Source organism: Duganella flavida (assembly GCF_009857445.1).
Lineage (GTDB): Bacteria > Pseudomonadota > Gammaproteobacteria > Burkholderiales > Burkholderiaceae_D > Rugamonas > Rugamonas flavida.
This window is the reverse complement of record NZ_WWCN01000001.1, coordinates 287,083-342,820: the sequence shown is the minus strand read 5'-3', so window position 1 is coordinate 342,820 and position 55,738 is coordinate 287,083. Positions and strand designations below refer to the sequence as shown.

Here is a 55,738-nt window from a genome sequence, read left to right as displayed (position 1 = left end):
CCACCTTCGACGATTACAAGCATTTGCCGCCGGCGACCATGCAGCGTTTCTTGAAAATGGGCGGGAAGGTGGCGCGATTGCTCGGCAGCGATTAAAAAAATTTGGCCAATAATTTCTGTTTTGACAGAAATTAAAGACGGAGGCACTTAATATGAACAAGCCTGCACTGATGCTGTACTACGACGGAAACTGCGGCATTTGCCGCGCGCAGATGTCGCGTCTGCGCGTGCGGGACCGTGCTGGCTGTCTGGCTTTCAGTGACATCGCCGCACCTGACTTCTCTCTGCAGGAGGTGGGTGTGAGCATGGAAGCGCTGGGTAAGGAGATTCATGCACGTACTGCCGATGGCCGTCTGTTAGTAGGCATCGATAGCCTGGTTGCCATTTACACGGCGCTGGGGTACGGCTGGTGGCTAGCTCCGCTGAGATGGCGCATGCTGCGGCCGCTGTTTGCGGCAATGTACCGCGCCCTCGCGCGCAATCGTTATCGTCTCTCAGCGTGTGCCGATGGTGTTTGCAACATGGTGGGCAAATCATGAGAACGAGAACAATGCTGGTGCGTTGGATATACGGCGTGGTCGCGGGGCACCTGATGGTGGGAGTGCTGCTGCCGCTGTGCGCGGATATGGCGATCACGGATGCTTACCGGCGCAGCATTGAAGGCTTCTTCTTTGGCGGCGAGGTGCCACAGGCCGGCCGGGCGCTGCATAGCTGGTGGATATCGCTGTTTGGCCCGACCGTACAAGCGGCAGCGATCTGGATGGCGGGCCTGGCCGTGATTGGCGACAAACAGAGAAACGCCTTCGCTTGGCTGATGCTCATTCTCGGCCTGATCGTATGGGCCCCGCAGGACATGCTAATTTCTGCCCGTGCGCATTGCTGGATCAATCTATGGATCGACCTGGCCGCCTTGGCTACCATGCTGCCGCCATTATTGTGGCTATGCAAGCTGGATTGGGAGATTAAAAAGGTTACATCGTGAATACCCACTTACTGGCTTTACAGCTGATGGCCTTGCAGGGCTGCCTCGGCGCTTTCGATACGCTGTATCACCATGAATTGACCGAGGCGCTGCCGGGACGATCCACGGCGCGACGCGAACTGTCCATTCATGCGTTGCGGGCGCTGATTTACAGCGCTTTGTTTATCGGCCTGTCGGCGTGGTCTTTTCAGGGCTGGTGGGCGCTGGCATTGCTGCTGATCTTTACGATAGAAATTGTCCTGACCTTGTGGGATTTTGTCGTAGAAGACCGCACCCGCTTATTGCCCGCCACGGAACGCGTTACCCACACCGTGTTGGCTATGAACGGCGGCGCCTTCATTGCACTGCTAGCGATCGGCACGCCCGAGTTGTTCGCCTTGCCGACCGCCCTTGTGTGGCAGCCTCATGGCGGCTTGAGTGTCTTCCTCGCCCTGGCCGGTGTTGGCGTCGGCCTGTCGGGCTTGCGCGATGCCTGGGCTGCGCGCGCCATCGGTCGTATGCAGGAGCGTGACGCAGCCGGCGCGCCGGTGCGCTTTGCCGACACGGAACGCAGCTTCCTCATCACGGGCGGCACCGGCTTTATCGGACAACGGCTGATACGTGCTTTGCTGCGCGATGGGCAGCGCGTTACGGTACTGACCCGGCAGGTGAAGCAGGCGGCGTGGCTGTTTGATGGCCGTGTCGAGTGCGTTGCCAGCATGGCGCTGTTGCCGTCATCGCGCCGGTTTGATGTAGTGATCAATCTGGCCGGTGCACGTATCTTGGGCTGGCGCTGGAGTGCCGCGCGGCGTGCGGTGTTACGACAAAGCCGCATAGGATTAACCAGCAAGCTGGTGGATTGGATCGCGGCTGCGGAGCATAAGCCGGCCATGCTGTTGTCGGCGTCAGCAATCGGCTACTACGGCATACAGCAGCGCGGCGACGACACGGAATTGAGCGAACAAGCTGGTCCGCAAGCGATGTTCATGTCCGATCTTTGCCGCGAATGGGAGGAGGCCGCGTACGCTGCCGAGGCGCATGGCGTCCGCGTTGCCTGCATGCGTTTTGGGCTGGTGCTCGGCACTCAGGGGGCGCTGCCGATGATGCTGTTGCCGATTAAGCTGGGTCTTGGCGGCCCGCTGGGCGGAGGTAAGCAATGGCTGTCGTGGATGCATGTCGATGACCTGATTGGCGGCATTGCTCATTTGTGCCGAACCCAGGGCGATGGCAACTATAACTTCACTGCGCCGGAAACGCTCTCGCAGGCGGAGTTCAGCCGGGTGGCGGCATCGGTGTTGCGCCGCCCTTTCGGTATGCCGACGCCGGGCTGGCCTATGCGGCTGGTGCTGGGGGAGCAAGCGGATCTGCTGCTAGAGGGGCAACGGGTGGCGCCCGCCAAGCTACTGAGCCGTGGATTCACGTTCGCCTATCCGAAGCTGGATGGCGCGCTACGCAACTTGCTAAGCTAGCTTTTACGCGGTGGTGTCCCGATGCGGATGCCCATTACTTTTCCTGCTTGAGTGGTTTGCCTTTGTCCATCACTTCACGGCAGTCGCCTTTGAAATTGGCGTTGTCGTAGTTGGACCAGCCATAGCTGTCGACGTAGCGCTTGTGCTGCTTGAACTGCTTGCTGAGGAAGCTCCACTCCAGCTTTTCATCGTCGTACTGGATGTCGCCCAGATCGAGCAGGGTGTGGAATATATTCTCGGTGGCCAGCCGCGCCTTGCGGTGACGCTGCAGCTGCTTCACTTTTTCCGGATAGCGTTCCTTGTATTCGTCCGAATACCAGACCATGGCTGGCACGTGGAATTCAAATTGCGTGTTGTGGCCGTGGAAGGCGAGGTTGCAGGTGCCGTCGTACAAAGTCTGGCCGTGGTCGGCCACGTAGACCATGGAGGTCAGCTGCTGCGTGTCCTTCAACTGGCCGATCACCTGCGACAGGAACCAGTCGGTGTACAGGATCGAATTGTCGTAGCTGTTGTTCAGCTGCGGTTTGATTTTCAGATCGGTGTAGACCGGCTTATCGATGCCGAACAGCGACGGCTGCCATTTGTCGAATTCCTTCGGATAGCGCTGGCTATAGTTCCAGTGGTTGCCCAGCGTGTGCAGCACGATCAGCTTTTTCGGCGCCGGGTCGGCAATCGCGTGCTGCAGCGGCTCCAGCAAAATCTGGTCGAAGTTGGAGTTGTTGGTGAAGCCGCCCAGGTTCATGAACTGGATCACGTTGGCTTCTTTGGCAAACACCGACACCGGGGTGTCGAACTGGCCGAACGAGATCTGGTTTGACAGCCAGAAGGTCTTGAAGCCAGCTTCCTTGTACGCGGTGATGAAGGATTTTTCGTAGAAGCCGTCCTTCAGGCTTTGCATGGATGGCTTGCGCGAGATGATCACCGGCACCGACAGGCGCGTGGCCGAAACCGAGGTAATCACATCGGGCAGCGTTATCAGGTTGGCTTCCTGCTTGAGCAGCGGCGTGGTGTCGCGCGTGTAGCCATTGACGCCCCAGCGGTCGTAGCGCGACGATTCGCCGATCACCATGATGACGATTTCCGGCGTGTCGTTTCTTGCCGGCTGATGCGCGCCGAAGGTGAAACTGCTGCTGCGCTGGCCCAAATCGGCCAGGTATTCGCGCTCCTTGTAGAAATCGAGGCCGCGCGCGCTCAGGCCAAACGGCCACGAGGCGGCGAAGTCGCTAAAGCCCAGCGGCGAACGCATGCGCCAAGGCAGCGCTGGCCAATGCCAGCCGCTGCGGCCGGCGCCGGCGATGGCTGCGTGCTCGGGATCCCTGTCCTCTACCGCATCTTCTTCCTCCGACGCTTCCTCTTCGCTGGCAGCGGCACTCTCGGCCGAGCCGACGCCAACCAGCCGCAGCGCCGAACTGAACGCAGAGCCGATCGCCGAACCACCGGCGCTGAACGATGCAGCCAGCCCAGGCGCTGGCTTGGCGCTGGCATGCACCGGCGGCGCGGCCGGCTTGGCGCTGACGCCGAATTCCCAGCCATAGGTCCACAGCGCGGCCAGCGCTACTAATATAGCAAGCGTGATCCAGCGCGTTTTGCCGCGCCACGCCAGCGTTGGACTGCGGCGGGCGGCAAGCTGCACCGCGATCCACCAGACGATCACGCCCAGCAGCACGGCGCCCATCAGCCACACTTTGCGGCCGAGGAATTCCAGCGCCTCTTTCGGGCTGGTCTCGGCGATGATGCCGAGGTGGTGAGTCGAGATGCCCTGGCCGTAGTAAATGAATAAATAAAGCTCGGTCGGCAGCGCCAGGAAGGCCGGAATCAGCAGCCAGTGGAACCACGCCGGCCTTCCGATCACGCCCCACACCACCAGCCAGGCCAGCAGTTCCACCACCAGCACATGGGTCAATTCCGGCACCTGCTTGCCCAGCAACAGCGGCACGCAGGGTACCAGCGACAGCAGCAGGTAACTGATCAAAACAAATAGCGGGGCGGGGCGCAACAGGGATCGCATGCGGAGAGACGGGCGGTTGAAGTATTTGCTATTATCAAGTGTTTCTTGACCTTCGGGCTAGTCTTTGCTTCCCCCTTGCAAGCCGCATAGCGCCGTGAAATTGGTTGACTGACCCTCACTTCACGTCTATACTCGCGAGTTCTCAATTTATTCTGCACATCGTATACGTTGAATCTGGCTGCTCCATGAGAGCGGCTGTTTGCGCCTCCGACGGCCCAATAGATCGAGAGAAGGTTTTATGTCCCCGGCACTTTGCCGGGTTGTTAATGTTGTTATTTAGTTGGGTTTAGAACGATGCCAACCATCAATCAACTGATTCGCCAACCACGTACCAAACTGGTCGTGAAAAGCAAATCGCCGGCGCTGGAAAACAGCCCGCAAAAACGTGGCGTGTGCACCCGTGTGTACACCACCACTCCTAAGAAGCCTAACTCGGCACTGCGTAAAGTTGCCAAAGTGCGTCTGACCAACGGTTTCGAGGTAATCTCGTACATCGGCGGTGAAGGCCACAATCTGCAGGAACACAGCGTTGTTCTGCTGCGCGGCGGTCGTGTAAAAGACTTGCCAGGTGTGCGTTACCACATGGTTCGCGGTGCACTGGATACCCAGGGCGTTAAAGACCGTAAACAAGCTCGCTCGAAATACGGTGCTAAACGCGCTAAAGCGAAGAAGTAATCTACATTAATTGAGTTGAACCGGTCGCGAGACCGAGTAAGTGGATGGCTATGATGGCCGCCGCGAGTGCCTCAGGCGCTCAACTGAAGATAAAGGAAATGACATGCCACGTCGTCGTGAAGTACCCAAGCGCGAAATCCTGCCGGATCCAAAATTCGGCAACACTGATGTCGCCAAATTCGTAAACGTTCTGATGTTGTCCGGTAAAAAATCGGTCGCAGAAAACATCATCTACGGTGCTTTCGAGCACATCACCCAAAAATCGGGTAAAGATCCGCTGGAAGTGTTCGCTACCGCGATCAACAACGCCAAGCCGCTGGTTGAGGTTAAATCCCGCCGCGTTGGTGGTGCTAACTACCAAGTGCCAGTGGAAGTTCGCCCAGTGCGTCGTATGGCTCTGTCCATGCGTTGGCTGCGTGAAGCTGCTAACAAGCGCAGCGAAAAATCGATGCCACAACGTCTGGCCGGCGAACTGCTGGAAGCCGCTGAAGGCCGTGGCGGTGCGATGAAGAAGCGTGACGAAGTTCACCGCATGGCTGAAGCGAACAAAGCGTTCTCGCACTTCCGCTTCTAATCAAATCGGCCAGCGCGTGCGCGCGCTGGTTGTTATCTGTTGTTCGAGGCCGGGCTCATTTTTTTCCCAAAAAATGGCGCTCGGTTTTGTCCATTAAAAGATTTAGGAATAATTATGGCCCGCAAGACCCCCATCGAGCGCTACCGCAATATCGGTATTTCCGCTCACATCGATGCAGGTAAGACCACCACCACCGAACGCGTTCTGTTCTACACGGGCGTGAACCACAAAATCGGTGAAGTTCACGATGGCGCCGCCACCATGGACTGGATGGAGCAAGAGCAGGAACGCGGTATTACCATTACCTCGGCTGCGACCACTTGCTTCTGGAAAGGCATGGCGAACAACTTCCCAGAACACCACATCAACATCATCGACACCCCAGGCCACGTTGACTTCACCATTGAAGTTGAACGTTCGATGCGCGTGTTGGACGGTGCTTGCATGGTTTACTGCGCAGTGGGCGGTGTACAGCCACAGTCGGAAACCGTATGGCGTCAGGCTAACAAGTACAAAGTGCCACGTCTGGCCTTCGTCAACAAGATGGACCGTACCGGTGCCAACTTCTTCAAAGTGTACGAGCAAATGCGCGCACGCCTGAAGGCTAACCCAGTCCTGATCCAGATCCCAATCGGCGCCGAAGACAACTTCAAAGGCGTGATCGATCTGGTCAAGATGAAAGCGATCCTGTGGGATGACGCATCGCAAGGCATGAAATTCGACTACGTCGATATCCCTGCTGAGCTGGCTGATTCGGCTGCTGAGTGGCGCGAGAAGATGGTTGAAGCCGCTGCTGAAGCGAACGAAGACCTGATGAACAAGTACCTGGAAGAAGGCGACCTGACCGAAGCCGAGATCAAAAAAGCGCTGCGTGATCGCACCATCGCTTCGGAAATCGTTCCTATGCTGTGCGGTACCGCCTTCAAAAACAAAGGCGTACAGGCCATGCTGGACGCGGTCATCGAGTACCTGCCATCGCCGATCGACATCGCTGACGTTAAAGGCACCGATGAAGACGAAGCCCCGACCACCCGCAAGGCGTCGGACGACGAGAAATTCTCGGCACTGGCATTCAAGATCATGACCGACCCGTTCGTAGGTCAGCTGGCCTTCTTCCGCGTGTACTCGGGTGCCATCAATTCGGGCGACACCGTGTACAACTCGGTGAAAGGTCGTAAAGAGCGTCTGGGCCGTATTCTGCAGATGCACGCTAACCAGCGCGAAGAGATCAAAGAAGTGCGCGCCGGCGACATCGCCGCTGCGGTTGGTCTGAAAGACGTGACCACCGGCGAAACCCTGTGCGATCCAGCGTCGATCATCGTTCTGGAACGCATGGTGTTCCCTGAGCCAGTGATTCAACAGGCGGTAGAACCAAAAACCAAGGCTGACCAGGAAAAAATGGGTCTGGCACTGAACCGTCTGGCGCAGGAAGATCCTTCGTTCCGCGTGAAAACCGACGAAGAGTCGGGTCAGACCATCATCGGTGGTATGGGCGAGCTGCACCTGGAAATTATCGTTGACCGTATGAAGCGCGAATTCGGCGTGGAAGCCACCGTGGGTAAACCACAGGTTGCCTACCGCGAAACCGTGCGCAAATCGGTCTCCGATGTTGAAGGCAAGTTCGTTAAGCAGTCCGGTGGTCGTGGTCAGTATGGTCACGCCGTTGTGACCCTGGAACCACAGGAACAAGGTAAAGGCTTCGAGTTCGTCGACGCAATTAAAGGCGGTGTGATTCCACGTGAATTCATCCCTGCAGTTGAAAAAGGCGTGCGCGAAACCCTGAACACCGGTGTTCTGGCTGGCTACCCAGTGGTTGACGTTAAAGTCACCCTGACCTTCGGTTCGTACCACGATGTTGACTCGAACGAAAATGCGTTCCGCATGGCCGGTTCGATGGCATTCAAAGAAGCTTGCCGTCGCGCTAACCCAGTCATCCTGGAACCAATGATGGCTGTTGAAGTCGAAACGCCGGAAGACTACGCTGGTACCGTGATGGGCGATCTGTCGTCCCGCCGCGGTATGGTGCAGGGCATGGACGAAATCCCAGGCGGCGGCGGCAAGATTATCAAAGCCGAAGTGCCACTGTCGGAAATGTTTGGTTACTCGACCACCCTGCGTTCCGCAACGCAAGGTCGTGCAACCTACACCATGGAGTTCAAGCACTACTCCGAGGCGCCTAAGCACGTTATCGACGCTATCGTTACCGCGAAAGCTAAGTAATTCTGTAATTTTTGCAGCCGGATAGATCATCCGGCTGCACATTTAAAACTTTGAGGATGAATCAAAATGGCAAAAGAAAAGTTCGAGCGGACTAAACCGCACGTCAACGTAGGCACCATCGGTCACGTCGACCACGGCAAAACCACTCTGACCGCAGCAATCGCTACCGTTCTGTCGAAGAAATTCGGCGGCGAAGCTAAAGCTTACGACCAGATCGATGCAGCACCAGAAGAAAAAGCACGCGGCATTACCATCAACACCGCTCACGTTGAGTACGAAACCGCCGCACGTCACTACGCTCACGTAGACTGCCCAGGCCACGCCGACTACATCAAAAACATGATTACCGGTGCAGCGCAGATGGACGGCGCGATCCTGGTGTGCTCCGCAGCTGACGGCCCAATGCCACAGACCCGCGAACACATCCTGCTGGCTCGTCAAGTTGGCGTTCCATACATCGTCGTGTTCCTGAACAAGTGCGATCTGGTGGATGACGAAGAGCTGCTGGAACTGGTTGAAATGGAAGTGCGTGAGTTGCTTTCGAAATACGAGTTCCCAGGCGACGACCTGCCTATCATCAAAGGTTCGGCACGTAAAGCACTGGACGGCGACACCGGTCCTCTGGGCGAGCAAGCCATCATGGCGCTGGCCGATGCACTGGATTCGTACATCCCTACGCCAGAGCGCGCAGTGGACGGCGCCTTCCTGATGCCAGTAGAAGACGTGTTCTCGATCTCGGGTCGCGGCACCGTGGTGACCGGTCGTGTTGAGCGCGGTATCGTGAAAGTTGGCGAAGAGATCGAAATCGTCGGCATCATCGACACCGTCAAAACCACCTGCACCGGCGTGGAAATGTTCCGCAAACTGCTGGACCAAGGTCAAGCAGGCGACAACGTTGGTCTGCTGCTGCGCGGCACCAAGCGTGAAGACGTGCAACGTGGTCAAGTTCTGGCAAAACCAGGCTCGATCAAGCCGCACAACCACTTCACCGGCGAGATCTACGTTCTGTCGAAAGACGAAGGCGGTCGTCACACTCCGTTCTTCAACAACTATCGTCCACAGTTCTACTTCCGTACGACTGACGTGACCGGTTCGATCGAACTGCCAGCGGACAAAGAAATGGTTATGCCAGGCGACAACGTGTCGATCACCGTTAAGCTGATCAACCCGATCGCGATGGAAGAAGGTCTGCGCTTCGCTATCCGCGAAGGTGGCCGTACCGTCGGCGCCGGCGTTGTGGCTAAAATCATCGCTTAATTTTTAAGCGTGATTGAAACAGGGGCGGGATGGTGTGATACCATCTCGCCCTTGTGTTCCAAACTCGTTCTTTTTAAAATTGCTGGCGCTACAAAGTTGCCAGTTCGCTCTTTGAGGGAATTATCATGACCGTTACCAATCAAAAAATCCGTATCCGCCTGAAGGCTTTCGACTACAAGCTGATCGACCAGTCCGCACTGGAAATCGTTGACACCGCTAAGCGCACCGGCGCCGTTGTCAAAGGCCCAGTTCCACTGCCAACCCGCATCCAGCGTTTCGACGTTCTGCGTTCGCCGCACGTGAACAAAACCTCGCGCGACCAGTTCGAGATCCGTACCCACCAGCGCCTGATGGACATCGTCGACCCAACCGACAAAACCGTTGACGCACTGATGAAGCTGGACCTGCCAGCTGGCGTTGATGTCGAAATCAAACTGCAGTAATCGTTTTTAAGTGGGCAGCGCTGTGTAGCGCTACTGCCGACTGAGGAAAGGGCCGGACGTGCAAACGTCCGGCCCTTTTGTTTTGATCAGTTCCAGGCCAGCACAGCGGCCGCCAGTGCCGGCGCCGGCTCGCCCATTTTGCGGGTGCTGTGGCGTGCCGGGCCTTGTTCGGTGAAGGGGCGCATCAGGTAGTGGCGCGCCATGGCAGCGCCGCCGATGGCAATCGCATTATTGCCGAAATGCGGGGTGCGGATGGTGGGCGCCGGCAGACCGGTGGCGCTGGCGCAGTCGTCCAGCACGCCGCGTCCCGGGCCGATGAAGCGCTCGCCCAGCCGCAAGGCCGCGCCGCCGATGACAATGCACATCGGGTCGAACGCCACCCACAGATTATTCAACAGCACGCCGAGATTGCGGCCGGCCGCAGCCACCGCCTGCGCGGCGTTGGCGTCGCCCGTTTCGGCTTCGGTGAACAATTGCTCCAGCTGCTCCGGCGTCGATGGCTGCAGCTTGCCATAGACTTCGTCGAGCAATGCTTGCAGGCCGATCAGCGCGTCGGCGCAGCCGCGCCGTCCGCACGAGCAGGGCGGTCCGCCTTGCTGCAGGATGGTGTGGCCGACCTCGCCCGCAAAGCCGTACAAGCCGGTCAGCAGGCGGCCGTTGACGATGATGCCGGCGCCCACGCCGTAGCCGATACTCAGGTAAATCAGCGGGTCGGTGCCGATCTGGCCGGAAAATTCCAGCTCGGCCAGCGCTGCCACATTCGCTTCATTCTGGATGAACAGCGGCAGCTCGGCCAGCGCGCCGCCGGCAAAGTGGGCGCGCAGCTGGGCCGCTACATCGACATTGCGCCAACCCAGGTGGGGCGCGTAGTGCAGCACACCAGTGGCGTCGTCGACGACGCCATGCAAACCGATGCCCACGCCCAGCACGGTACGGCCATCCAGCACGCTGCAGGTGGCCAGCTCGGCCAGGCCTTGCGCTGCCAGCGCGATGCAACCGGCGCTGTCGGCCGGATCGAGATAGGGCAGTTCCTGCTCGGCCAGCACTTCGCCCAGCAGGTTGGTGGCGACGATGCGCGCCATGCCGATGCCCATGTCGGCGCCCAGCAGGGCCAGCCGTTCACCATCAAGCTGCAGCGGGGTGGCGCGCCGGCCCAGCGCACCAGTGGCGCGCAGCTCGGTTTCGGTCAGCCAGCCTTCGTCCAGCAGCTCGCGCACCAGCAGGCTGACGGTGGACTTGGTCAATCCCACGGTCTCGGCCAGCGCCGCGCGCGACAAGCCTGGCTCGCTGCACAACTGGCGCACCAGTGCCATGCGATTGATTTGCTTGAGTAACTGCTGGTCGCCAGCGACGATCATGGTCGTGTTTCCAAAGTGGTGCGTCAGCGGATCATACACCAAGCTTGTCACAACAACTATTAATCTACCGGCAGGGATAGGCCGAACCATCTTGGTGCACCTTTACAACGATTTACATTTATTCGCTGTCCAATTTGTTCGACCAATTGACGAATAAAGACGTTTCTCATATCCTCAGCTTGTCTAATAAATCATAAGAGCACATCGGACAGCTTCCACCAGGCGGGCATCACACCGCCGTCCGTGTTCTGCGGCACCCGTACCGAACTACCCAGCAGTCAGTTTGAGTAGCAATTAGTCCCGGCAAAGCAGCGCCGGAATAATCATAAAATAAGGAGATGAAGTGCGTACTTCTATGAAAACGTTTTCAACCGCGCCACGACAGCGCCGCCTGATGAGTTTGGCCGTGGCTGGTGCGTGTGCGGCATTCAGCGTCGCCCAGGCGCAAGACACCACCGCCACTACGCCGTCCGTGGTGGTGACCGGTATCCGCGCCAGTATGCAGTCGACCCTGAACCTGAAGCGCAATTCCGATGGTATCGTCGACGGCATCGTGGCTGAAGACATGGGTAAATTCCCGGATACCAACCTGGCCGAATCGCTGCAACGGATTTCCGGTGTCTCGATCGACCGCAGCAACGGCGAGGGCCAGAAAGTCACCGTGCGCGGCCTGGGCCCGGACTTCAATCTGGTGCTGCTGAATGGGCGCCAGATGCCAACCACCGACCTGAGCGACCTGTCCGGCCGTTCGTTCGACTTCTCCAACCTGGCCTCGGAATCGATTTCGCAGCTGCAGGTCTACAAGACCGGCCGTGCCGACAGCCCAAGCGGCGGCATCGGCGCCACCATCAACGTGGTGAGCGCGCGTCCGTTCGACAACCCAGGCTTGCATGCCAGCGTCGGCGTCAAAGCGCTCAAGGACACTTCCAACGACCACGTGCCTGACCTGTACAAGGGCAAGAGCGTCACGCCGGAAGTCTCGGGCATTTACTCGGACACCAGCGCCGACGGCCGTTTTGGCGTGTCGCTGAGCGCCAGCTACCAGTCGCGCGATTCCGGCGTCAACCGCGCCGGCCTGTTCAACGGCTACCAGGGTCCTTACCTGGGTTCGGCCGTGATTGACGGCCAGACTCTGCCGCAGCCAGGCAAGCCGGGCTCGCAAAACATCACCAACCGTCCGGCCCAGGACGCGCTGTACTCGATCCCGCAAAACTTCGGCTACAACAGCTCCGCCATCCAGCGTCAGCGCACCAACGGCCAGCTGACTTTGCAGTTCCGCCCGGTCAAGGAACTGACCACCACGGTTGACTACACCTATTCGGAACAAAAGATCCAGACCAAGCGTACCGAGTTGAGCGTCTGGTTCGCGCAGACCCCGACCTCCACCAGCACCTGGCCGAGCGGCCACGTGGTGAGCCCGCTGACCTATCAGGAAGTCTACCCGACGCCGCAGGATATCTCGGTGGTGGGCGGCGATTTCGCCACCAAGACCAAGAACCAGTCGCTGGGCTTCAACGCGGTGTGGAAAGCCAGCGCCGACCTGAAAGTGGAGTTTGACGCCCACCATTCGACCGCCGAGTCGGGCGCCGACAGCCCGTTCGGTTCCGAGAATTCCCTGTCCAACGCCAGCTTCAGCCGTGGCACCACCAAGATCGACTTCACCACCGAACTGCCGGTGCTGAGTATGCCTGCTGCCAACCTGGCGGCAGCGCCGATCCAGGCCGCCGGTTCGTGGTTCCACAACAGCTACGAGAAATCGGTGGTCAAGCAGGCCCAGGCCAAGGCCAACCTGAAGCTGATGGAAGCGTCCGACCTGAACTTCGGCGTCAGCTACACCGACACCAGCAACCGTTCGACCTACGCCAACGTGCAGAACAACACCTGGGGCGGCGCCACCAAGGCCTCGGACTATCCATCCACCCTGTGGACGGCCAACCCGATGTCGTCGTTCTTCAACAAGCTGGGCGGCTCCAATTCGCCTAACCTGTTTGCCACCCTGTACAGCTTCGACTTCGCGCAAGTGCGCCAGGTGACCGCCAATGCGGTTGGCAATCAGGCCGCTTACCTGCCGAACATGACCAAGCCGGACACCGACCGCCTGCTGGACGAAAAAACCACCTCGGCCTACGCCTCGTTCAATACCGACTGGGATACCGCGATTCCATTCCACTCGTCGGTGGGCCTGCGCTTTGAGCGCACCAAGGTCTCCTCGACCGCGCAAGTGCTGCCAGGTACGGCCGTGGTGTGGGTGGCGCAAAATGAGCTGCCGATCACCTTTGGCGGCCAGGCCTTCAGCAACACCGATGCGTCCTACACCAATGTGCTGCCGGCCCTGAATCTGGATGCCGATATCCGCAGCGACATGAAGCTGCGCGCCAGCGCCGGCGTCACCATCGGCCGCGCCCGCTATGACCAGCTGCAGGGCGGCCTGACGCTGGGCACCATCGCCAACGTGTTTACCGGCGGTAGCGCCTCGGTCGGCAACCCGGCGCTGAAACCGGTCAAGTCGAAAAACCTGGATCTGGCGTGGGAATGGTATTACGACAAGCAGAGCTTGCTGTCGCTGGCCCTGTTCCGCAAGCAGATGGATAACTATGCGGGCCAGACGCTGGTGTCGCAGTCGCTGTACAACCTGCATACGCCGGTGGGCGGCGCCTACTACAAGGCGGCGCTGGCGAACGGCTGTACCGCAGCGGATACCAACTGCATCCGTAACTACATCCTGGGTAACTTCGACGGCCAGCCGGGCGTCAAGAAAACCGGCGTGAAAGCCGACGGCATGCTGGACGGTACCATCACCGGCCTGTCGAGCGACCCTATCCTGATGTTCAACACCACCACCTACGCCAACCAGAAATCGGCCAACGTCAGCGGTGCCGAGGTCAACGTGCAGCATATGTTTGGCCAGAGCGGCTTCGGCGTACAGGCGAACTACACTTACGTGCACTCGCCGCTGAAGTACAACAACGCCGACGTCAACGACCAGTTCGCGATTCTGGGGCTGAGCAATTCCGCCAATCTGGTCGGTATCTTTGAAAACAAAGACTGGTCGGTGCGGGTGGCCTACAACTGGCGCGACTCCTTCCTGGCCGCGACGGTGGACGGTAATGGCCGCGCAGCGCCGGTGTACACTGACGCTTATGGCCAGGTCGACCTTAGCGTCGGCTACAACTTCAACAAGAACCTGAGCTTCCAGGGTGAGGCCATCAACCTCACCGACCGCACTACGCGCCAGCACGGCCGTACCGAGGCGGCCACCCTGAATGTGACGCAAGCTGGTCCGCGTTACATGCTGGGCCTGCGCTACAAGTTCTAAGTCAGTCCGCAGGCCGTCGCCTTGGGCGGCGGCCTGTTTTTCCGAGAGAATTCATGTCCGCCAGTGTCACCGCTATTGCCGAGATCGATTGCACGCGCAGCGCCGAGCTGCGTGGCGACGGTAGCCAGCCCTTGCCCGATGAGGTGCTGTGCTCGCCGGTACCGCTGGTCCTGCGCGGGCTGGTGGCGCACTGGCCGCTGGTGCAGGCGGCGCAGCGTTCGGCGCGCGCGGCCGACACCTATTTGCGGCGTTTTTACCGCGGTGCGACCGTGCTGGGCAGTCATCGCCCGCCGGGCAGCGACGGCCGCATTTTTTATAACGATGCCCTGAACGGTTTCAATTTCGACAGCCAGATGGTGCGCTTCGACCAGGTGCTCGATAGCCTGGCGGCCTACCTCGATGCGCCGGCGCCGCCGACCTTGTATGTCGGCTCGACCACCATCGACACCTGCCTGCCTGGCCTGCGCGCCGAGAACGATTTGAATCTTGGTGCGCGCGACCCGCTGGCCAGCCTGTGGATCGGCAACCGCACCCGCATCCCGGCCCACTACGACGTGCCGGACAACCTGGCCTGCGTGGCGGCCGGCCGCCGCCGCTTTACCCTGTTCCCGCCGGAGCAATTGCAGAACCTGTATGTGGGACCGCTCGATGTCACGCCGGCCGGGCAGTCGGTCAGCATGGTCGATTTGCACCAGCCCGACCTGGCGCGCTACCCGCGCTTTGCCGAGGCGCTGGCGCACGCGCAGTCGGCCGAACTGGCGGCGGGCGACGCCGTGTTCATTCCCAGCATGTGGTGGCACCACGTGGAAGGACTGGAGCCGTTCAACATCCTGATCAACTACTGGTGGCGGCAATCGCCGGCATGGATGGACACACCGTTCAATGCCTTGCTGCTGGGCCTGATGACCATGCGCGACTTGCCGCCGGCGCAGCGCGCAGCATGGCAGGAAATCTTCCGCCACTATATTTTCGACAGCGACGGCAGCGAGGCGGCGCATCTGCCGCCAGCTGCACGCGGCTTGCTGGCGCCGCTCGATGAGGCAGCTGCGCGCGTGTTGCGGGCCCAGTTGCTGAACCGGCTCAATCGCTAGCAGCCGGCTGTAAAGACTCTGCTGTACTGAGAGGGGGAGGGGCGGGTCGTGCCGCCCCGACACTTGCACAGGCCGCGCCGTCCCGGCGGCCTGTTTTTTTTGCCCCAGTACCGGTAGAGTACGTCTCATGCTTGCCATCCTCGATCACCATTTATTGGACGCCGCCGCCCGCCCGGGCCTGCGCGGTGCGGCCCGCCTTGCTGCGGAATGCTGGTATTTCGGCATCAAGGAAGCGCGCGCTTGTTTGTTTGTCGCGCTGTTCTTTGCCGCCGTGTTCCTGGTGCCGCGCGCTGGCCTGCTGGGGCTGCCGCGCTACGATGTGCTGCTGATCGTGGCGCTGGGCATACAGGCGTGGATGGTGTGGGCCAAGCTGGAAACCTGGGACGAATTGAAGGCGGTCAGCCTGTTTCACGTAGTCGGCTTTGTGCTGGAGGTGTTCAAGACCTCGGGGCCTATCCAGTCGTGGAGCTATCCGGACTTTGCCTACACCAAGCTGTTTGGCGTGCCGCTGTTTTCCGGCTTTATGTATGCCGCGGTGGGTAGCTACATCATCCAGGCCTGGCGCTTGTTCGACTTGCGGATACGCCATCATCCGCCGTACTGGATGGCGGCCCTGATTGCCATCCTCATCTATGCCAATTTCTTCACCCATCACTATATTGGTGATTATCGCTGGTACCTGGCGGCCTGCGCGCTGGGGCTGTATGCGCGCACCACGGTGCTGTTCCGGCCGCTGGACCGGGAGCGCCGCATGCCGCTGGCGCTGTCCTTCGTACTGATCGGCTTTTTCATCTGGCTGGCCGAGAACATCAGCACTTTCTGGGGCGTGTGGCGCTATCCCCATCAGCTGGGCGCCTGGTCGGCGGTCCACGTCAGCAAGTGGAGTTCCTGGTCCCTGCTGGTGGTGATGACCTTCACCATCGTCGGCCACCTCAAGCACATCAAGGCCCGCATCCACGTCCCGGAGGCGTAGCGCGGGCCCGGCGCTGACTTAGCCGCGGCGCTGGCGGCGGCGGGCCAGCGCGCCCAGCAGCAGCGCGCCGGCGCCGAACATCAGCCAGGCATCCGGTTCGGGCACCGGCGTGGTCGGCACCACCGAGGTTTTCAGGTAGATGTCGGAGCGGATGAACCATTGCAGCTCCAAGGTGCCGCCGACGTCGGAATTATTGGTGAAGGTATAGCTCCAATCCTTGCTCAGGCTGCCCGAGGCCTGGCCGGTCGCCAGATCCAGGGCGTCGCTGTGGTAGTACAGCTCCGAGATGCCGGGGGTGAGATAAGGGAAGATGGGGCTGGCGGAGAAGCCCAGACCGGAGTGCACTTCCAGGCTGTTGTTGGGCAGCAGCGCGCCCTCGGTGGAGCTGGCATGCATGGAGAGCAGCCCGGTAATCGTGAGGACGGTGTGCGGCTTGACGAACAGACCGTAGCTGGCGTTGACGTCGGCACGGGGGCCGGCGAAGGGGATGGCGGACTGGACGAACTCGTCACTGGTGTGGGCTGCCGCCGAAATATCGCCCAGGTAGCCGCCGCCGAAGGTGGCGATGGACTGCGACAGGGCCGAGCTGAGATTGGTGCCGCTCGCCGGCAGGCCATAGCTGCTGCTGGAGCCATTGTCCTGGTACGAGGCGGTCTGGCCGTTGCTGGCGATGACGGAATACTGGCTTGAGCCGCTGGCGTTGGCGATGAAGCCGGCGGCCAGGCCGTCGTTCGGGGTCGGATCGGATACCGTGATCTTGAGGCCGGTAAGGGTGACAGAGGTGTCGACCTTGGCGGCGGCATTCAGGCAGGGTAGGCCGAAAATCAGGCTGCCAAGCAGCCATGCATGAGCGGTGTGCTTCATGTCTTTCCTTTGTGTGAGAGGTAAAAAAAGGGCAATGAGAGCTGTCAAAAGATGTGAATTTGACAGCTATGTAAAATACAACATTATTTACTTCTAAATACTCACAAATTCCCACCGGCATGCCGCGCCGGGAAGTTGACATACCCCGTAATAAGTTGTTGCGTCAACCCCCAAATCACGCTACACTAGCCGGCTTCGGTATGGATTCCGTCTTTTTATTGGTCCGTACTATTTTGTAGTTCAACATATCCCCGCCCAATCGTAGGTGGGAATTGGAGAAAAAATGAGCCTTGGCCTCCTCGGTCGCAAGGTTGGTATGATGCGCATCTTCACCGATGACGGGGACTCGATCCCAGTCACCGTGGTTGACGTATCGAACAACCGTGTTGCGCAAATCAAAACTCCTGAAGTGGATGGTTACTCCGCTGTTCAGGTCGCATATGGTCAACGTCGCGCTTCCCGCGTGACCAAAGCCGTTGCTGGTCACCACGCTAAAGCCGGTGTTGAAGCTGGTACTCTGCTGAAAGAGTTCCGCGTTGATGCTGCTAAAGCTGCCGAACTGAAAGCTGGCGAAGTTGTCGCCGTTTCCCTGTTCGAAGTCGGTCAGAAGATCGACGTTCAAGGTGTGTCGATTGGTAAAGGCTATGCCGGTACCATCAAGCGTCACAACTTTGCTTCGGGCCGTGCTACCCACGGTAACTCGCGTTCGCACAACGTTCCAGGTTCGATTGGTATGGCGCAAGATCCAGGCCGCGTATTCCCTGGTAAACGCATGACCGGTCACATGGGTGACGTCACCTGCACCGTGCAGAACCTCGAAATCGCCCGTATCGACGCCGACCGTCAGCTGCTGCTGGTCAAAGGTGCGATCCCTGGCGCCAAAAACGGCCAGGTAGTGGTTTCGCCTGCTGTCAAAGTTAAAGCAAAGAAGGGAGCTTAAACGATGGAACTCAAGCTCTTGAACGCTCAAGGTCAAGCCGCCTCTAACGTAGCTGCCGCCGATACCGTCTTCGGCCGTGACTACAACGAAGCCCTGATCCACCAGATCGTCGTTGCTTACCAAGCCAATGCTCGCAGCGGCAACCGTAAACAAAAAGACCGTGAAGAAGTCCACCACACGACCAAAAAGCCATGGCGCCAAAAAGGTACCGGCCGTGCGCGTGCTGGTATGTCGTCGTCGCCACTGTGGCGCGGCGGTGGTCGCATCTTCCCGAACTCGCCTGACGAGAACTTCACCCACAAAGTGAACAAGAAGATGTACCGCGCTGGCGTGTGCTCGATCCTGTCGCAACTGGCCCGTGAAGACCGCCTGGTCGTGATCGAAGATCTGTCGATCGAAGCACCAAAAACCAAGCTGCTGTCGCAAAAGCTGACCGGCCTGGGCTTCGACTCCGTGCTGATCATCACCGACACCGCGAACGAAAACCTGGAACTGGCTTCCCGCAACCTGCCGAACGTGCTGGTTGTTGAGCCACGTCACGCTGATCCAATGTCGCTGGTCTTCTACAAAAAGATCCTGGTGACCAAGGCTGCGCTGGCTAAGATTGAGGAGATGCTGGCATGAGCGCATTGAAATTTAGCGAAGAACGCCTGCTGAAAGTACTGGTTGCTCCAGTGATTTCCGAAAAGGCCACCATGGTCGCGGAAAAGAACGAGCAGATCGTGTTCCGTGTTACCACCGACGCGACCAAGCCAGAGATCAAGGCTGCCGTCGAACTGCTGTTCAAAGTCGAAGTGGCATCGGTGCAAACCGTGAACCGCGAAGGCAAGCAAAAGCGTTCGGGCGCCCACATCGGCCGCCGCAACCACACCAAGCGTGCTTTCGTGTGCCTAAAACCAGGCCAGGAAATCAATTTCACCGAGGAGGCTAAATAATGGCACTCGTTAAGATGAAGCCAACCTCCCCAGGCCGTCGTGGCATGGTGAAAGTTGTGAACTCGGACCTGTTCAAGGGCCGTCCGTTCGCAGCACTGGTTGAGAAAAAATCGAAAACTGCTGGCCGTAACAACAACGGCCACATCACCACCCGTCACATCGGTGGTGGTCACAAGCAGCACTACCGCGTGATCGACTTCAAGCGCAACAGCAAAGATGGCATTCCAGCGAAAGTGGAACGTATTGAATACGATCCAAACCGCACGGCGCACATCGCTCTGCTGTGCTACGCCGACGGCGCCCGTAGCTACATCATCGCCACCAAAGGCATGGCTGTTGGCGACGCGGTGATGACCGGTTCGGAAGCACCGATCAAGTCGGGTAACTGCCTGCCGATCCGTAACATCCCAGTCGGCACCATCATGAACTGCGTTGAAATGCTGCCAGGTAAAGGTGCCCAAATGGCCCGTACCGCCGGCGCTGGCGTCGTGCTGATGGCCCGTGAAGGTACCTACGCTCAAGTGCGTCTGCGCTCGGGTGAAGTACGTCGCGTGCACATCGAGTGCCGTGCTACCGTGGGTGAAGTCGGCAATGCCGAACACAGCCTGCGTAAGATCGGTAAAGCTGGTGCGATGCGTTGGCGCGGTGTTCGTCCTACCGTTCGCGGTGTGGTCATGAACCCGGTCGATCACCCGCACGGTGGTGGTGAAGGTAAAACCGCAGCTGGTCGTCACCCTGTTTCGCCATGGGGCCAACAGACCAAGGGTAAGAAGACTCGCAGCAACAAGCGTACTTCTTCGATGATCGTCTCGCGCCGCGGCAAGAAATAAGGATAAATCATGACTCGTTCATTGAAAAAAGGGCCGTTCTGTGACGCCCACCTGGTGAAAAAAGTCGAAGCCGCGCAAGCGACCAAAGACAAAAAGCCTATCAAAACCTGGTCCCGTCGCTCGACCATCATGCCTGACTTCATCGGCCTGACGATCGCTGTTCACAACGGCAAGCTGCACGTGCCAGTGTACGTTTCCGAGAACATGGTAGGTCACAAGCTCGGCGAATTCGCGCTGACCCGCACGTTCAAAGGCCATGCCGCTGACAAGAAGGCGAAGAAATAATGGAAACCAAAGCTATCCTCAAAGGCGTGCGCCTGTCGGACCAAAAGGGCCGTCTGGTTGCTGACCTGATCCGTGGCAAGAAAGTTGACGCAGCACTCAACATTCTGCAATTCAGCCCGAAAAAAGGCGCCACCATCATCAAGAAAGTGCTCGAGTCGGCAATCGCCAACGCTGAGCACAACGATGGCGCTGACATCGACGAATTGTTCGTGAAAACGATCTACGTTGAAAAGGGCCCGATCCTGAAGCGCTTCACCGCGCGTGCAAAAGGTCGTGGCGATCGTATTTCGAAACAATCGTGTCACATTTATGTGACCGTCGGCAACTAAGGAGCCAAGATGGGTCAGAAAATTCATCCAACTGGTTTCCGCCTGGCGGTAACCCGTAACTGGGCTTCGCGTTGGTACGCTGGCAATGGTAACTTTGCCGACATGCTGAACGAAGACTTGAAAGCACGTACCTACCTGAAAGCTAAGCTGAAGAACGCTTCGGTTGGCCGCATCGTTATCGAGCGCCCAGCTAAGAACGCACGCTTCACCATCTACAGCTCGCGTCCAGGTGTGGTGATCGGCAAAAAAGGCGAAGACATCGAAGTACTGAAGTCGGCGCTGGCCAAGATCATGGGCGTGCCGGTGCACGTGAACATCGAAGAAATCCGCAAGCCAGAAATCGATTCGCAGCTGATCGCTGACTCGATCGCTCAGCAGCTCGAAAAACGTATCATGTTCCGTCGTGCGATGAAACGCGCGATGCAGAACGCGATGCGCCTGGGCGCCCTGGGCATCAAGATCATGTCGTCGGGTCGTCTGAACGGCATCGAAATCGCCCGTACCGAATGGTATCGCGAAGGCCGTGTGCCACTGCACACCCTGCGCGCTGACATCGACTACGGCACTTCGGAAGCTTCGACCACCTACGGCATCATCGGCGTTAAGGTATGGGTCTACAAAGGCGATCGCGCTCCTAACGGCGACGCTCCAGTGATCGATACCCCGCCAGACGAGAAAAAGCCACGTGGCCCACGTCGTGAAGACGGCAAGCCAGCTGGCCGCCCACGCCCAGCCGGTGCTGGTGGCGCCCGCCGCGCTGCTAAGCCAGCCGAGAAAGCAGGAGAATAATCATGCTGCAACCAGCACGCAGAAAGTATCGTAAAGAGCAGAAAGGCCGTAACACCGGCATTTCGCACACCACCGGCACCAACGTGTCGTTTGGCGAGTTCGGTCTGAAGGCCGTGGCTCGTGGCCGTATCACTGCCCGTCAAATCGAAGCAGCGCGTCGTGCCATGACCCGTCACATCAAACGTGGTGGCCGTATCTGGATCCGTGTCTTCCCAGACAAACCGATCTCGAACAAGCCAGCTGAAGTCCGTATGGGTAACGGTAAAGGTAATCCAGAGTACTACGTCGCTGAAATCCGCCCAGGCAAAGTCCTGTACGAGATGGACGGCGTAGGCGAAGAACTGGCGCGCGAAGCATTCCGCCTGGCCGCTGCCAAACTGCCACTGGCAACCACGTTCGTGGTTCGTCAAGTTGGTCAATAACAGGAGTGAAATATGAAAGCATCTGAACTCCGCGGCAAAGACCAGGTAGCTCTGCAAAAAGAGCTGAATGACCTGTTGAAGGCACAATTCGGCCTGCGTATGCAAACCGCTACGCAACAGCTGAGCAATACTTCGCAGCTCAAAAAGGTACGTCGCGATATCGCACGCGTAAAAACGGTATTGAACACGAAGGAAGCAAAATGACCGAGCAAGTAAAGCTGAAGCGTACGCTGATCGGTAAAGTTGTGTCCGACAAGATGGACAAAACCGTCACCGTGCTGATCGAACGTCACGTGAAACACCCTCTGTATGGCAAGATCATCGTTCGTAGCGCCAAGTACCACGCGCACGACGAGACCAACCAGGTGAAAGCCGGTGACACGGTGGAAATCGTGGAAGGTCGTCCGATCTCCAAAACGAAGGCATGGACCGTGACTCGTGTGGTGCAAGCCGCACAAATCGTTTAATTGAAGTCAGCGCCGCCCCAACTGTGGTTGGGGCGGCGATTTTCAATTAGTTCTTGCAAGCCCGCAAAAGGTATGTAATACTTGCGGGCTTCGTTCATGTAACGCCGCAAAGTGTCTGGCCACAGACGCTGAACCGTGCGGTCAGTGCAGTACGAAGGTCAAGCACCCAAACAGTGCGCTCTGCTTGAGCATACTGGCGGGACCAAGACTGACCGCAGGTCCGCATTGTGTGGATTCTTCGGCTTAAGTTGGGAAAGAGAATACTATGATTCAAACTGAAAGCCGGCTCGAAGTGGCCGACAATACCGGTGCCAAGGAAGTCATGTGCATCAAGGTATTGGGCGGCTCCAAGCGCCGTTATGCTGGCATTGGCGACGTGATCAAAGTAACCGTTAAGGTTGCTGCGCCACGTGGCCGTGTCAAAAAAGGTGAAATTTATAACGCCGTGGTAGTGCGCACCGCAAAAGGTGTACGCCGCCAAGACGGTTCCCTGGTGAAGTTCGACGGCAATGCCGCCGTTCTGTTGAACGCCAAGCTGGAACCGATCGGTACCCGTATCTTCGGACCAGTGACGCGCGAATTGCGCACTGAAAAGTTCATGAAGATCGTGTCCCTGGCACCTGAAGTTCTGTAAGGAGTCAGCAATGGATAAGATTCGTAAAAACGACGAAGTCATCGTTCTGGCCGGTAAAGACAAGGGCAAACGTGGCGTAGTTTCGCGTCGTGTAGACGCAGAGCACGTTGTGGTTGAAGGTGTTAACGTCGCTAAAAAAGCGACCAAGCCTAACCCAATGACTGGCGTTCAAGGTGGTATCGTCGACAAGACTATGCCGATTCACGTGTCCAACGTTGCATTGTTCAATGCAGCGACTGGCAAGGCAGACCGTGTTGGTTTCAAAGATGTTGACGGCAAAAAAGTCCGCGTCTTTAAATCGTCCGGCGAAGTAGTGAAGGCTTAAGAAATCATGGCACGTCTCCAAGAATTCTATAAAGAAAAAGTCGTCGCTGACCTGACCGAAAAATTCGGTTACAAGTCGGTGATGGAAGTTCCGCGTCTGACCAAGATCACCCTGAACATGGGTGTGGGTGAGGCCATCGCTGACAAGAAAGTGCTCGAGCACGCTGTTGGCGACCTGACCAAGATCGCCGGCCAAAAGCCAGTGACCACCAAGGCCCGTAAAGCAATCGCTGGTTTCAAAATCCGCGAAGGCTATCCAATCGGCACCATGGTGACCCTGCGTGGCGCTCGTATGTACGAGTTCCTCGACCGCTTCATCACCGTGGCCCTGCCACGTGTGCGTGACTTCCGCGGTGTGAATGGCAAGGCCTTTGATGGTCGTGGCAATTACAACATCGGTGTGAAAGAGCAGATCATCTTCCCTGAGATCGAGTACGACAAGATCGATGCGCTGCGTGGTATGAACATTTCGATCACCACTACCGCTAAGACCGACGACGAAGCGAAAGCTCTGCTCGCCGCCTTCAAATTCCCGTTCAGGAACTAAGAGATCATGGCAAAACTCGCACTGATTAACCGTGAAGCGAAACGCGTAGCGCTGGCGACTAAATTCGCCGCCAAACGCACTTCGCTCAAGGCCATCATTGATGACCAGTCGAAGTCGGAAGAAGAACGTTACGAAGCGCGCCTGAAACTGCAAGCGCTGCCACGTAACTCGGCACCGACCCGCCAGCGTAACCGCTGCGCCATCACTGGTCGTCCGCGCGGCACCTTCCGTAAATTCGGTCTGGGCCGTATCAAGCTCCGTGAATTCGCCATGCGTGGTGAAATTCCGGGTATGACTAAAGCTAGCTGGTAATAGGAGAATAAGCAATGAGTATGAGCGATCCTATCGCCGATATGCTGACCCGCATTCGTAACGCCCAAGGCGTGCAAAAAACGACCGTGGCCATGCCATCGTCGAAAGTCAAAATTGCGATTGCCAACGTCCTCAAGGACGAGGGTTACATTGAAGATTTCGCAGTCGCTGAAGATGGCGGCAAGTCGGAACTGAAAATCGGTTTGAAGTACTACGTAGGCCGTCCTGTCATCGAGCGTCTGGAGCGTGTATCGCGTCCAGGTCTGCGCGTGTACAAAGGCAAGGACGAAATCCCATCGGTCATGAATGGCCTGGGTGTGGCAATCGTGTCGACTCCGCAAGGCGTCATGACCGATCGTAAAGCACGCGCTACCGGTGTCGGCGGCGAAGTGATTTGCTTCGTGGCTTAAGGAGTTAGACATGTCCCGTGTAGCTAAAATGCCAATCGCTGTGCCAGCTGGCGCTGAAGTCGCCATCTCCGCAGCAGCGATTACCGTCAAGGGCCCGCTGGGCGTCTTGACCCAGAGCCTGAACGGCCTGGTAAAAGTTGAAAACAATGCTGGTACCCTGAGCTTTGAGCCGTCGAACGACAGCCGCGAAGCCAACGCCATGTCCGGTACGCTGCGCGCACTGGTTAACAACATGGTCAACGGTGTGACCAAGGGCTTCGAGAAAAAGCTGAACCTGGTTGGCGTGGGCTACAAAGCCCAAGCTGCTGGCGACAAGCTGAATCTGTCCCTGGGCTTTTCGCACCCGGTCGTCCACGCCATGCCAGAAGGCGTGACCGTGACCACCGCCACCCCGACCGAGATCGTCATCAAAGGCATCGATCGTCAAAAGGTGGGTCAGGTTGCTGCAGAAGTTCGTGCTTACCGCGCTCCGGAGCCTTACAAAGGCAAGGGCGTCCGTTATTCGGACGAAGTGGTTAAGATCAAAGAAACTAAGAAGAAGTAATTAGGGGCTGACGATGGATAAAAAAGAATCTCGTCTGCGTCGCGGACGTCAAACCCGGATCAAGATTGCGCAACTGAAAGTGAACCGCCTGTCGGTTCACCGCACTAACCTGCACATCTACGCAAACCTGATCAGCCCGGAAGCCAAAGTACTGGTTTCGGCCTCGACCGTTGAAGCGGAAGTACGCGCTGAACTGGCAGGCAAATCGGGCAAGGGTGGCAACGCCGCTGCCGCCGCACTGGTGGGCAAGCGCGTAGCAGAAAAAGCACTGAAAGCCGGTATCACCGAAGTCGCCTTCGACCGTTCCGGTTTCCGTTATCACGGCCGTGTGAAGGCGCTGGCAGAAGCCGCGCGTGAAGCCGGTCTGAAGTTCTAAGGAACGATCATGGCAAAAATGCAAGCAAAAATGGCAAGCGACAAGCCGGATGATGGCATGCGCGAAAAAATGATCGCGATCAACCGCGTGACCAAAGTGGTCAAGGGTGGTCGTATCATGGGTTTCGCCGCGCTGACCGTAGTGGGTGACGGCGATGGCCGCATCGGCATGGGCAAGGGCAAGTCGAAAGAGGTACCAGTCGGTGTGCAAAAGGCAATGGAAGAAGCCCGTCGCAACCTGATCAAAGTACCTTTGAAAAACGGCACGCTGCACCACACCGTCCTGGGTCGCCACGGCGCCTCGAAAGTAATGATGTCGCCTGCTAAACCAGGTACCGGCGTCATCGCTGGCGGCGCAATGCGCGCTATCTTCGAAGTCATGGGCGTTACCGACGTGGTCGCAAAATCGACCGGTTCGAGCAACCCGTACAACCTGGTTCGCGCCACGCTGGACGGCCTGGCTAAACTGAGCACTCCGTCCGACATCGCTGCGAAACGCGGCAAGTCGGTCGAAGAGATCCTGGGCTAAGGTGATCACATGACTACGAAAACCCTCAAAGTACAACTGGTCAAGGGCCTGATCGGCACTCGTCAAGATCACCGTGCTACCGTCAAAGGCCTGGGCCTGCGTCGCGTAAACTCGATCGCCGAGCTGCAAGACACCCCATCGGTACGCGGCATGATCAACAAAGTGTCGTATCTCGTTAAAGTAGTTGCGTAAGCCCCGGCTTACTCACGGAGAAATCATGGAACTGAATACCATTCAACCAGCCGATGGCGCTAAGCACTACAAGCGTCGCGTCGGCCGCGGTATCGGCTCTGGCCTGGGTAAAACCGCAGGTCGTGGCCACAAGGGTCAGAAATCGCGTTCGGGCGGCTTCCACAAAGTCGGCTTCGAAGGCGGTCAGATGCCTCTGCAACGTCGTCTGCCTAAGCGTGGTTTCAAGTCGCTCAACGCTACCTTCAAAGCTGAAGTGCGTCTGTCCGACCTGAACCACCTGGCCGTTGGCGATGTCGACATCCTGGTGCTGAAACAAGCTGGTGTACTGAGCGTGCTGGCACGTGATGTACGCGTCATCCTGTCCGGCGAGATCACCAAAGCGGTGAACCTCAAAGGCCTGAAAGTGACCGCTGGCGCGAAAGCCGCCATCGAAGCAGCCGGCGGCTCGGTAGCCTGAGCCACCGCTAACAGCTTGATCGGAGCGAAAATTGGCGACTAATCCACAATTGGCTAAAAGTGCAGCAGCTGGTTTCCCTTGGGGCCGGCTCTGGTTCCTGCTTGGCGCATTGGTGGTTTATCGTATCGGCGCTCACATCCCGGTTCCCGGGATCGATCCGGTACAATTAGCCGCGCTGTTCAAGTCGCAAGAGGGTGGCATCCTGGGCATGTTAAACATGTTCAGTGGTGGCGCTCTCGCGCGCTTTACGGTGTTTGCGCTGGGTATCACGCCGTATATCTCGGCCTCGATCATCATGCAGTTGGTGTCGATCGTGTCGCCGCAGATGGAAGCGTTGAAGAAGGAAGGCGAAGCAGGCCGACGCAAGATCACTCAGTACACCCGTTACTTTACGGTGGTACTGGCAGGGTTCCAGGCGCTCGGTATTGCAGTTGCTTTGGAGTCGCAAGCTGGTCTGGTGCTGGATCCAGGCTATGCATTCCGTTTCGTGACGGTCGTTACGCTGTTGACCGGCACCATGTTCGTGATGTGGTTGGGCGAGCAAATTACCGAGCGCGGTCTCGGTAATGGTATCTCGATCATCATCTTCGCAGGTATCGCGGCCGGTCTGCCGGGCGCACTGGGTGGCCTCGGCCAGTCGGTGAGCAACGGTTCGATTGGCGCGCTGTCGGCGATCATCATCATGATCCTGGTGGTGGCGGTGACGTTCCTCGTAGTCTTTGTGGAACGTGGCCAACGCAAAATTCTGGTCAACTACGCGAAACGCCAGGTGGGTAACAAGATTTACGGTGGTCAAACGTCACACCTGCCATTGAAGTTGAATATGGCCGGCGTGATTCCACCGATCTTCGCTTCGTCGATTATCTTGTTCCCGGCTACGATCGTGGGCTGGTTTACTACCGGCGCCGATACGGCTAACCCGGCGGTCCGGTTCCTGAAAGATTTGGCAGCATCGATGGGGCCAGGCGAGCCCATCCACGCACTGTTGTATGCCGTTGCGATCGTGTTTTTCTGTTTCTTCTATACAGCGCTGGTCTTCAACAGCAAGGAAACAGCGGATAACTTGAAGAAAAGCGGGGCCTTTGTGCCAGGGATTCGTCCCGGTGAGCAGACTGCCCGCTACATCGACAAGATCCTGACGCGATTGACACTGGCTGGCGCCATCTACATCACTTTGGTGTGTTTGTTGCCGGAATTCATGCAAGCCGAGTGGAAAGTACCTTTCTATTTTGGCGGTACTTCGTTGTTGATTATTGTGGTTGTTACCATGGATTTCATGGCGCAAGTACAAAACTACGTGATGTCGCAGCAATATGAATCGCTGCTGCGCAAAGCAAACTTCAAAGGCGGAATTCCGACGCGATAAGCGCGGTTTCAAACATACCGAATGGCAAAAGACGACGTCATACAGATGCAGGGTGAGATCTTAGAAAATCTCCCTAATGCAACATTTCGAGTAAAGCTGGAAAACGGTCACGTGGTGCTGGGGCATATTTCAGGTAAAATGCGGATGAACTATATCCGCATCCTGCCTGGCGATAAGGTGACGGTCGAACTGACACCTTACGACCTGTCCCGCGCCCGCATTGTGTTCCGGACCAAGTAAATTTAGATAATCGAACCTTAGAAGAGAGTTCAACATGAAAGTTAACGCCTCAGTCAAGCGGATCTGCCGCAACTGCAAGATCATCAAGCGCAAGGGCGTTGTTCGCGTAATCTGCGTCGAACCACGTCACAAGCAGCGTCAAGGTTAATAACCGTTATTTATCGAGGAATAACGAATGGCACGTATTGCAGGGGTTAATATCCCAAATCATCAGCACACCGTTATCGGCTTGACCGCCATCTACGGTGTTGGCCGTCCACGCGCGAAATTCATCTGCGCGGCGACTGGTATTGCGACCAATAAAAAGGTCAAAGACCTGGACGACAGCGAACTGGAAAAGCTGCGCGATGAAGTAGCTAAATTCATCGTCGAAGGCGATCTGCGTCGCGAACTGTCCATGAACATCAAGCGTTTGATGGACTTGGGTTGCTACCGCGGTATGCGTCACCGTAAGGGCCTGCCGGTCCGCGGTCAACGCACCCGCACCAATGCACGTACCCGTAAGGGCCCGCGCAAAGCCGCTCAATCGCTCAAGAAATAATCTAGGGAAATCACATGGCTAAGCAACAAAGCAGCGCAGCAGCAGCTCGCGTACGCAAGAAGGTCAAGAAGAACGTTGCAGAAGGTATCGCACACGTTCACGCTTCCTTCAACAACACCATCATCACCATCACCGACCGTCAGGGCAATGCGCTGTCGTGGGCGACCTCCGGTGGTGCTGGCTTCAAGGGTTCGCGTAAATCGACCCCGTTCGCAGCGCAGGTTGCTGCTGAAGCCGCTGGTAAAGTCGCGATCGAATGCGGCGTGAAGAACCTGGAAGTGCGTATCAAGGGCCCAGGCCCAGGCCGTGAATCGGCTGTGCGTGCACTGAACAACCTGGGCATCAAGATCACCGAGATCCAGGACGTGACGCCAGTTCCACACAACGGCTGCCGCCCTCCAAAGCGTCGTCGTATCTAATGGCCGGGCCGGCCTAGCCGGTTCTGCTGTTACACAATAAAGCTGGTGCAGGAAGCTGGTGACAGCTATACTGCCCGGCTATTGTCGTCTGTTGGCTTGCCAGCAGACTTTAGCCACGTCTGGCTCTTGCAGACCAGACTAGCGTTCAGCCCGCGTGGGTTGGAACGTCATCATTTTAAAAAGGAAGTACCGTGGCACGTTATATCGGACCTAAAGCAAAACTGTCCCGCCGTGAAGGCACTGATCTGTTCCTGAAAAGCGCCCGTCGCTCGCTGGACAGCAAATGCAAACTGGACGTCAAACCAGGTCAGCACGGCGTTAAGTCGGGCGCTCGTACCTCGGACTATGGCAACCAGCTGCGCGAAAAGCAAAAAGTTAAACGTATGTACGGCGTGCTGGAACGTCAGTTCCGTCGCTACTTCGCAGAAGCCGACCGCCGCAAAGGCAACACCGGCGAAACCCTGCTGAAGCTGCTGGAAGCCCGTCTGGACAACGTCGCCTACCGTATGGGCTTCGGCTCGACCCGCGCTGAAGCACGTCAGCTGGTATCGCACAAAGCCTTCACCGTGAACGGCAATGTGGTGAACATCGCTTCGTACTCGGTCAAAATCGGCGACGTGATCGCTGTGCGCGAAAAAGCCAAGAAACAAGTGCGTATCGTTGAAGCACTGTCGCTGGCTGAACAAGTTGGCATGCCAGCTTGGGTTTCGGTTGACGCTAAGAAAATGGAAGGTACTTTCAAGTCCCTGCCAGAGCGTAACGAAATCGCTGCAGACGTCAACGAATCGCTGATCGTCGAACTGTACTCGCGTTAATCTGTAGTCTAAGTAGTATCAAATCCCGCCCGCTCACTTGAGCGGGCGTTTTCACTAATGCCATCAGCCTTATCGGCCTAACGCGCCGAGGGTATTGAAAAGGACATTTCATGCAAAACAGTTTGTTGAAACCACGTATTATCGATGTAGAAGCGCTGGGCGCCGGTCACGCTAAAGTTGTGATGGAACCATTTGAACGCGGCTACGGCCACACCCTGGGCAACGCGCTGCGCCGCGTACTGCTGTCCTCGATGATCGGCTACGCGCCGACCGAAGTGACCATCGCCGGTGTGGTGCACGAGTACTCGTCGCTGGACGGCGTGCAAGAAGACGTGGTTGACCTGCTGCTGAACCTGAAGGGCGTTGTGTTCAAAGTACACAACCGTGACTCCGTCACCCTGACCCTGAAAAAAGAAGGCGAAGGCGCGGTGCTGGCTTCGGACATCGATCTGCCACACGATGTGGAACTGATCAACCCGGACCACGTGATCGCTCACCTGACCGCCGGCGGTAAACTGGACATGCAGATCAAGGTCGAAAAAGGCCGTGGCTATGTGCCAGGTAACGTGCGTCGCCTGTCGGAAGACACCAACAAAACCATCGGCCGCATCATTCTGGACGCGTCGTTCTCGCCAGTGCGCCGTGTGTCGTACTTCGTTGAGTCCGCTCGTGTAGAACAGCGTACCGACCTGGACAAGCTGATCATCAACATCGAAACCAACGGTGTGATCTCGCCAGAAGAAGCGATCCGTCAATCGGCGCGCGTGCTGGTGGATCAACTGAACGTGTTCGCTGCCCTGGAAGGCACCGAAGCAGCTGCTGAAGCTCCTTCGCGCGCACCACTGGTCGATCCTATCCTGCTGCGTCCAGTGGACGACCTGGAACTGACCGTGCGTTCGGCCAACTGCCTGAAAGCAGAAAACATCTACTACATCGGCGACCTGATCCAGCGTTCGGAAAACGAACTGCTGAAAACGCCGAATCTGGGCCGCAAGTCCCTGAACGAGATCAAAGAAGTCCTGGCTTCCCGTGGTCTGACCCTGGGCATGAAGCTGGAAAACTGGCCGCCTGCTGGTCTGGAAAAATAACAAATTGGGGGCCAGAGCTGGACATCGCGCAGCGATGTTCTGCCCTGGCGCCAACTGATTTGCATTTTGTAGCACCGCCCGCTACATGTCGTAGCGGGCGTATTTCACTAAAAACCGGTCCGCGCTCAGTTGAGCGATCGAAGAACTCGGATTTAAACATCATCGAAAGGAAGTACCATGCGTCACCGTCACGGCCTCCGTAAACTGAACCGTACCTCGTCCCACCGTCTGGCTATGCTGCGCAACATGACCGTATCGCTGCTGCGTCACGAAGCCATCAAAACCACGCTGCCAAAAGCTAAAGAGCTGCGCCGCGTTGTTGAGCCGATCCTGACCCTGGGCAAGACCGACACCCTGGCTAACAAGCGTCTGGCATTCGCCCGTCTGCGCGACCGCGAAATCGTAGGCAAACTGTTCTCGGAACTGGGCCCACGCTTTGCAAACCGCAACGGCGGCTACCTGCGTATCCTGAAAATGGGTTTCCGCGTTGGCGACAACGCTCCAATGGCTTACGTTGAGCTGCTGGACCGTCCAGAAGTCACCGCTATCGAAGACGCACCAACCGCTGAGTAATCAGCCGGTAGTCTCGTAGTACTGAAAAGCCAGGCTAAGCCTGGCTTTTTTTTCGCCCATTTCCCAGCGCGTGATTGACAATTTTGAATGAGAATCGTTATCATTCGTGTTTGTATAAAAATCACACCGGGGAAAAGATGGGCAAGCAATTGAAGATGAAGCGTTTGGCAGCACTGGTCAGTCTGGCTCTGCCATTGCTGGTGCAGGCGCGCGGCGGTGACGACCGGGCCATGACGGTACTGCCGTCGGTGCAAGTGTCGGCGCAAAAGCTGGGTGAAACCTCCTACACCGTCGACAAGGCCCGCACCGCCACGCCGTTGGACATGTCGCTGCGCGATACGCCGCAATCGGTGTCGGTGGTGACGCAGCAGCGCATTGAAGACCAAGGCCTGACCACCATCACTGACGTGGTCAACAACGTCATCGGTATTTCCGTCAACCAGTACGAAACCAATCGCGCCGGCTTCACTGCGCGCGGTTTCGACATCACCAACCTGATCGTCGACGGCATCCCGGCCACTTGGGATCAAGCCTGGAGCTCGGGCGAAGTGGCCAGCTCGCTGGCCATATATGAGCGCGTGGAAGTGGTGCGTGGCGCCACCGGCCTGACCACCGGCGCCGGCAACCCGTCGGCTGCCATCAATCTGGTGCACAAGCGTGCTACCAGCAAGCAGCTGGCCGGCTCGGCCGAAATCGGTATCGGTACGTGGAATGAGCGCCGCGCCCAGGTCGACGTCTCGACCCCGCTGAAGAGCGAAGGCACGGTACGCGGCCGCGTGGTGGCCGAGTACAGCAAGCGCGATAGCTGGATCGATCTGGGCCAGTCCAAGAGCCAGACCATTTTCGCCACCGTCGAGGCCGACCTGACGCCGAAAACCCTGCTGGTAGCCGGCTTCAGCCGCCAGGAAACCGATCCGAAGGCGCCGATCTGGGGCGGCCTCCCATTCTGGTACACCGATGGCAGCAAGACCAACTGGGATCCGTCCAAGACCGCCTCGGCCAGCTGGGCCGACTGGAAAAGCTCGTTCAACCAAGGCTATCTGAACCTGGAGCACACCTTTGACAACGGCTGGAAAGCGCGCGCCTACGCCACCCGCAGCGATCGCAAGGCGGATTCCCACCTGCTGTACCTGTCGGGCGTGCCGGACCGCGTGACTGGCCTCGGCATGTTCTCGTTTGCCGGTTCCTACATCACCCATACTAAGCAGGACGACATCAATCTGCAGCTGAGCGGCCCGTTCCAGCTGCTGGGCCGCAAGCACGAGGCGGCGATTGGTTACATGAACTCCCGGAAAGAGTTCCGCTCGGACAGCAGCGCGGCCGATTTTGGCACCGCCAGCTCGGACGTCGGCAACTTCAATAACTGGAACGGCGCGGCCTTCCCGGCGCCTACATGGGGCGCGGCGACCCTCTACGAAGAAAGCGTCACCAAGCAGGAAGCCTTGTACGGCATGACCCGCTTCTCCATCTCTGATCCGCTAAAAGTGATTGTCGGCGCCCGCGTGACCAACTTCGAGCAGAGCGGCCACGGCCAATGGGCTCCGGCCTATGTTATCAAAAACAACAGCGAAATCACGCCATATGCCGGCATCGTCTATGATCTGAGCGAAAACTACTCGGCCTATGCCAGCTACACCAGCATCTTCCTGCCGCAGAACTTGAAAGATTTCAGCGGCAAGATCCTGGATCCGATCAAAGGCAAGGCCAAGGAAGCCGGTATCAAAGGCGAATTCCTCGACGGCCGTGTCAACGCCGCGCTGGCTGTATTCGATATCAAGCAGGAAAACCTCGGCCAAGCCGGCGGTCTGGTTGATCGCGATGGTGCCGGCCCGCTGCTGCCGGAAGCCTACTACGTTGGCACCAAGGGTTCGACCAGCCGTGGCTTCGAGTTCGAACTGAACGGTGAACTGACGCGCGGCTGGAATGCCACCGCTGGCTACAGCCGCTTCCGCGCCAAGGATGCCACCGGCGCCGACTTCAACAGCGTCTATCCACGCGCACTGTTCCGTGTGTTCACCACCTACCAGCTGCCGGGCGAACTGAGCAAGCTGACCGTGGGTGGCGGCGTCAACTGGGAAAGCCGTACCTGGACCTTGGATCCGGGCGCGCCGGCGGCGGCCGTCAAAGCCAACGGCGGTGTGATCGAGCAGGAGGCGTTCGCAATGGTGAACCTGATGGCGCGTTACGACATCAGCGACAAGCTGTCGGCGCAGTTGAACATCAACAACGCCACCGACAAGACGCACTTCGGCATGTTTGCCGCGTACGGCGCGATTACCTACGCCGCACCGCGTAGCACCTCGCTGACGCTGAAGTATAAATTCTGACGAGAGAGTAGAAAATGCGCGCCTTCTGGACGTTGGTACACCGCTACCTTGGCTTGCTGACCGCCGGTTTCCTGTTTATCAGCGGCGTGACCGGCGCCATCATTTCGTGGGATCACGAGCTCGACGACGTGCTCAATCCGCATCTGATGGAGGCTCAGACACCGGGCACGCCGCAGCCGGCGTTGGCCTTGGCCCAGCAGCTGGAGGCGCGCTATCCGCAGATTTCGGTGACTTTCATGCCGCTGCAGCCGGAGGCGGGCGAGTCGGTTGCCTTCGGCGTTTCACCGCGCGTGAACCCGGCCACGCAGAAATTATATGAGCCGGGATTTAACCAGGTCTTTGTGGATCCGGTCAGCGGTGAGGAGTTGGGTAAGCGTGAATGGGGCGCGGTGTGGCCGATTACCAAGGAGACCTTTGTTTCCTTCCTTTATCGCCTGCATTACACCCTGCATATTCCCGAGATGTGGGGAATCGATCGCTGGGGAATATGGCTGATGGGCGGGATTGCGATTATCTGGGTAATCGATAGCTTTGTCGGCTTTTATCTTACGCTGCCATTGCGTCGCCAAGGCGCGTCAAAACCATGGATGCAACGCTGGAAGCCGGCTTGGAAAGTCCGCTGGAGCGGCGGCAGTAATAAACTGAATTTCGATTTGCACCGGGCATTCAGCTTATGGACGTGGGTATTATTATTTATTCTGGCCTTTACCGCTTTTTCACTGAATTTATACAGCGAGGTGTTTTACCCGGTAATGAGCAAGATTTCCAAGGTCACGCCGACGCCATTTGATACGCGACCAATCGCCGATATTCATAAACCATTTGCGCCTAGCGTAGCTTATGCACAGGTTATTGAAACGGCCAGCCAGGAAGCCGCGCGCCGGAAATGGTCTGAACCGGTAGGCAGTGTATTTTATACCAATGCCTTTGATGTGTATGGCGTGAGTTTCTACAAGCCGGGTGACGATCATGGCGCGGGCGGCGTCGGTCCGGCGTATTTATATTACGACGGCGCTGGGAAACTATTAGGCGAACGTTTGCCGTGGAAAGGCACAGCGGCAGATATCTTCGTGCAGGCGCAATTCCCGCTGCATTCCGGCCGCATCCTCGGGCTGCCCGGCCGTATCCTGATTTCTTTCATGGGCGTGGTGGTGGCGATGCTGAGCGTGACCGGCGTGATTATCTGGTGGCGCAAGCGGGCGTCCCGCGTGCTTAATGCGGAACGCCGTGCTGTAGCATGCTAAAAATTGGCATGTACTAGCTATTTTTGAGTCTGACTTACTTCAAACGGCGGTCGCCGGCGGCCTTGAATTCGGAGCCGGCATTCCAGGTTGGGGTGACACCTTGGGCAATATCCAGCCCCACCTGGAACAGCAGCTGAATATCCTGCACGCCGCCGCTGAAATCCCAATCGCTACGGAAACCATCGGTAGGTTGGTGATAATCGTGGGTGAAATAATTATCCACGACTTCACGCGCGTAATTCTCCGGCTTATCGAGATAGCGGCTACGGGCCTTGGTATATAAAACCGGCACACCGGCGCGGGCAAATTCCAACTGGTCGGCGCGATAGAAACTGCCCAGCTCCGAACGGGTATCTTTTTCCATTAATCGTCCCTGCGACTTGGCATATTTCTCCAGCAAACCATCGATGCTGGAATGGCCGGAGGTCACGTTTTCAATTTGCGCAGTTTTTCCCCAGGCGTTGATGCCGTCAATATTAATATTGGCGACGGTTTGCTTGAGCGGGTAGAGCGGATGCGCAGCATAATATTTTGCGCCAAGTAGACCTTTTTCTTCCGCCGTGGTGGCAATAAGCAGAATTGTGCGTTTTGGTGCTTTCGGTAAAGCTTTATAAGCTTTGGCCAGTTCCATTAATGCCGCTACGCCAGAGGCATTATCCAGTGCGCCGTGATAGATCTTTTTACTGCCCGGATCGACGCCCAAATGATCCCAGTGTGCGCTGTAAATCACATATTCATTTTTCAGTGTGGGGTCACTGCCTTCGATTTTAGCCACCACGTTTTTCGAATCCACATTGCGGGCGATATTTTCGACCTTAAAATCAGCCGTGCCTTTCAGGCTGACTGGGTGGAAATCTTTGGTCAGCGCCTGTTTTTTCAGCGTGTCGAAATCGTAGCCGGCGGCGCTCATCATGGCCTTGGCTTTGTCCAGCTGGATCCAGCCCGGCACGGTTGGCGCGTCCGGATCGTCGCCGCTGTGCAGCAGGTCGAAGTGCTCGGCCACGCCGCCGCTGCGCACCACGTCCCACGGATAGGCGGCCGGCTTTGTTTCATGAATGATAATGGCTGCTGCCGCGCCCAGCTTGGCGGCGATTTCGTATTTGTAGGTCCAGCGGCCGTAATACGTCATTGCTTTGCCCTTGAACATGGCTGGATCCAGCTCGGCCGGATTATTCGGATCAGGAATCGCCGGATCGTTGATCAGCATCAGGATGGTTTTACCGCGCACGTCCACGCCCTTGTAATCGTCCCAGCCGTATTCCGGCGCCTGCACGCCGTAGCCGACAAACACGATTTCAGAGTTATTAACGTTGACCGTAGCCGGCTGGCTGGTCGAGTGGGCCACGTAATCGTCCGGGAAATTCAGCGCCACTTTTTGGCCGTTGATGGTGTAGCTGAAGCTCGGCGCTGGTTTCTGGCCACGCATCGGCACGGCTTGCACCCACGAGCCGTCCGGATTGCCCGGTTTCAGGCCCAGTTTCTTGAATTCCTGCTCGATGTAGGCCACCGACTTGGTCTCGCCAGCGGTGCCGGGCGCGCGGCCTTCAAATTCATCGGACGCCAGCGTTTTGATGTGTTCCAGCAGATCCTTGGCCGAGATGGCGTTCAGGGCCTTGGTCGGCGCTTGCGCCAGCGCGGGCAGGGCGCCCAGCGCGAGGGCGGAAAACAGCAGGGGACGGAATGAGGACATGGGACTTGCTCCGGTGGTGTGAAAGGGCCGAGTTTCGCATAAAACAAAGTTTTAAGGCCGCGCTCAGGCGGGAAAAACGCGCTCGGTGTACTATGCTGTTGCTCCAATGACCAGTCCCCCTGAGAGAAGATTTTCATGTCCCGATTTGTCCGTTTTATTGCGCCGCTGCTGGCGCTGATCGCGCTCTTGCTGCAGCCCGCCCACGCGGAAGATTTCCTCGATCCGTCCGAGGCCTTCAAGTTTTCGGCGCGCATGGTGGAAGGGCATACCGTCGCGGTGACGTTCCAGATTGCGGACGGCTACTACATGTACCGCGAGCGCTTCAAGTTCAGCGCGCAGGGCGCCAAGCTGGGCGCGCCGCAGATCCCGCCGGGCAAGGTGCATTACGACGAGACCTTCGCCAAGGATGTGGAGACTTATCGCAAAGGCCTGACCATCACGATCCCGGTGGACGTGAATGGGCCGTTCACGCTACAGGCGAGCGGCCAGGGCTGCTCGGAGAAGGGCCTGTGCTACGCGCCGCAGGATTACAAGGCGTCGCTGACCGGTAGCGGTTCGGTGCCGCTGCCAGCTGCGCCGGCCGCAGCTCCGGCCGCTGTCACGTCCGCCGCCGCCGCACCAGCCCCTGCTGCGCCGTCGGCCATCGCGGCAGCAGCCAGCGCCGCTAGTCAAGGCGCCGTCAACCAAGGCGTCGATGGCGGCAAGGCAGCCGCGCTGACGCCTGGCGTCAAAATTTACACCGTCCCGAATCCAACCGCCACCGACATTCCGCAGCCGGCGCCAGTGGTGGCCGCCGCGCCATCCCAGCAGAGCGAAGCCAGCCTCGGCACCGCCGCGCTGAAAGGCGGCCATTTGCTGGTGATCCTGTCCACCTTCTTCTTGCTGGGCCTGGCGCTATCCTTCACGCCTTGCGTGCTGCCGATGGTGCCGATCCTGTCTTCCATCATCGTTGGCGAAGGCGCGCAGTCCAACCGTGCGCGCGGTTTGCTGCTGTCGGTCACCTACTCACAGGGCATGGCCATCATCTATACCGCGCTCGGTGTGGCCGCCGGCGTGCTGGGCGAAGGCCTGGCAGCGGAATTGCAAAATCCATGGGTGCTTGGCACGTTTGCCGTGTTGATGGCCCTGCTGTCGTTGTCGATGTTTGGCTTCTACGAGTTGCAAGTGCCAGCAGCGCTGCAATCGAAGTTAAGCACGGTCTCCAACCAGCAATCGGCCGGCAAGCTGGCTGGCGTATTTGTCATGGGGATGATTTCGGCCTTGATCGTCGGCCCTTGCGTTGGCCCGGCGCTGGCGGCGGTGCTGGTGTACATCGGTCAGGCGCATGATCCGGTCATGGGCGGTTGGGCGTTGTACTCGATGGCGCTCGGCATGAGCGTGCCGCTGATCCTGGTGGGCGTCTCGGCCGGCACGCTGCTGCCGAAAGCCGGTATGTGGATGGATGCCGTGAAGCGCTTCTTCGGCGTGTTGATGCTGGCCGTCGGCTGGTGGCTGGTGTCGCCGGTGCTGCCGGGCGCGGTGCAGATGATGGGCTGGGCCGCGCTGCTGGTCGGCTACGGCATGTATTTGCTGATGAATTCCGGCCAGTGGGTGGCCAAATCGGTGGGCGTGATCGTCGCCGTGCTGGGCGTGGCGCAACTGGTCGGCGTGGTCAGCGGTGGCCGCGATCCGCTGGCGCCGCTCGCGCATCTGGCTGGCGGCAAAGCGCCGCATGAAGCATCGCTCACCTTCCAGCGCATCAAGACCGTGCAGCAGCTGGACGCGGTACTGGCGCAAACCGGCGGCAAGACCGCCATGCTGGACTTCTACGCCGACTGGTGCGTGTCTTGTAAAGAAATGGAAAAGCTGACCTTCATCGATCCGCAAGTGCGCGCCAAACTGGCCAACAGCGTGCTGCTGCAAGTCGACGTCACCGCCAACGATGCCGACGACAAAGCCATGCTGAAACGCTTCGGCCTGTTCGGCCCGCCCGGCATCATCCTGTTCGACAAGCAGGGCAAAGAGATTGCCAACGCCCGCGTGATCGGCTTCCAGGATGCGGCGAAATTCACCGCATCCCTGTCCGCGCTGAACTAATTAGCCCTCACGGCGCGGGCCGCCCCAGCCTTCGTGCTGGTCGCCGTGGCCCCAGCCGCCGTGCTGGCCGTGGTGGCCGCGACGGCCACCAAAACCACCGCGCTCGCCGCCGAAGCTGTGCTCATCGAACAGCGTCTGCTGAGCTGGATTCAGCTGGGCGTAGAACGCCGTCACCGCCTTCAGGTGGGTTTCCAGTGATGCTTCGCGTTTCTTGGTCATATCCAGCGCCAGGGTCAGGCGCTCCGGCGAACTCAGCTTGTTGAATGGCTTGTGCTCTGGGCGCTTGCCGTCCATGGCGGCCGGCTTGATCGCGGCCTGGTAGTTGGCCCATGCCGATTCCTGCTGCGTGGTCAGCTTCAGCAAGTCATGCAGGCGCGCCTGACGCTTGGCGTACATATCGGCCATCTTGGCCTGCATCTGTTCCTTGCTCGGACGCGCGTCGTGCTGCTTGGCTGCTGGCTTGCTTTCCTGTGCGTGGGCTGCTGCCATGCCCAGTACCGTGAAGCCGATCAGGATGCTTTTGCGTAAGGTGTTCATAGTCGTTCCTTCATCGTTGAGAGTTTAGTCATCGCAGCGTTCTGCGCTTGGAACCATATTGGCGGTGCAAGGTTGCGCTTACGTTTCTCTCGCCGATGTTTTTGTATCCAGATGTTTCGCCGGTGATAAGCCCCTACGGCCATATACAAGACGATACAATAGGTTCATGGTCTTGCATGGATAATGGGCGCATGGAACCGACATCTACAATTTTGATCGTTGACGACGATCGCGATATCCGCACTTTGCTGGCTGATTACCTCGAATCGAATGGCTACCGTGCCCTGTGCGCCGCCGATGGCGCTGGCATGTGGAAAATGCTGGACGAAGGCCGCCCGGAGCTGGTGGTCCTCGACCTCAACCTGCCCGGCGACGACGGCCTGACTCTATGCCGCAAGCTGCGCGCCCATTCGACTCTGCCGGTAATCATGCTGACCGCCCGCAACGAGCCGCTGGACCGCATCCTCGGCCTCGAAATGGGCGCCGACGACTACTTGCCGAAACCGTTCGAGCCGCGCGAGTTGCTGGCCCGCATCCGCAGCGTCCTGCGCCGCAGCAATGCGATGCCGGCCGGCGTTGGTGCGGACAAGGCGCAGCAAATGAAATTCTCCGGCTGGACGCTGGACCTGACCGCGCGCCACCTGCTCAATCCGGACGGCATCGTGATCATGCTGTCGGGCGCGGAATTCCGCCTGCTCAAAGTCTTCCTCGAACATCCGAACCGCGTGCTCAACCGCGACCAGCTGCTCAACCTGACCCAGGGCCGCGACGCCGATCCGTTCGACCGTTCGATCGACATCCAGATCAGCCGCCTGCGCCAGAAGCTGGGCGAAGACGCGCGCATGCCGCAAATCATCAAGACCGTGCGTAACGGCGGCTACGTGCTGGCCGGCCAAGTGACCGTGGAGCCGCAAGCGTGAGAGCTTTCCTCGGTTCGATGACGGGACGTGTGTTCCTGGTCCTGCTGTTTGGTATCGTTGCTTCGGCGGCGCTGACCCAGTGGCTGGCCGTGAACGAACGCACGCGCGCACTGGAACGCTACCGCGACTTCCACGCGCTTGAGCGAGCCGAGCAGTTAATCACCACCGCTGACGTCATGCCGGAAAGCGCGCGCCCGACCTTCCTGGTCGCCGCCAGCCGCGGCACCGTGCGCCTCGAAATGAGCGACATGCCGCAAGCCCAAGCCTTGCCGCCAACCGAGTTCTCCACCTCGCTGCAGCAGCGCCTCGGCGAACGCTACAAGCTGGGCCCGCTGGCCGAACACCCGGCCGCCTGCGACCAGCCACGTCAGAGCACCACCATGTTTGCCTCTACCCAGTGGCGCGGCACCTGCGAAACCATGAACGTGATGCTGCATGACGGCCAGATGCTCAAGCTGTCGGTGCTGCCACCGCGCCAGCCGCCGGCCGCCACCCACAGCGAACTGCTGTCGCTGCTGCCGTTCCTGCTCAGCATTGCCTTCCTCGCCTACCTGGTGACGCGCATGACGATTAATCCGCTGAAGCGTTTGGCGCAAGCGGCCAAGGACCTCGGCAATGACATCAACCACCCACCGGTAGCCCTGAGCGGTGCCTCGGAAATTCGCCAGGCCAGCGCCGCCTTCAACGCCATGCAGGCGCGCATCCGCCAGCACATCACCCAGCGCACGCAAATGCTGGCGGCCATCACCCACGATTTGCAAACGCCGCTCACGCGCCTGCGCCTGCGGCTGGAAAAAGTCGGCGATCCGGAATTGCAGCAGCGCCTGATCGACGACCTGTCAGCCATGCAGCAAATGGTCAAGGAAGGCCTGGATCTGGCGCGCAGTATGGATTCCACCGAAACCATGCAGGCACTGGACCTGGACGCGCTGCTCGACAGCGTCTGCAGCGACGCCACCGACGTCGGCCAGCAAGTCGAACTGCGCGGCCGCGCGGCCATGGCGCTGATGGGCCGGCCGATGGCGATCCGCCGCTGCCTGGTCAACCTGATCGACAACGCCGTCAAATACGGCCACTACGCCAACGTCACGGTCGAGCGCATGGCCGGCGCGGCGCGCATCCGCATCCGCGACGGCGGTCCCGGCATTGCCGCCGATCAGATGGCGCGCGTGTTCGAACCGTTTTACCGCATCGAGACCTCGCGTTCGCGCGAGTCCGGCGGCACTGGCCTGGGGCTGACCATCGCCCGCAACATCGCCGAGCAGCATGGCGCCAACGTCACCCTGTCCAATCACAAGGACGGCGGTCTGGAAGTGACCTTGGTCGTGCCCGAGTACTACACCGGCAATTAACCAACATTCAGGTAGAAAAAAGCGTCCGGCGGTAATACTGCTGCAGTTTTTCTCATAGATACTATGCGACAATATTTCGCCTTATCAAGGTGGCGATATTTTTCGACATTAAAAATATTATTAAAATGAAAAAATCTTCCTTAGCATTTGTGGTTGGCGCCATCGTTGTCCTGGGTGGAGGCGTCTGGACCATGACGCACCATAGCGAGCCTGCTGCTGGTAACAAACCCCTGACCGGCGGCCAGCAAGGCCCGACCACCGTACGCACCGTCGCACCGGTGCGTCAGGACGTGCCGGTGGTCCTGCAAGCCAACGGCACCGTAACCCCGATCAGCACCGTGGACCTGCACCCGCAAACCACCAGCACCATCTCCAAGGTGCACATCAAGGAAGGGCAGTTCGTCAAATCCGGCGAGCTGATGTTCACGCTGGACGATCGCACCGAACGTGCCAACGTGGACAAGGCGCAGGCCCAGGTCGAGCGCGACCGTGCTTCGCTGGCCGACTACGAGCGCCAGTACAAGCGTTCGATGGAACTGCTGGAGAAAAAATTCATCGCCCAGGGCGCGGTTGATACCCTGAAAAGCCAGGTCGATTCCGCCCGCGCGCTGCTGAATGCCGATATCGCCGCCGCCCGTTCTGCCGGCGTGGACGCCAGCTACACCGCCATCCGCGCGCCAATGAATGGCCGCGTCGGCGCCATCAACGTCTATCCGGGCAGCCTGGTGCAAATGACCACCTCGCTGACCACCGTCACCCAGCTCGATCCGATCACCGTGTCCTTCACCCTGCCGGAAACCTCGCTGTCCGGCCTGATGGCGGCGCAGCAGCAGGGCGCAGTGCCGGTGACGGTCTCGCTGGAAAACCCGTCCAAAGAAATCAACGGCAAGCTCAGCTTCATCGATAACACGGTCGACCCGATTGCCGGCGTGATCCGCGTAAAAGCCCAGTTCGACAACAAGGACACCACCCTGTGGCCAGGCCAGTACGTCAATACCAAACTGGTTTCCCACGTGATAAAAGATGCGACGGTGATCCCGCAAAACGCTATCATTAGCAACACTCGCGGCACCTTTGTGTACGCCGTGGACAAAGACCAATCCGCCCAGGTGGTCAACATCAAGCGCTTGTACGCGTTTGGCGAAAGCGCTGCTGTATCCGGGCTGAATGGAGATGAGCAAGTCATCGTCGACGGCAAGCAGAACCTGCGGCCGGGCGGCAAGGTACGTATCGCCTCCGATAGTCCCAAGCAGAAAGGCTAAGCGATGAACCTTTCCGAGTTGTGCATCCGCCGTCCGGTGATGGTGGTGCTGCTGTCGGCCACCCTGATCCTGGCCGGCGTGCTGGCCTATTTCTACATCCCGGTCGCGGCACTGCCGAGCTACAACACGCCGGTGATCAACGTCTCGGCCGACCTGCCGGGCGCGTCGCCGGAAACCATGGCGTCCTCGGTGGCGCTGCCGCTGGAAAAGCAGTTCTCCACCATCGCCGGCCTGGCGCTGATCACCTCCACCAACACGCTGGGCAATTCCTCGCTGACCCTGGAATTTGACCCGAGCATCAACGTCAACGAAGCGGCAGTCGATGTGCAAGCAGCGCTGCTGCGCGCGCAACGCCAGCTGCCGATTGAGATGACGGACCTGCCGTCTTACCGCAAGGTCAATCCAGCCGATGCGCCGGTGCTGTTCATGACCATGAACTCGCCGTCGCTGACGCTGTCGGAACTGAACGATTACGCGGAAAACCTGATCGCACCATCGCTGTCCACGCTGCCAGGCGTGGCGCAAGTCTCGGTCAACGGCCAGAAGCGTTTTGCGGTCCGCATTCGCGCCAAGTCCGACCTGATGAACGCGCGCAACCTGACGCTGGACGAGCTGCAGCAAGCGATCAAATCGGCCAACGCCAACACGCCATTGGGTATCCTCGACGGCCCGGCGCAAACCCTGACCATCACCGGCAACGCCCAGCTGATGAAGGCCGCCGACTACGCCAACCTGATCATCGCCCAGCGCAACGGCGAGCCGGTGCGGCTGAAGGACGTGGCCGACGTGCAGGACAGCTTCCAGTCGACCAAGGCCGCCGGTAGCTACAACGGCGAGCGCTCCATCGTGCTGCTGGTGCAGCGCCAGCCGGACGCCAACACTGTGCAAGTGGTGGACGGCGTGCGCCGCCTGCTGCCGCAATTCAAAGCCCAGCTGCCGGCGTCGATCAACATCAACCTGGTCAACGACCGTTCAGTGTCGATCCGCGAAGCCATCCACGACGTCAACCTGACCCTGCTGCTGACCATCGGCTTGGTGGTGATGGTGATCTTCCTGTTCCTGCGCCGCGCCGCTGCGACCTTTATTCCAGCCATCACCATGCCGATCTCGCTGCTGGGCGCATTGGCGCTGCTGTACGCGTTTGGCTACTCGCTGGACAACGTCTCGCTGCTCGGCATCACGCTGGCCGTCGGCCTGGTGGTCGATGATGCGATCGTGGTGTTGGAAAACATCGTGCGCCACATCGAGCTGGGCAAGCGTCCGCTGGAAGCTTCGCTGGTCGGCGCGAAAGAAATGGGCTTCACCATCATCTCGATTTCTGTTTCGCTGGTGGCAGTGTTTATCCCGATCTTCTTCATGCCGGGCGTGATCGGCCTGATGTTCCATGAATTCGCCGTGGTGGTGGCGCTGTCCGTGCTGGTGTCGGCGGCGGTGTCGCTGATGCTGGTGCCGATGCTGGCCAGCCGCCTGCTGCCGGCTGACGCCATCGATCCCGAGCACGACAAGAGCAACTTCCTTGGCCGCTGGTTCGAAGCCGGCTTCGGTGCGCTGCGCAACTTTTACTCCCGCACCTTGGACGTGGCCCTGCACCACCGCTACATCGTGCTGCTGGCCGCCATCGGCACGTTTGCGCTGACGGCGGTGCTGTACGTGACCATTCCGAAAGGCTTCTTCCCGGAAGAAGACCTGGGCCAGATCCGCGTGAATACGGAAGCCTCGGAAGATATCTCGTCTTCCGCGCTGATGGACCTGCAAGAGAAAGTCGCCGCTGTCATCAAGGCCGATCCTAACGTGCAGGACGTGACCTCCTTCGTCGGCGGCGGCAATACCGGCCGCATGTTCCTGGTGCTCAAGCCGCGCAACCAGCGCGCCAAGATGCCACAGGTGCTGGATAGCCTGCGCAAGGCCACCAAGCAAGTGCCGGGCATCGCCGTCTACCTGAGTCCGGTGCAGAACTTGCAGCTGGGCGGACGCCAGTCCAAGTCGCGCTACCAGTACACGCTGCAATCGGTCAGCCCGGGCGCATTGAACGAGTGGGCCGACAAATACATGGAACGCATGCGTGCCGACACCGACTTCCGCGACGTCACCAGCGATTCGCAGAACAAGGGCCTGCAAGCCTCGCTCAAGATTGACCGCGACAAGGCCAACAATCTCGGCGTGGCGATTGGCGATGTCCGCACCGCGCTGTACCTCGCCTTTGGTGAGCGCCAAGTGTCCACCATTTACTCGCCGGCCGCCAGCTACTACGTGATTCTGGAAGCGGCCGACGCCGACCGCCAGTTCGACAACGCGCTGACCAAAATCTCGGTGCGCAACAAGACCGGCCAGCTGGTGCAGCTGTCCAGCTTTGCCACCGTTGAACGCACCATCGGCCCGACCGCCGTCAACCACCAGGGCCAGCTGCAAGCGATCACGCTGTCGTTCAACCTGGCGCCGGACGTGCCGCTCGGCATCGCCACCGGCAAGATCGACCAGTGGGCCGCCGACATGCAGCTGCCACCGTCCATCATCACCAACTACGGCGGCGATGCGGCGGTGTTCCAGAGTTCGCAAGGTAGCCAGCTGATCCTGATCGTCGCCGCGCTGGGCGTAATCTACGTGCTGCTGGGCGTGCTGTACGAGAGCTACATCCACCCGCTGACCATCCTGGCTGGCTTGCCATCGGCAGCGGTGGGGGCGCTGATCACGCTGCGCCTGTTCAACCTCGACCTGACCATGATCGCCATCATCGGCATCCTGATGCTGATCGGTATCGTGAAGAAGAACGCCATCATGATGATCGACTTTGCGCTGGACGTGCAGCGCAACCAGGGCATGTCGCCGGAGAAGGCGATCCGCGAAGCCTGTATCCTGCGCTTCCGCCCGATCATGATGACCACCATGGCGGCGCTGATGGGCGCCTTGCCGATCGCGCTGGGCCTCGGTGCAGGCGCCGAGCTGCGCCAGCCGCTGGGCTTGGCCGTGGTAGGCGGTTTGATCTTCTCGCAAGTCATCACCCTGTACATCACCCCAGTGATCTACCTGTTCCTCGACAAATACAGCGGCATCGGCCCGATGCTGGACCAGGAAATCGCCGCTGACAAGGCTATCCCTGCAGTCCAGCACGATGCTGTGCACGCCGTACCGCTGAAAGCCGTGAACAAGCATTGAGCGGTAACAAAACTGATCTGATGTGGTCTCTTTATCATGGGCAAGTTGTCCACGATAAAGAGGCGATCAGATGAAGCGCACCAGTGTCACCATTATCGGCATGGGCCCGCGCGGGCTCAGCGTGCTTGAGCGCCTGGCAGCGGCCGCAGCGGCGCAACAACTCCTGCTCGACATCATCCTCATCGATCCCGCGGAATGCGGGGCCGGCGTGCACGCCGCGCGTCAGCCGCAGCATTTGCTGATCAACACCCTCGCCAGCCAGGTCACCATGTTTCCCGCGCCGGGTGTGGTGCAGCACCCGCCGGTCTGCGCGACGCCCTCGCTGACAGAGTGGGCGAGGGAGCAAGGTTATCGCCGCGTGGGCGAGCGCTTCTATCGCTTGGCCGACAGCGGTGGCTACGACATTACCGACAGTGACTACCTGCCGCGCAGCCTGCTCGGTGAATACCTCGGCTGGGTCTACCAGCAAGTGGTGGCGGCGCTGCCGGCCGGCGTTAGGCTCACCCATCACCGTTTGCGCGCCGTCGATATGCGCCAGCAGCCCGACGGCAGTTGCGTGATCGAGCTGGACAACGGCTACATCGTGCCCAGCGATTTCGTCTTCCTCACCACCGGCCACGGCAGCAACCTGCCCAGCGATCTCGACGCGTGGCTGGCCAAGTTCGCGCAAGACCACGCGCGCTACAACAGCAAGCTAGCCTTGGTGCGCCACGTCTATCCGGTAGAGCAGCTGACGCGTATCAGCAGCGATGCGCGGGTGGCGATACAAGGGCTGGGCCTGAGCGCACACGACGTCATCGCCGAGCTCACGGCCGGGCGCGGCGGTGAATTCATCGCAGGCGCGGAGGGCTTGCGCTACCAGGCCTCCGGCCGCGAGCCCAGTCTCACGCTGTGCTCGCGCAACTGCCTGCCTTACGCGGCGCGCGGCATCAACCAGAAAGGCCTCGACGGCCGCCACCAGCCGCGCTACTTCACGCCGGACGCGGTGGACGTGCTGCGCCGCCAGGCCCTGATCGCACGCGGTAGCAGCCAGCTGGATTTCGACCGCGAATTGCTGCCGCTGCTCAAGCGCGAAATGGGCGAGGTCTACCGCGCCACGCCGGGCGCCACCGCCATCGATGACGACACGCTATTCGCCGAACTGCTGTTCCCGCTGCAAACCCGCCAGTTCGCCACGCTGGACGAATTCCGCAGCTACTTCCGCAACTGGTTGCAAACCGACCTGGCCGAAGCCCGCAAAGGCAATCTTGCCAGTCCAGCCAAAGCCGCGACAGACGTGCTGCGCGACGTCCGCGCCACCTTGCAGGCAGCCATCGAGCACGGTGGGCTGACGCCATCTTCGCACCGCAAATTCCTCAACGTCTACCACCCGGCCATCAACCGCGCCGCCTTCGGCCCGCCGCTGCGGCGTAATGAGGAATTGCTGGCGCTGCTGGACGCCGGCGTGATTGCCATCCAGTCAGGTCCCGGCAGCCGCATCGAGATCGATGAAAACGACGCGACCTACCTGCTCAGTACAAAATTCACGGGCGGCACGCAGCAGCAGCCGGTAGATGTGGTGGTAATTGCAAGACTAGATGCGTTTTTCCCGGAAACCGAGACATCCTTACTCATCCGTAATATGTTAAAACGCGGGTTGCTTCGGCCTTATTACAACGGTGTATTCCATCCCGGCGGCATCGACATCAACCGCGCCGGCCAGCCGCTGGACGGGCAGGGCGCGGCGCTGTCGCATATGTGGGCGCTGGGCTATCCGGTCGAAGGGGCGCACTACTACACGCACGCCCTGCCACGGCCGCAGATGCGTTCCCGGCAGGTGCTGGATGCGGACCGCTGCGTTGCCATGCTGGTGGCCCGGATCGCGGCCCAGCCGCGCCGTGCAGCGCGGCGCCGGACTGTGTCACCGGCGCCATCCCATAGCACTTTGTAAAGCCATTGATACATACAGTAACACCCGTCAAGAGCCGGAACTTGTAAAGTGGCTATCCTGCGGCGGTTCCCAAAAGAGCGGGACTCTGGCACTATGGCCCCACTTTGACGACTTCAGCGTTTCAACAGGTTTGCATCTTGCACCACGACTCCCACATCCTCTCCGCGCATTCCGATTATTGCGAGACTTGCGGCCAGCGCCTGCCATCGGCGCAGGATGGCTTCGCCACGTGGGAGCGTAAGTCCAAAAACCAGAAAATCGGTATCGGCATCTCCATCGCGCTGCACTTGCTGGGCGTGGCCTACTACCTGTTTTCGCCGACACACAAACCGGTCAAGCCGACCACCGCCAAGCATGGCGAGATGGTCTACATCGCGCCGCTGAGCGAGCCGAAAAAACCGAACAAGCCGGTAGCCAAGCCGGAAAAGCCAAAAGCCGTCAAATCGTCGCCGCCGCAAAAGCCGACGATGAGCCGCAGCACGCCGGCTGCCGCGCCGAAGCTGGAAACCTATGTGCCGCCGGTACAGGCGACCATGACGCCGCCGCCGGAACAGGATATGTCGGAAATGATCGCCAAGCGCCGCGCCGCGCGGGAATCGCAGAATCCGCAGCCGACGCCGCAGCCACCAGCCGAGACCGAAGCAGAACGCGGCAAGCGTATTGCGCTGGCCAACATCATGGGTGCGCAAGGCCGTTCGGCCAGTGGCGAGCGTGAGCAGAAGGGCGGCTTGCTGGAGATCCTGGACCTGCGTGCCAACTCGGCGGACGTCAAGTTCCGCCACTGGAATTCGAACTTCAAGCGTGAATGGCTGCAAGCCGTGCACGTTGATCGCGGCGCCGAGGCCGACATTGAAAGCGCGGTCATCCACCGCGTGATGGAACTGATCCGCAAGGACTGGCCGGAAGAAGTGCCGTTCGACTCCAAACGCCAGGGGCGCGTGGTGGTCCTGAGCACCCGTCCAGCGGACGATGCCCAGATGTTTGCGTTCCTGATGAAGGAATTCTTCCCGGACTACAAGAAGCCTTACCGTTAAGCCGGTTAAGCCTTGAGCTTGCGGGCCACGTCCAGCGCGAAGTAGGTCAGCACGCCGTCAGCGCCGGCGCGTTTGAAGGCCAGCAGCGATTCCATCATCACCTTGTCATGATCGAGCCAGCCGTTTTGTGCGGCGGCCTTGATCATGGCGTACTCACCGCTCACCTGGTAAGCGAAAGTCGGCACCTTGAATTCATCCTTCACGCGGCGCACGATGTCCAGGTAAGGCATGCCCGGCTTGACCATCACCATATCCGCACCTTCCGCCAGATCGAGGCCGACTTCGCGCAGCGCTTCGTCGCTGTTGGCCGGGTCCATCTGGTACTGGTTCTTGTCGCCCTTGCCGAGATTGGCTGCGGAACCCACCGCATCGCGGAACGGACCATAGAAAGCCGACGCGTACTTGGCCGAGTAAGCCATGATGCGGGTGTGGATATGCCCAGCCGATTCCAGTGCTTCACGGATCGCGCCGATGCGGCCGTCCATCATGTCCGACGGCGCCACCACGTCCACGCCGGCGTCCGCGTGGCACAGGGCCTGGCGGATCAGCATATCGGTAGTGATGTCGTTGATGACGTAGCCGTTGTCGTCGATCAGGCCGTCCTGGCCATGGCTGGTGTACGGATCAAGCGCGATGTCGGTCAGGATGCCCAGCTCAGGGAAGGCTTGCTTCAGCGTGCGTACGGCGCGCGGCACCAGGCCGTCCGGATTGGTGGCTTCGATACCATCCGGGGTTTTCTTCGAGACGTCGATCACCGGGAACAGTGCCAGCACCGGGATGCCCAGCGCCACGCATTCCTCCGCCACCTTCAGCAGCAGGTCTACCGAGACCCGCTCCACGCCCGGCATCGAACCTACCGCTTCGCGCTGGTGCGTGCCTTCGAGGATGAACACTGGATAGATCAGGTCCGCCGCAGTGACGATGTTCTCGCGCATCAGCGCGCGCGAGAATGGATCACGGCGCATGCGGCGCATGCGGATGGCAGGGAATTGCGCTGAAACTTTACTCATCGGTATCGCTTTCGCTTTCTAAATCGTTGTCTAACAGACCTGCCAGTTCCAGGATCTTGTCATTGGCCTCGTCGATACCGACGCGCTTGACGGCCGAGAACAGCTGCACGGTGAACGGGAAACCTTCGCCGTCTTCATCGACGTAGCTGTCCAGCTTGGCTTTCGCCTGGCGCAGCACAGTGATCGATTCTTCACGGTTCAGTTTGTCAACCTTGGTCAGGATGCAATGGATAGGCTTGCCCGTTGGGGCGAACCATTCCAGCATCTGGATGTCGAGTTCGGTGAATGGGCGGCGCGAGTCCATGATCAGGATCAGCGCGGCCAGCTGGTCGCGGCGCTGCACGTAGTCGCCCAGCAGGCGCTGCCAGTGCAGCTTGGCCGAACCGGACACTTCCGCGTAGCCGTAGCCCGGCAAGTCGACCAGCAGGGCCTGGATTTCCTCGACAATGGTGGGATCCTTGCGGTGCTGCGCCACGTGGGCGCCGCCGATCGAGAAGAAGTTGATGTGCTGGGTGCGGCCAGGGGTCTTGGAGGCGAACGCCAGACCCTTCTGATTGCACAAAATATTGATGGCGGTCGATTTGCCGGCATTGGAACGACCTGCAAAAGCGATCTCCGGCACTTGGGTGTCAGGGAGTTCGCGTAATTGGTTTACGGTCGTGAAGAAGCGGGCTTGCCAGAGTTTAGACATGGGGATTGGAGGAAAAGCAACAGTTTTAGGCGGGAATCTTTTTAAGCTATTGTACAATGAGTGGTTACCGAGTGCTTCTATGCACGGTTTGGTGCTGCAGCGGGTCACTTTGGTGCATAACTTTTTAGACTCCTACTAGGGTGCTTTAATGAATAGTGTGTTTTCACCGTTTGTAAAATCCCTGTTTGTCACTTTGCTGGCCGTTTCGGCCACCGCGTCGGCCGACGAACACAAGTCCGCTCCTGCTGCTCCCAAGATCGACCCGGCCAAAGGCGCCGCCCTGTTCACCGATGGCGACAACGCCCGCGGTTTGCCGGCGTGCGTGTCCTGCCACGGCGCCGGAGGTAATTCCACCATCTCGGTCAACCCCAAGCTGGCTGGCCAGCATGAAGGTTATCTTTACAAACAACTGGTGAACTTTACGACCGCAGACCGGAATCAACCGATCATGACGACCTACGCCAAGTTGTTGACCGATGAGGAAAAGCACAACGTCGCAGCATGGCTGGTGTCGCAAGCGGCCAAGCCGGGTGCGGCCAAGAACAAGGACACCATCGAGCTGGGCAAGAAGATTTACCGTGGCGGCATCGCGGAAAAGAATGTGCCGGCCTGTGCCAGCTGTCACGGCGCCTCGGGCGCCGGCATCCCGGTGCAGTATCCACGCCTGTCGGGCCAGCACCAGGACTACACGGTAGCCCAGCTGGGCCTGTTCAAGGCTGGCACCCGCAAGAGTGTGGAAATGGCGACCATTGCCAAGCGCATGTCCGATGAAGAAATGAAGGCCGTTGCAGACTACGTGGCCGGCTTGAAATAAGCGCATCAACAGCCAAAAAGAAGAGGGCGGCGGCGCGAGCATGCTGCCCTTTTTGTTGGTATGCTGTCTTTTTTAAAGAATCTGAATACGCATGAGTAGCCCCAGCACCACCGGCATCCAGCTGAAAACCCGTCGCCCCCTCGTCGCTGAAATCGTTGAACTGATTTCCTCCATGCGTTTCGCTATCGCCTTGCTGGCGATGATTGCGATTGCCGCCATTATCGGCACGGTGATGAAGCAGGGCGAGCCCAGCGCCAACTACATCAACCAATTTGGTCCCTTCTGGTTTGAAGTGTTCCGCAAGCTCGGGCTGTATGCGGTGTACTCGGCCTGGTGGTTCCTGCTGCTGATGGGCGCGCTGGTGACGTCGACCACGCTGTGCATCGTGCGCAATGCCCCCAAGATGTTGCAGGATATGCGCAGCTGGCGTGAAAATGTGCGCGAGAATTCGCTGCTCAATTTCCACCACAAGATGCAGTGGCGTGCCCCGCTGACGCGTGCTGCGCTGGCGCAGCAAAGCGCAGCGCGCCTGGTGGATGCTGGCTACAAGGTGAAACTGGTCGAAAAAGAAAATGGCACGCTGGTCGCCGCCAAGCAGGGCGCGGCCAACAAGTTCGGTTACATCTTTGCGCACAGCGCCATCGTGATTATTTGCCTTGGCGGCTTGCTGGATTCGGACATCCCGATCCGCCTGCAGGAATGGTTCTTCGGTAAAACACCATTCAATGGCAGCGGCCTGATTTCGCAAGTGGCACCGGAGCATCGCCTCAGCACCAGCAACCCTACCTTCCGTGGCAACACCATGATTCCGGAAGGTCAGAACAGCAGCACCGCCATCCTGAACCGTCCGGACGGTGTGCTGATCCAGGAACTGCCGTTCACCATCAACCTGAAAAAATTCACCATCGATTTCTACAGCACCGGCATGCCCAAGCTGTTTGCCAGCGATGTGGAAGTGCGCGACAACCAGACTGGCGAAACGGTCAAGGCCACCATCGAGGTCAACAAGCCGTTGATCTTCAAGGGCGTGGCCATCTACCAGTCCAGCTTTGAAGACGGCGGCAGCAAACTCAAGCTCACCGGCTTCCCGATGGCGGGCACCGGCAGCAAACGTTTCGACATCGCCGGCGAAGTGGGCGCGACCACCCCGCTGGACGACGCCTACACCGTCGAGTGGTCCGGCTTCCGTCCGTTCAACGTGGAAAACGTCGCACCGACCGATGATCCGCGCGCGGTGAAGAAGGGCAAGAGTCTGCAGGAAGAACTAGGCGAGCACATGGGCTCGGCCGGCAAGAACGCCAACAACAAGAACCTGAAAAACGTCGGCCCGAGCGTCAGCTATAAACTGCGCGACAAGACCGGCCAGGCGCGCGAATACCAGAACTACATGCAGCCGGTGACCATCGACGGCGCCACCGTGTTCCTGGCCGGCATGCGCGCCAACCCATCGGACAACTTCAGCTACCTGCGCATTCCGGCCGACGACGGCTACAGCATCGCCGAATGGATGCGCCTGCGCGCCGCGCTGCAAGATCCGGCACTGCGCGCCGCCGCTGCCCAGCGCTACGCCGAACGCGCCACGCCGAAATCGGCCGCTGGCGACGCGCTGCGCACCCAGCTGCAAGCCTCGGCTGACAAGAGCCTGACCATCTTCGCCGGCAGCGACAAATCGGCTGGCTTCATGGCTGTCTCGCAATTCCTCGAAAAGATTCCCGCAGCCGAACAGGAAAAAGCCGCTGACGTGGTGATGAAGATTTTGAACGGCAGCCTGTGGGACCTGTGGCAAGTCGCGCGCGCCAAGGAAGGACTGGAGCCGGTCGCGGAAAACGAAACCCACGCCCGCTTCCTGCAATTGGCCACCAACGCGCTGTCGGACGCCTTCTTCTACGGCGCGCCGGTCTACCTGCAGCTGGATGACTTTACCGAAATCAAAGCCTCGGTCTTCCAGGTCACCCGTTCGCCGGGCAAGAACGTGGTCTATCTGGGCTGCCTGTTCCTGGTGCTGGGCGTGTTCGCCATGTTCTACATCCGCGAGCGCCGCCTGTGGATCTGGATCAAGGACGACACCAACGGCGGTGCGAGTGAGGCGCTGATGGCCATGAGCACCCAGCGCAAGACGCTGGACTTTGAACGCGAATTTGAAACACTGAAGCAAAAGCTGCCACAAGCAGCATAAGCCGGAGAACACAATGGAACTGACCCAATCCCAGCAAACGTATCAGCAAGCGCCAGGCTACTTCAAGCGCCTGACTGCCATCGACTGGCTGTTTGCACTGGCCCTGCTGGCCGGCGCCGTGTTCGCGCTGAACCGCTACGGCCACTTCATGGACGTCTACGAGCAGGGCATCCTGCTGGCCGCCGTGCCGACCTTTGCCGCGCTGGGCTGGCATTGGAAGCCGGTACGCTGGGTGATGCCGCTGGTGGCGCTGCTGTCGCTATGGGCCATCTTCATGTACGCCGGCCAGCTCGACAACGGCAGCAAGAAATTCTGGCTGCGCATGATGCTGTCGAGCCAATCGGCGGTACTGTGGATGAGCGTGATGTTCGTCATCTCCACCGTGTTCTACTGGCTCGGTTTTGCCGGCCGTTCGGGCGCGGCGTCGAGCATCGGCTCCAAGCTGTGCTGGTCCGCCGTGGTGCTGGGCTGGACTGCCATGATGGTGCGCTGGTTCGAGTCCTACCTGATTGGCTCCGACGTCGGCCACATCCCGGTCTCCAACCTGTACGAAGTGTTCATCCTGTTCTCGCTGATCACCGCAATGTTCTACCTGTACTTCGAGCAGCGCTACGCCACCCGCCAGATGGGCCCGTTCGTGCTGCTGGTGATCTCGGCCGCGATCGGCTTCCTGATGTGGTACACCACCTCGCGCAACGCCGCTGATATCCAGCCGCTGCTGCCGGCGCTGCAAAGCTGGTGGATGAAAATCCACGTGCCGGCCAACTTCATCGGCTATGGCAACTTTGCCTTGGCGGCAATGGTGGCCTCGGCCTATCTGCTGAAAACCTCGGGCTATCTGAAGGACCGCCTGCCGTCGGAAGAAGTGCTGGATGACGTGATGTACAAAGCCATCTCGGCCGGCTTCGCCTTCTTCACCATCGCCACCATCCTGGGGGCGCTGTGGGCGGCGGAAGCGTGGGGCGGCTACTGGTCGTGGGACCCGAAAGAGACCTGGGCGCTGATCGTCTGGCTCAACTACGCGGCCTGGCTGCACATGCGCCTGGTGAACGGCCTGCGTGGCCGTCCGGCGGCCTGGTGGGCGCTGGTGGGGCTGCTGGTCACCACCTTCGCCTTCCTGGGCGTGAACATGTTCCTGTCCGGCCTGCACTCCTACGGCAAGTTGTAAACGGAAGTTTAATATTTGCGCCGGCAGATTGGTGTAAGGTTGAGCCCTACACGAATCTACCGGAGCCATCATGCTGATCAAGCGTAGTCCTAACGGCATCGACCTGCCGTTTTCTTCTGAAATCACGCCGCGCGAGATGTATGAGTCGCGCCGCAACTTCATGAAGCAAGTCGCCGTCGGCGCGGCTGCGCTGGGCGGCATGCATGAGGCCTTTGCTCAAAACGGTCCCAAGCTGGCTGCCACGCTGAATCCCGCCTTCTCGGCGATGGACAAGCACACCGCCTACAAAGACGCCACCACCTACAACAACTACTACGAATTCGGCACCGACAAGAGCGAGCCGGCCATCTACGCTGGCTCATTGAAAACGCGTCCGTGGACCGTCAGCATCGAAGGCGAAGTGAAGAAGCCGATGACGCTCGATCTCGACGCGCTGCTCAAGCTGGCGCCGCTGGAAGAGCGCGTGTACCGTTTGCGCTGCGTGGAAGGCTGGTCGATGGTGATCCCGTGGATTGGCTACTCGTTCTCCGAAATCATCAAGAAGGTGGAGCCGACCGGCAACGCCAAGTACGTGGAATTTGTCACACTGGCCGACAAGAAGCAAATGCCGGGCGTCGGCAGCCGCGTGCTGCAGTGGCCATACACCGAAGGCCTGCGCATCGACGAAGCCAACCACCCGCTGGCGCTGCTCACCTTCGGCATGTACGGCGACGTGCTGCCGAACCAGAACGGCGCGCCGGTGCGCATGGTGCTGCCGTGGAAGTACGGCTTCAAGTCGGCCAA

60 protein-coding genes (2 of these 60 running past the window's edge) are annotated in these 55,738 nt (G+C 59.2%); 53 read left to right on the top strand and 7 right to left on the bottom strand.

The window, feature by feature from the left end:
- The 4 genes in view from GTP46_RS01520 to GTP46_RS01505 are tightly spaced (at most 56 nt apart) and all read left to right on the top strand, a layout consistent with a single transcriptional unit that may run on beyond the window.
- A protein-coding gene (locus GTP46_RS01520; protein ID WP_161004857.1) for a GbsR/MarR family transcriptional regulator crosses the window boundary here: on the top strand, window positions 1-95 show its 3' end. 433 nt of this gene lie to the left of the window's left edge; 95 of the gene's 528 nt are visible here — the last part of the coding sequence; its start codon lies off the left edge, out of view; it ends in the stop codon at window positions 93-95.
- A 56-nt stretch (window positions 96-151) separates the two neighbouring features.
- Window positions 152-538, top strand: coding sequence for a thiol-disulfide oxidoreductase DCC family protein (locus GTP46_RS01515; RefSeq protein WP_161004856.1), 387 nt, complete (start codon window positions 152-154; stop codon window positions 536-538).
- 11 nt (window positions 539-549) lie between these two features.
- Entirely contained in the window at window positions 550-981 is a 432-nt protein-coding gene (locus tag GTP46_RS01510; RefSeq protein WP_229258750.1) for a cell division protein, read from the top strand.
- On the top strand, window positions 978-2,429 hold the full coding sequence (locus tag GTP46_RS01505; RefSeq protein WP_371869517.1) for a TIGR01777 family oxidoreductase: 1,452 nt from the start codon (window positions 978-980) through the stop codon (window positions 2,427-2,429). Before GTP46_RS01510 ends, GTP46_RS01505 begins: the two co-directional genes overlap by 4 nt.
- 34 nt (window positions 2,430-2,463) lie before the next feature.
- On the opposite strand, the gene GTP46_RS01500 is transcribed toward GTP46_RS01505, so the two are convergent.
- Window positions 2,464-4,401 (bottom strand): phosphoethanolamine transferase, encoded by a 1,938-nt coding sequence (locus GTP46_RS01500; protein WP_503826654.1) that lies wholly within the window; start codon window positions 4,399-4,401, stop codon window positions 2,464-2,466.
- A gap of 330 nt (window positions 4,402-4,731) precedes the next feature.
- On the opposite strand from GTP46_RS01500, the gene rpsL reads away from it, so the two are divergent.
- From rpsL to rpsJ, 5 genes are all read left to right on the top strand, one after another.
- Entirely contained in the window at window positions 4,732-5,112 is a 381-nt protein-coding gene (gene rpsL / locus GTP46_RS01495) for a 30S ribosomal protein S12 (protein ID WP_072789456.1), read from the top strand.
- Between the two features lie 103 nt (window positions 5,113-5,215).
- Window positions 5,216-5,686 (top strand): 30S ribosomal protein S7, encoded by a 471-nt coding sequence (gene rpsG, locus GTP46_RS01490; protein ID WP_161005000.1) that lies wholly within the window; start codon window positions 5,216-5,218, stop codon window positions 5,684-5,686.
- Between the two features lie 114 nt (window positions 5,687-5,800).
- A complete protein-coding gene (gene fusA / locus GTP46_RS01485) occupies window positions 5,801-7,906 on the top strand; it encodes an elongation factor G (protein ID WP_161004853.1) in 2,106 nt (701 codons plus the stop codon).
- Between the two features lie 66 nt (window positions 7,907-7,972).
- On the top strand, window positions 7,973-9,163 hold the full coding sequence (tuf, locus tag GTP46_RS01480) for an elongation factor Tu (protein ID WP_161004852.1): 1,191 nt from the start codon (window positions 7,973-7,975) through the stop codon (window positions 9,161-9,163).
- A 125-nt stretch (window positions 9,164-9,288) separates the two neighbouring features.
- Entirely contained in the window at window positions 9,289-9,606 is a 318-nt protein-coding gene (rpsJ, locus tag GTP46_RS01475; protein WP_072786805.1) for a 30S ribosomal protein S10, read from the top strand.
- 86 nt (window positions 9,607-9,692) lie between these two features.
- Here rpsJ and GTP46_RS01470 read toward each other — a convergent pair whose 3' ends face one another.
- Entirely contained in the window at window positions 9,693-10,964 is a 1,272-nt protein-coding gene (locus tag GTP46_RS01470) for an ROK family transcriptional regulator (RefSeq protein WP_161004851.1), read from the bottom strand.
- A 355-nt stretch (window positions 10,965-11,319) separates the two neighbouring features.
- Here GTP46_RS01470 and GTP46_RS01465 point away from each other — a divergent pair, with 355 nt between their 5' ends.
- The 3 genes from GTP46_RS01465 to GTP46_RS01455 all read left to right on the top strand — a co-directional run bounded on the left by GTP46_RS01465 (window position 11,320) and on the right by GTP46_RS01455 (window position 16,344).
- Window positions 11,320-14,280: a TonB-dependent receptor gene (locus GTP46_RS01465; protein ID WP_161004850.1), complete on the top strand. Its 2,961-nt coding sequence runs from the start codon at window positions 11,320-11,322 to the stop codon at window positions 14,278-14,280.
- A gap of 53 nt (window positions 14,281-14,333) precedes the next feature.
- The gene (locus GTP46_RS01460; RefSeq protein ID WP_161004849.1) at window positions 14,334-15,371 is read left to right on the top strand and encodes a cupin-like domain-containing protein; all 1,038 of its coding nucleotides are present in this window, start codon (window positions 14,334-14,336) and stop codon (window positions 15,369-15,371) included.
- Window positions 15,372-15,498: 127 nt separating this feature from the next.
- On the top strand, window positions 15,499-16,344 hold the full coding sequence (locus GTP46_RS01455; protein WP_161004848.1) for a DUF817 domain-containing protein: 846 nt from the start codon (window positions 15,499-15,501) through the stop codon (window positions 16,342-16,344).
- Window positions 16,345-16,362: 18 nt separating this feature from the next.
- Here GTP46_RS01455 and GTP46_RS01450 read toward each other — a convergent pair whose 3' ends face one another.
- On the bottom strand, window positions 16,363-17,208 hold the full coding sequence (locus GTP46_RS01450) for a PEP-CTERM sorting domain-containing protein (RefSeq protein WP_161004847.1): 846 nt from the start codon (window positions 17,206-17,208) through the stop codon (window positions 16,363-16,365).
- A gap of 283 nt (window positions 17,209-17,491) precedes the next feature.
- Here GTP46_RS01450 and rplC point away from each other — a divergent pair, with 283 nt between their 5' ends.
- The 30 genes from rplC to GTP46_RS01300 all read left to right on the top strand — a co-directional run bounded on the left by rplC (window position 17,492) and on the right by GTP46_RS01300 (window position 35,142).
- The gene (rplC, locus tag GTP46_RS01445) at window positions 17,492-18,148 is read left to right on the top strand and encodes a 50S ribosomal protein L3 (protein WP_161004846.1); all 657 of its coding nucleotides are present in this window, start codon (window positions 17,492-17,494) and stop codon (window positions 18,146-18,148) included.
- Between the two features lie 3 nt (window positions 18,149-18,151).
- The gene (gene rplD / locus GTP46_RS01440; protein WP_092280178.1) at window positions 18,152-18,772 is read left to right on the top strand and encodes a 50S ribosomal protein L4; all 621 of its coding nucleotides are present in this window, start codon (window positions 18,152-18,154) and stop codon (window positions 18,770-18,772) included.
- Complete coding sequence (gene rplW / locus GTP46_RS01435) at window positions 18,769-19,083, top strand: 50S ribosomal protein L23 (RefSeq protein ID WP_110846389.1); 315 nt, start codon at window positions 18,769-18,771, stop codon at window positions 19,081-19,083. The genes rplD and rplW overlap by 4 nt, the downstream gene beginning before the upstream one ends.
- Window positions 19,083-19,913, top strand: coding sequence for a 50S ribosomal protein L2 (rplB, locus tag GTP46_RS01430; RefSeq protein WP_072786812.1), 831 nt, complete (start codon window positions 19,083-19,085; stop codon window positions 19,911-19,913). The genes rplW and rplB overlap by 1 nt, the downstream gene beginning before the upstream one ends.
- 9 nt (window positions 19,914-19,922) lie before the next feature.
- Window positions 19,923-20,198: a 30S ribosomal protein S19 gene (rpsS, locus tag GTP46_RS01425; RefSeq protein WP_050409767.1), complete on the top strand. Its 276-nt coding sequence runs from the start codon at window positions 19,923-19,925 to the stop codon at window positions 20,196-20,198.
- Entirely contained in the window at window positions 20,195-20,527 is a 333-nt protein-coding gene (gene rplV / locus GTP46_RS01420) for a 50S ribosomal protein L22 (protein WP_174864456.1), read from the top strand. The genes rpsS and rplV overlap by 4 nt, the downstream gene beginning before the upstream one ends.
- A 9-nt stretch (window positions 20,528-20,536) precedes the next feature.
- The gene (gene rpsC / locus GTP46_RS01415) at window positions 20,537-21,316 is read left to right on the top strand and encodes a 30S ribosomal protein S3 (protein ID WP_161004845.1); all 780 of its coding nucleotides are present in this window, start codon (window positions 20,537-20,539) and stop codon (window positions 21,314-21,316) included.
- 2 nt (window positions 21,317-21,318) lie between these two features.
- Entirely contained in the window at window positions 21,319-21,738 is a 420-nt protein-coding gene (rplP, locus tag GTP46_RS01410) for a 50S ribosomal protein L16 (protein WP_072786814.1), read from the top strand.
- Between the two features lie 12 nt (window positions 21,739-21,750).
- Window positions 21,751-21,942, top strand: a complete 192-nt coding sequence (gene rpmC / locus GTP46_RS01405) for a 50S ribosomal protein L29 (RefSeq protein ID WP_092280170.1) — start codon at window positions 21,751-21,753, stop codon at window positions 21,940-21,942.
- Window positions 21,939-22,205 (top strand): 30S ribosomal protein S17, encoded by a 267-nt coding sequence (gene rpsQ, locus GTP46_RS01400; protein WP_055937633.1) that lies wholly within the window; start codon window positions 21,939-21,941, stop codon window positions 22,203-22,205. The genes rpmC and rpsQ overlap by 4 nt, the downstream gene beginning before the upstream one ends.
- Before the next feature lie 265 nt (window positions 22,206-22,470).
- The gene (gene rplN, locus GTP46_RS01395) at window positions 22,471-22,839 is read left to right on the top strand and encodes a 50S ribosomal protein L14 (RefSeq protein WP_008444317.1); all 369 of its coding nucleotides are present in this window, start codon (window positions 22,471-22,473) and stop codon (window positions 22,837-22,839) included.
- A gap of 10 nt (window positions 22,840-22,849) precedes the next feature.
- Window positions 22,850-23,164 (top strand): 50S ribosomal protein L24, encoded by a 315-nt coding sequence (gene rplX / locus GTP46_RS01390; RefSeq protein WP_056151015.1) that lies wholly within the window; start codon window positions 22,850-22,852, stop codon window positions 23,162-23,164.
- Between the two features lie 6 nt (window positions 23,165-23,170).
- Window positions 23,171-23,710, top strand: coding sequence for a 50S ribosomal protein L5 (gene rplE, locus GTP46_RS01385; protein ID WP_072786817.1), 540 nt, complete (start codon window positions 23,171-23,173; stop codon window positions 23,708-23,710).
- Between the two features lie 6 nt (window positions 23,711-23,716).
- The gene (gene rpsN, locus GTP46_RS01380) at window positions 23,717-24,022 is read left to right on the top strand and encodes a 30S ribosomal protein S14 (RefSeq protein ID WP_161004844.1); all 306 of its coding nucleotides are present in this window, start codon (window positions 23,717-23,719) and stop codon (window positions 24,020-24,022) included.
- A gap of 14 nt (window positions 24,023-24,036) precedes the next feature.
- Window positions 24,037-24,432, top strand: coding sequence for a 30S ribosomal protein S8 (rpsH, locus tag GTP46_RS01375; RefSeq protein WP_161004843.1), 396 nt, complete (start codon window positions 24,037-24,039; stop codon window positions 24,430-24,432).
- A gap of 10 nt (window positions 24,433-24,442) precedes the next feature.
- Window positions 24,443-24,976: a 50S ribosomal protein L6 gene (gene rplF, locus GTP46_RS01370; RefSeq protein ID WP_092280162.1), complete on the top strand. Its 534-nt coding sequence runs from the start codon at window positions 24,443-24,445 to the stop codon at window positions 24,974-24,976.
- 13 nt (window positions 24,977-24,989) lie between these two features.
- The gene (gene rplR, locus GTP46_RS01365; RefSeq protein ID WP_154379308.1) at window positions 24,990-25,352 is read left to right on the top strand and encodes a 50S ribosomal protein L18; all 363 of its coding nucleotides are present in this window, start codon (window positions 24,990-24,992) and stop codon (window positions 25,350-25,352) included.
- 9 nt (window positions 25,353-25,361) lie between these two features.
- Complete coding sequence (gene rpsE, locus GTP46_RS01360; protein ID WP_161004842.1) at window positions 25,362-25,880, top strand: 30S ribosomal protein S5; 519 nt, start codon at window positions 25,362-25,364, stop codon at window positions 25,878-25,880.
- 9 nt (window positions 25,881-25,889) lie between these two features.
- Window positions 25,890-26,072, top strand: coding sequence for a 50S ribosomal protein L30 (gene rpmD / locus GTP46_RS01355; protein ID WP_161004841.1), 183 nt, complete (start codon window positions 25,890-25,892; stop codon window positions 26,070-26,072).
- Between the two features lie 25 nt (window positions 26,073-26,097).
- The gene (rplO, locus tag GTP46_RS01350; protein ID WP_072786824.1) at window positions 26,098-26,529 is read left to right on the top strand and encodes a 50S ribosomal protein L15; all 432 of its coding nucleotides are present in this window, start codon (window positions 26,098-26,100) and stop codon (window positions 26,527-26,529) included.
- 31 nt (window positions 26,530-26,560) lie between these two features.
- Window positions 26,561-27,895, top strand: a complete 1,335-nt coding sequence (secY, locus tag GTP46_RS01345; protein ID WP_161004840.1) for a preprotein translocase subunit SecY — start codon at window positions 26,561-26,563, stop codon at window positions 27,893-27,895.
- A 21-nt stretch (window positions 27,896-27,916) separates the two neighbouring features.
- On the top strand, window positions 27,917-28,135 hold the full coding sequence (gene infA, locus GTP46_RS01340; protein ID WP_005663428.1) for a translation initiation factor IF-1: 219 nt from the start codon (window positions 27,917-27,919) through the stop codon (window positions 28,133-28,135).
- Window positions 28,136-28,169: 34 nt separating this feature from the next.
- The gene (gene rpmJ / locus GTP46_RS01335; protein ID WP_005663407.1) at window positions 28,170-28,283 is read left to right on the top strand and encodes a 50S ribosomal protein L36; all 114 of its coding nucleotides are present in this window, start codon (window positions 28,170-28,172) and stop codon (window positions 28,281-28,283) included.
- Window positions 28,284-28,310: 27 nt separating this feature from the next.
- Window positions 28,311-28,676, top strand: a complete 366-nt coding sequence (rpsM, locus tag GTP46_RS01330) for a 30S ribosomal protein S13 (RefSeq protein ID WP_008444337.1) — start codon at window positions 28,311-28,313, stop codon at window positions 28,674-28,676.
- A 14-nt stretch (window positions 28,677-28,690) separates the two neighbouring features.
- Window positions 28,691-29,095 (top strand): 30S ribosomal protein S11, encoded by a 405-nt coding sequence (gene rpsK, locus GTP46_RS01325; RefSeq protein WP_072786827.1) that lies wholly within the window; start codon window positions 28,691-28,693, stop codon window positions 29,093-29,095.
- A gap of 191 nt (window positions 29,096-29,286) precedes the next feature.
- Window positions 29,287-29,910, top strand: a complete 624-nt coding sequence (rpsD, locus tag GTP46_RS01320; RefSeq protein WP_161004839.1) for a 30S ribosomal protein S4 — start codon at window positions 29,287-29,289, stop codon at window positions 29,908-29,910.
- Between the two features lie 110 nt (window positions 29,911-30,020).
- Entirely contained in the window at window positions 30,021-30,998 is a 978-nt protein-coding gene (locus GTP46_RS01315; protein WP_072786829.1) for a DNA-directed RNA polymerase subunit alpha, read from the top strand.
- A gap of 177 nt (window positions 30,999-31,175) precedes the next feature.
- Window positions 31,176-31,571, top strand: a complete 396-nt coding sequence (gene rplQ / locus GTP46_RS01310) for a 50S ribosomal protein L17 (RefSeq protein WP_090192432.1) — start codon at window positions 31,176-31,178, stop codon at window positions 31,569-31,571.
- A gap of 137 nt (window positions 31,572-31,708) precedes the next feature.
- The gene (locus GTP46_RS01305; RefSeq protein ID WP_161004838.1) at window positions 31,709-33,898 is read left to right on the top strand and encodes a TonB-dependent siderophore receptor; all 2,190 of its coding nucleotides are present in this window, start codon (window positions 31,709-31,711) and stop codon (window positions 33,896-33,898) included.
- Window positions 33,899-33,912: 14 nt separating this feature from the next.
- Window positions 33,913-35,142 (top strand): PepSY-associated TM helix domain-containing protein, encoded by a 1,230-nt coding sequence (locus tag GTP46_RS01300; RefSeq protein ID WP_161004837.1) that lies wholly within the window; start codon window positions 33,913-33,915, stop codon window positions 35,140-35,142.
- 34 nt (window positions 35,143-35,176) lie between these two features.
- On the opposite strand, the gene GTP46_RS01295 is transcribed toward GTP46_RS01300, so the two are convergent.
- Window positions 35,177-36,832 carry a M20/M25/M40 family metallo-hydrolase gene (locus tag GTP46_RS01295; RefSeq protein WP_161004836.1) on the bottom strand — a complete coding sequence of 552 codons (1,656 nt, stop codon included), beginning with the start codon at window positions 36,830-36,832 and terminating at the stop codon, window positions 35,177-35,179.
- Window positions 36,833-36,967: 135 nt separating this feature from the next.
- Here GTP46_RS01295 and dsbD point away from each other — a divergent pair, with 135 nt between their 5' ends.
- Window positions 36,968-38,908, top strand: coding sequence for a protein-disulfide reductase DsbD (gene dsbD, locus GTP46_RS01290; protein WP_161004835.1), 1,941 nt, complete (start codon window positions 36,968-36,970; stop codon window positions 38,906-38,908).
- On the opposite strand, the gene GTP46_RS01285 is transcribed toward dsbD, so the two are convergent.
- A complete protein-coding gene (locus GTP46_RS01285) occupies window positions 38,909-39,445 on the bottom strand; it encodes a Spy/CpxP family protein refolding chaperone (RefSeq protein ID WP_161004834.1) in 537 nt (178 codons plus the stop codon).
- 191 nt (window positions 39,446-39,636) lie between these two features.
- Between GTP46_RS01285 and GTP46_RS01280 the strand changes: the two genes are divergently transcribed.
- From GTP46_RS01280 to GTP46_RS01255, 6 genes are all read left to right on the top strand, one after another.
- Entirely contained in the window at window positions 39,637-40,365 is a 729-nt protein-coding gene (locus GTP46_RS01280; protein ID WP_161004833.1) for a response regulator, read from the top strand.
- Window positions 40,362-41,717 carry an ATP-binding protein gene (locus GTP46_RS01275; RefSeq protein ID WP_371869516.1) on the top strand — a complete coding sequence of 452 codons (1,356 nt, stop codon included), beginning with the start codon at window positions 40,362-40,364 and terminating at the stop codon, window positions 41,715-41,717. The genes GTP46_RS01280 and GTP46_RS01275 overlap by 4 nt, the downstream gene beginning before the upstream one ends.
- Window positions 41,718-41,842: 125 nt before the next feature.
- Complete coding sequence (locus GTP46_RS01270) at window positions 41,843-42,979, top strand: efflux RND transporter periplasmic adaptor subunit (RefSeq protein ID WP_161004832.1); 1,137 nt, start codon at window positions 41,843-41,845, stop codon at window positions 42,977-42,979.
- 3 nt (window positions 42,980-42,982) lie between these two features.
- Window positions 42,983-46,132, top strand: a complete 3,150-nt coding sequence (locus tag GTP46_RS01265) for an efflux RND transporter permease subunit (protein ID WP_161004831.1) — start codon at window positions 42,983-42,985, stop codon at window positions 46,130-46,132.
- 70 nt (window positions 46,133-46,202) lie between these two features.
- The gene (locus GTP46_RS01260) at window positions 46,203-48,062 is read left to right on the top strand and encodes an FAD/NAD(P)-binding protein (RefSeq protein ID WP_161004830.1); all 1,860 of its coding nucleotides are present in this window, start codon (window positions 46,203-46,205) and stop codon (window positions 48,060-48,062) included.
- Window positions 48,063-48,199: 137 nt separating this feature from the next.
- Window positions 48,200-49,096, top strand: a complete 897-nt coding sequence (locus GTP46_RS01255) for a hypothetical protein (protein ID WP_161004829.1) — start codon at window positions 48,200-48,202, stop codon at window positions 49,094-49,096.
- A 5-nt stretch (window positions 49,097-49,101) separates the two neighbouring features.
- On the opposite strand, the gene hemB is transcribed toward GTP46_RS01255, so the two are convergent.
- Both hemB and yihA read right to left on the bottom strand, forming a co-directional pair.
- Window positions 49,102-50,106: a porphobilinogen synthase gene (gene hemB / locus GTP46_RS01250; RefSeq protein ID WP_161004828.1), complete on the bottom strand. Its 1,005-nt coding sequence runs from the start codon at window positions 50,104-50,106 to the stop codon at window positions 49,102-49,104.
- Window positions 50,099-50,797 carry a ribosome biogenesis GTP-binding protein YihA/YsxC gene (yihA, locus tag GTP46_RS01245; RefSeq protein ID WP_161004827.1) on the bottom strand — a complete coding sequence of 233 codons (699 nt, stop codon included), beginning with the start codon at window positions 50,795-50,797 and terminating at the stop codon, window positions 50,099-50,101. The genes hemB and yihA overlap by 8 nt, the downstream gene beginning before the upstream one ends.
- Before the next feature lie 148 nt (window positions 50,798-50,945).
- On the opposite strand from yihA, the gene GTP46_RS01240 reads away from it, so the two are divergent.
- The 4 genes from GTP46_RS01240 to msrP all read left to right on the top strand — a co-directional run.
- Window positions 50,946-51,611, top strand: a complete 666-nt coding sequence (locus tag GTP46_RS01240) for a c-type cytochrome (RefSeq protein WP_161004826.1) — start codon at window positions 50,946-50,948, stop codon at window positions 51,609-51,611.
- Window positions 51,612-51,702: 91 nt separating this feature from the next.
- Window positions 51,703-53,787 (top strand): cytochrome c biogenesis protein ResB, encoded by a 2,085-nt coding sequence (locus tag GTP46_RS01235; RefSeq protein ID WP_161004825.1) that lies wholly within the window; start codon window positions 51,703-51,705, stop codon window positions 53,785-53,787.
- Window positions 53,788-53,800: 13 nt separating this feature from the next.
- Window positions 53,801-54,955 (top strand): c-type cytochrome biogenesis protein CcsB, encoded by a 1,155-nt coding sequence (gene ccsB / locus GTP46_RS01230; RefSeq protein WP_161004824.1) that lies wholly within the window; start codon window positions 53,801-53,803, stop codon window positions 54,953-54,955.
- Between the two features lie 70 nt (window positions 54,956-55,025).
- Window positions 55,026-55,738 carry the 5' portion of a protein-methionine-sulfoxide reductase catalytic subunit MsrP gene (msrP, locus tag GTP46_RS01225; protein WP_161004823.1) on the top strand. It continues 247 nt past the right edge of the window, so the window shows 713 of its 960 coding nt (coding positions 1-713); its start codon is at window positions 55,026-55,028; its stop codon lies off the right edge, out of view.

Excerpts from the sequence above, each read along its gene's own strand:
- GTP46_RS01450 (WP_161004847.1), bottom strand. The coding sequence starts at position 17,208 with ATGAAGCACACCGCTCATGCATGGCTGCTTGGCAGCCTGATTTTCGGC.
- GTP46_RS01460 (WP_161004849.1), top strand. The coding sequence starts at position 14,334 with ATGTCCGCCAGTGTCACCGCTATTGCCGAGATCGATTGCACGCGCAGC.
- GTP46_RS01295 (WP_161004836.1), bottom strand. The coding sequence starts at position 36,832 with ATGTCCTCATTCCGTCCCCTGCTGTTTTCCGCCCTCGCGCTGGGCGCC.
- rplN (WP_008444317.1), top strand. The coding sequence starts at position 22,471 with ATGATTCAAACTGAAAGCCGGCTCGAAGTGGCCGACAATACCGGTGCC.
- GTP46_RS01265 (WP_161004831.1), top strand. The coding sequence starts at position 42,983 with ATGAACCTTTCCGAGTTGTGCATCCGCCGTCCGGTGATGGTGGTGCTG.
- dsbD (WP_161004835.1), top strand. The coding sequence starts at position 36,968 with ATGTCCCGATTTGTCCGTTTTATTGCGCCGCTGCTGGCGCTGATCGCG.
- GTP46_RS01315 (WP_072786829.1), top strand. The coding sequence starts at position 30,021 with ATGCAAAACAGTTTGTTGAAACCACGTATTATCGATGTAGAAGCGCTG.
- GTP46_RS01470 (WP_161004851.1), bottom strand. The coding sequence starts at position 10,964 with ATGATCGTCGCTGGCGACCAGCAGTTACTCAAGCAAATCAATCGCATG.
- rplF (WP_092280162.1), top strand. The coding sequence starts at position 24,443 with ATGTCCCGTGTAGCTAAAATGCCAATCGCTGTGCCAGCTGGCGCTGAA.
- GTP46_RS01510 (WP_229258750.1), top strand. The coding sequence starts at position 550 with ATGCTGGTGCGTTGGATATACGGCGTGGTCGCGGGGCACCTGATGGTG.
- rpmJ (WP_005663407.1), top strand. The coding sequence starts at position 28,170 with ATGAAAGTTAACGCCTCAGTCAAGCGGATCTGCCGCAACTGCAAGATC.
- rplC (WP_161004846.1), top strand. The coding sequence starts at position 17,492 with ATGAGCCTTGGCCTCCTCGGTCGCAAGGTTGGTATGATGCGCATCTTC.
- rplX (WP_056151015.1), top strand. The coding sequence starts at position 22,850 with ATGGATAAGATTCGTAAAAACGACGAAGTCATCGTTCTGGCCGGTAAA.
- GTP46_RS01300 (WP_161004837.1), top strand. The coding sequence starts at position 33,913 with ATGCGCGCCTTCTGGACGTTGGTACACCGCTACCTTGGCTTGCTGACC.
- fusA (WP_161004853.1), top strand. The coding sequence starts at position 5,801 with ATGGCCCGCAAGACCCCCATCGAGCGCTACCGCAATATCGGTATTTCC.
- rpsE (WP_161004842.1), top strand. The coding sequence starts at position 25,362 with ATGGCAAAAATGCAAGCAAAAATGGCAAGCGACAAGCCGGATGATGGC.
- rpsQ (WP_055937633.1), top strand. The coding sequence starts at position 21,939 with ATGACCGAGCAAGTAAAGCTGAAGCGTACGCTGATCGGTAAAGTTGTG.
- rplE (WP_072786817.1), top strand. The coding sequence starts at position 23,171 with ATGGCACGTCTCCAAGAATTCTATAAAGAAAAAGTCGTCGCTGACCTG.
- GTP46_RS01285 (WP_161004834.1), bottom strand. The coding sequence starts at position 39,445 with ATGAACACCTTACGCAAAAGCATCCTGATCGGCTTCACGGTACTGGGC.
- GTP46_RS01515 (WP_161004856.1), top strand. The coding sequence starts at position 152 with ATGAACAAGCCTGCACTGATGCTGTACTACGACGGAAACTGCGGCATT.
- rpsM (WP_008444337.1), top strand. The coding sequence starts at position 28,311 with ATGGCACGTATTGCAGGGGTTAATATCCCAAATCATCAGCACACCGTT.
- rplW (WP_110846389.1), top strand. The coding sequence starts at position 18,769 with ATGAGCGCATTGAAATTTAGCGAAGAACGCCTGCTGAAAGTACTGGTT.
- rpmC (WP_092280170.1), top strand. The coding sequence starts at position 21,751 with ATGAAAGCATCTGAACTCCGCGGCAAAGACCAGGTAGCTCTGCAAAAA.
- infA (WP_005663428.1), top strand. The coding sequence starts at position 27,917 with ATGGCAAAAGACGACGTCATACAGATGCAGGGTGAGATCTTAGAAAAT.
- rpsN (WP_161004844.1), top strand. The coding sequence starts at position 23,717 with ATGGCAAAACTCGCACTGATTAACCGTGAAGCGAAACGCGTAGCGCTG.
- GTP46_RS01280 (WP_161004833.1), top strand. The coding sequence starts at position 39,637 with ATGGAACCGACATCTACAATTTTGATCGTTGACGACGATCGCGATATC.
- ccsB (WP_161004824.1), top strand. The coding sequence starts at position 53,801 with ATGGAACTGACCCAATCCCAGCAAACGTATCAGCAAGCGCCAGGCTAC.
- rplP (WP_072786814.1), top strand. The coding sequence starts at position 21,319 with ATGCTGCAACCAGCACGCAGAAAGTATCGTAAAGAGCAGAAAGGCCGT.
- rpsH (WP_161004843.1), top strand. The coding sequence starts at position 24,037 with ATGAGTATGAGCGATCCTATCGCCGATATGCTGACCCGCATTCGTAAC.
- yihA (WP_161004827.1), bottom strand. The coding sequence starts at position 50,797 with ATGTCTAAACTCTGGCAAGCCCGCTTCTTCACGACCGTAAACCAATTA.
- rplO (WP_072786824.1), top strand. The coding sequence starts at position 26,098 with ATGGAACTGAATACCATTCAACCAGCCGATGGCGCTAAGCACTACAAG.
- rpsS (WP_050409767.1), top strand. The coding sequence starts at position 19,923 with ATGACTCGTTCATTGAAAAAAGGGCCGTTCTGTGACGCCCACCTGGTG.
- rplQ (WP_090192432.1), top strand. The coding sequence starts at position 31,176 with ATGCGTCACCGTCACGGCCTCCGTAAACTGAACCGTACCTCGTCCCAC.
- rpsC (WP_161004845.1), top strand. The coding sequence starts at position 20,537 with ATGGGTCAGAAAATTCATCCAACTGGTTTCCGCCTGGCGGTAACCCGT.
- tuf (WP_161004852.1), top strand. The coding sequence starts at position 7,973 with ATGGCAAAAGAAAAGTTCGAGCGGACTAAACCGCACGTCAACGTAGGC.
- rpsL (WP_072789456.1), top strand. The coding sequence starts at position 4,732 with ATGCCAACCATCAATCAACTGATTCGCCAACCACGTACCAAACTGGTC.
- rplD (WP_092280178.1), top strand. The coding sequence starts at position 18,152 with ATGGAACTCAAGCTCTTGAACGCTCAAGGTCAAGCCGCCTCTAACGTA.
- GTP46_RS01465 (WP_161004850.1), top strand. The coding sequence starts at position 11,320 with ATGAAAACGTTTTCAACCGCGCCACGACAGCGCCGCCTGATGAGTTTG.
- rplB (WP_072786812.1), top strand. The coding sequence starts at position 19,083 with ATGGCACTCGTTAAGATGAAGCCAACCTCCCCAGGCCGTCGTGGCATG.
- GTP46_RS01455 (WP_161004848.1), top strand. The coding sequence starts at position 15,499 with ATGCTTGCCATCCTCGATCACCATTTATTGGACGCCGCCGCCCGCCCG.
- rpsJ (WP_072786805.1), top strand. The coding sequence starts at position 9,289 with ATGACCGTTACCAATCAAAAAATCCGTATCCGCCTGAAGGCTTTCGAC.
- rplR (WP_154379308.1), top strand. The coding sequence starts at position 24,990 with ATGGATAAAAAAGAATCTCGTCTGCGTCGCGGACGTCAAACCCGGATC.
- GTP46_RS01305 (WP_161004838.1), top strand. The coding sequence starts at position 31,709 with ATGGGCAAGCAATTGAAGATGAAGCGTTTGGCAGCACTGGTCAGTCTG.
- rpsG (WP_161005000.1), top strand. The coding sequence starts at position 5,216 with ATGCCACGTCGTCGTGAAGTACCCAAGCGCGAAATCCTGCCGGATCCA.
- rpmD (WP_161004841.1), top strand. The coding sequence starts at position 25,890 with ATGACTACGAAAACCCTCAAAGTACAACTGGTCAAGGGCCTGATCGGC.
- hemB (WP_161004828.1), bottom strand. The coding sequence starts at position 50,106 with ATGAGTAAAGTTTCAGCGCAATTCCCTGCCATCCGCATGCGCCGCATG.
- GTP46_RS01270 (WP_161004832.1), top strand. The coding sequence starts at position 41,843 with ATGAAAAAATCTTCCTTAGCATTTGTGGTTGGCGCCATCGTTGTCCTG.
- GTP46_RS01260 (WP_161004830.1), top strand. The coding sequence starts at position 46,203 with ATGAAGCGCACCAGTGTCACCATTATCGGCATGGGCCCGCGCGGGCTC.
- GTP46_RS01240 (WP_161004826.1), top strand. The coding sequence starts at position 50,946 with ATGAATAGTGTGTTTTCACCGTTTGTAAAATCCCTGTTTGTCACTTTG.
- rpsK (WP_072786827.1), top strand. The coding sequence starts at position 28,691 with ATGGCTAAGCAACAAAGCAGCGCAGCAGCAGCTCGCGTACGCAAGAAG.
- GTP46_RS01235 (WP_161004825.1), top strand. The coding sequence starts at position 51,703 with ATGAGTAGCCCCAGCACCACCGGCATCCAGCTGAAAACCCGTCGCCCC.